The organism is Paenibacillus sp. V4I9 (assembly GCF_030817295.1).
Lineage (GTDB): Bacteria > Bacillota > Bacilli > Paenibacillales > NBRC-103111 > Paenibacillus_E.
This window is the reverse complement of sequence record NZ_JAUSZE010000001.1, coordinates 1,728,371-1,786,041: the sequence shown is the minus strand read 5'-3', so window position 1 is coordinate 1,786,041 and position 57,671 is coordinate 1,728,371. Positions and strand designations below refer to the sequence as shown.

Annotated in this window: 51 protein-coding genes and 5 pseudogenes (2 of these 56 running past the window's edge); 8 read left to right on the top strand and 48 right to left on the bottom strand. The window is 44.0% G+C overall.

Annotated elements, in window-relative coordinates:
* The 24 genes from QFZ81_RS08405 to QFZ81_RS08290 form a co-directional block, all read right to left on the bottom strand.
* Positions 1-667, bottom strand: partial view of a glycoside hydrolase family 88/105 protein gene (locus QFZ81_RS08405; protein WP_307606848.1) — the 5' portion only. The gene continues 482 nt to the left of window position 1, outside the view; the window shows 667 of its 1,149 coding nt (coding positions 1-667); the start codon lies at positions 665-667; its stop codon lies off the left edge, out of view.
* A 46-nt stretch (positions 668-713) separates the two neighbouring features.
* Positions 714-2,963 carry a helix-turn-helix transcriptional regulator gene (locus QFZ81_RS08400; protein WP_307602258.1) on the bottom strand — a complete coding sequence of 750 codons (2,250 nt, stop codon included), beginning with the start codon at positions 2,961-2,963 and terminating at the stop codon, positions 714-716.
* A 99-nt stretch (positions 2,964-3,062) separates the two neighbouring features.
* Positions 3,063-4,571 carry an extracellular solute-binding protein gene (locus tag QFZ81_RS08395; protein ID WP_307445705.1) on the bottom strand — a complete coding sequence of 503 codons (1,509 nt, stop codon included), beginning with the start codon at positions 4,569-4,571 and terminating at the stop codon, positions 3,063-3,065.
* A 53-nt stretch (positions 4,572-4,624) separates the two neighbouring features.
* Positions 4,625-5,506 (bottom strand): carbohydrate ABC transporter permease, encoded by an 882-nt coding sequence (locus tag QFZ81_RS08390; RefSeq protein ID WP_307445707.1) that lies wholly within the window; start codon positions 5,504-5,506, stop codon positions 4,625-4,627.
* A gap of 22 nt (positions 5,507-5,528) precedes the next feature.
* Entirely contained in the window at positions 5,529-6,491 is a 963-nt protein-coding gene (locus QFZ81_RS08385) for an ABC transporter permease (protein ID WP_307445709.1), read from the bottom strand.
* Between the two features lie 311 nt (positions 6,492-6,802).
* Complete coding sequence (locus tag QFZ81_RS08380) at positions 6,803-7,504, bottom strand: FadR/GntR family transcriptional regulator (RefSeq protein ID WP_307445711.1); 702 nt, start codon at positions 7,502-7,504, stop codon at positions 6,803-6,805.
* A gap of 90 nt (positions 7,505-7,594) precedes the next feature.
* Positions 7,595-8,737 carry a glycerate kinase gene (locus QFZ81_RS08375; RefSeq protein ID WP_307602256.1) on the bottom strand — a complete coding sequence of 381 codons (1,143 nt, stop codon included), beginning with the start codon at positions 8,735-8,737 and terminating at the stop codon, positions 7,595-7,597.
* Between the two features lie 97 nt (positions 8,738-8,834).
* On the bottom strand, positions 8,835-9,722 hold the full coding sequence (garR, locus tag QFZ81_RS08370; protein WP_307602255.1) for a 2-hydroxy-3-oxopropionate reductase: 888 nt from the start codon (positions 9,720-9,722) through the stop codon (positions 8,835-8,837).
* Complete coding sequence (gene dapA, locus QFZ81_RS08365) at positions 9,719-10,612, bottom strand: 4-hydroxy-tetrahydrodipicolinate synthase (protein ID WP_307445718.1); 894 nt, start codon at positions 10,610-10,612, stop codon at positions 9,719-9,721. The genes garR and dapA overlap by 4 nt, the downstream gene beginning before the upstream one ends.
* A 34-nt stretch (positions 10,613-10,646) precedes the next feature.
* Positions 10,647-12,011, bottom strand: a complete 1,365-nt coding sequence (gene gudD / locus QFZ81_RS08360) for a glucarate dehydratase (RefSeq protein WP_307602253.1) — start codon at positions 12,009-12,011, stop codon at positions 10,647-10,649.
* 200 nt (positions 12,012-12,211) lie between these two features.
* Positions 12,212-14,005: a glycoside hydrolase family 36 protein gene (locus QFZ81_RS08355; protein ID WP_307602251.1), complete on the bottom strand. Its 1,794-nt coding sequence runs from the start codon at positions 14,003-14,005 to the stop codon at positions 12,212-12,214.
* Positions 13,999-15,000: a Gfo/Idh/MocA family protein gene (locus tag QFZ81_RS08350; protein WP_307445724.1), complete on the bottom strand. Its 1,002-nt coding sequence runs from the start codon at positions 14,998-15,000 to the stop codon at positions 13,999-14,001. The genes QFZ81_RS08355 and QFZ81_RS08350 overlap by 7 nt, the downstream gene beginning before the upstream one ends.
* A gap of 14 nt (positions 15,001-15,014) precedes the next feature.
* Positions 15,015-15,377, bottom strand: coding sequence for a cupin domain-containing protein (locus tag QFZ81_RS08345; protein WP_307445726.1), 363 nt, complete (start codon positions 15,375-15,377; stop codon positions 15,015-15,017).
* Between the two features lie 25 nt (positions 15,378-15,402).
* Complete coding sequence (locus tag QFZ81_RS08340; RefSeq protein ID WP_307602249.1) at positions 15,403-17,004, bottom strand: extracellular solute-binding protein; 1,602 nt, start codon at positions 17,002-17,004, stop codon at positions 15,403-15,405.
* Between the two features lie 62 nt (positions 17,005-17,066).
* On the bottom strand, positions 17,067-17,942 hold the full coding sequence (locus tag QFZ81_RS08335; RefSeq protein WP_307602247.1) for a carbohydrate ABC transporter permease: 876 nt from the start codon (positions 17,940-17,942) through the stop codon (positions 17,067-17,069).
* Between the two features lie 24 nt (positions 17,943-17,966).
* Positions 17,967-18,863 (bottom strand): ABC transporter permease, encoded by an 897-nt coding sequence (locus tag QFZ81_RS08330; RefSeq protein WP_307602245.1) that lies wholly within the window; start codon positions 18,861-18,863, stop codon positions 17,967-17,969.
* 180 nt (positions 18,864-19,043) lie between these two features.
* The gene (locus tag QFZ81_RS08325) at positions 19,044-20,753 is read right to left on the bottom strand and encodes a sensor histidine kinase (protein ID WP_307602243.1); all 1,710 of its coding nucleotides are present in this window, start codon (positions 20,751-20,753) and stop codon (positions 19,044-19,046) included.
* Positions 20,750-22,300: a response regulator transcription factor gene (locus tag QFZ81_RS08320; RefSeq protein ID WP_307602241.1), complete on the bottom strand. Its 1,551-nt coding sequence runs from the start codon at positions 22,298-22,300 to the stop codon at positions 20,750-20,752. The genes QFZ81_RS08325 and QFZ81_RS08320 overlap by 4 nt, the downstream gene beginning before the upstream one ends.
* Positions 22,301-22,413: 113 nt before the next feature.
* Complete coding sequence (locus tag QFZ81_RS08315; protein ID WP_307602239.1) at positions 22,414-25,065, bottom strand: Ig-like domain-containing protein; 2,652 nt, start codon at positions 25,063-25,065, stop codon at positions 22,414-22,416.
* Between the two features lie 280 nt (positions 25,066-25,345).
* Positions 25,346-26,374: a mannonate dehydratase gene (locus tag QFZ81_RS08310; protein WP_307602237.1), complete on the bottom strand. Its 1,029-nt coding sequence runs from the start codon at positions 26,372-26,374 to the stop codon at positions 25,346-25,348.
* A 30-nt stretch (positions 26,375-26,404) separates the two neighbouring features.
* Positions 26,405-27,244, bottom strand: a complete 840-nt coding sequence (locus tag QFZ81_RS08305) for a carbohydrate ABC transporter permease (protein WP_307602235.1) — start codon at positions 27,242-27,244, stop codon at positions 26,405-26,407.
* A gap of 12 nt (positions 27,245-27,256) precedes the next feature.
* Complete coding sequence (locus tag QFZ81_RS08300) at positions 27,257-28,135, bottom strand: carbohydrate ABC transporter permease (RefSeq protein ID WP_307602233.1); 879 nt, start codon at positions 28,133-28,135, stop codon at positions 27,257-27,259.
* Between the two features lie 39 nt (positions 28,136-28,174).
* Positions 28,175-29,512, bottom strand: coding sequence for an ABC transporter substrate-binding protein (locus QFZ81_RS08295; protein ID WP_307602231.1), 1,338 nt, complete (start codon positions 29,510-29,512; stop codon positions 28,175-28,177).
* 29 nt (positions 29,513-29,541) lie between these two features.
* A complete protein-coding gene (locus tag QFZ81_RS08290) occupies positions 29,542-30,534 on the bottom strand; it encodes a mannonate dehydratase (RefSeq protein ID WP_307602229.1) in 993 nt (330 codons plus the stop codon).
* A 267-nt stretch (positions 30,535-30,801) separates the two neighbouring features.
* On the opposite strand from QFZ81_RS08290, the gene QFZ81_RS08285 reads away from it, so the two are divergent.
* Together QFZ81_RS08285 and QFZ81_RS08280 are read left to right on the top strand one after the other, a co-directional pair.
* Positions 30,802-31,527, top strand: coding sequence for a response regulator transcription factor (locus QFZ81_RS08285; RefSeq protein ID WP_307602227.1), 726 nt, complete (start codon positions 30,802-30,804; stop codon positions 31,525-31,527).
* Between the two features lie 24 nt (positions 31,528-31,551).
* Entirely contained in the window at positions 31,552-33,312 is a 1,761-nt protein-coding gene (locus QFZ81_RS08280) for a sensor histidine kinase (RefSeq protein WP_307602225.1), read from the top strand.
* Between the two features lie 85 nt (positions 33,313-33,397).
* Here QFZ81_RS08280 and QFZ81_RS08275 read toward each other — a convergent pair whose 3' ends face one another.
* Complete coding sequence (locus tag QFZ81_RS08275) at positions 33,398-34,717, bottom strand: HAMP domain-containing sensor histidine kinase (RefSeq protein ID WP_307602223.1); 1,320 nt, start codon at positions 34,715-34,717, stop codon at positions 33,398-33,400.
* Positions 34,714-34,893 (bottom strand): annotated as a pseudogene (locus QFZ81_RS08270) (winged helix-turn-helix domain-containing protein); the annotation flags it as partial. The gene QFZ81_RS08275 and the pseudogene QFZ81_RS08270, both read right to left, overlap by 4 nt.
* A gap of 12 nt (positions 34,894-34,905) precedes the next feature.
* On the opposite strand from QFZ81_RS08270, the gene QFZ81_RS08265 reads away from it, so the two are divergent.
* Positions 34,906-35,274 carry an S-layer homology domain-containing protein gene (locus QFZ81_RS08265; protein WP_307602221.1) on the top strand — a complete coding sequence of 123 codons (369 nt, stop codon included), beginning with the start codon at positions 34,906-34,908 and terminating at the stop codon, positions 35,272-35,274.
* A 43-nt stretch (positions 35,275-35,317) separates the two neighbouring features.
* Here QFZ81_RS08265 and QFZ81_RS37285 read toward each other — a convergent pair.
* The 5 genes and pseudogenes from QFZ81_RS37285 to QFZ81_RS08245 all read right to left on the bottom strand — a co-directional run.
* Positions 35,318-35,450 (bottom strand): annotated as a pseudogene (locus tag QFZ81_RS37285) (class I tRNA ligase family protein); the annotation flags it as partial.
* Positions 35,446-35,883 carry a Dps family protein gene (locus tag QFZ81_RS08260; protein ID WP_307602219.1) on the bottom strand — a complete coding sequence of 146 codons (438 nt, stop codon included), beginning with the start codon at positions 35,881-35,883 and terminating at the stop codon, positions 35,446-35,448. The pseudogene QFZ81_RS37285 and the gene QFZ81_RS08260, both read right to left, overlap by 5 nt.
* A 39-nt stretch (positions 35,884-35,922) precedes the next feature.
* Entirely contained in the window at positions 35,923-36,117 is a 195-nt protein-coding gene (locus QFZ81_RS08255; RefSeq protein WP_047685567.1) for a CDGSH iron-sulfur domain-containing protein, read from the bottom strand.
* Between the two features lie 49 nt (positions 36,118-36,166).
* Positions 36,167-37,855 carry an amidohydrolase gene (locus QFZ81_RS08250; protein ID WP_373463655.1) on the bottom strand — a complete coding sequence of 563 codons (1,689 nt, stop codon included), beginning with the start codon at positions 37,853-37,855 and terminating at the stop codon, positions 36,167-36,169.
* The gene (locus QFZ81_RS08245; protein ID WP_307602217.1) at positions 37,852-38,013 is read right to left on the bottom strand and encodes a XapX domain-containing protein; all 162 of its coding nucleotides are present in this window, start codon (positions 38,011-38,013) and stop codon (positions 37,852-37,854) included. Before QFZ81_RS08245 ends, QFZ81_RS08250 begins: the two co-directional genes overlap by 4 nt.
* A 250-nt stretch (positions 38,014-38,263) precedes the next feature.
* On the opposite strand from QFZ81_RS08245, the pseudogene QFZ81_RS08240 reads away from it, so the two are divergent.
* Both QFZ81_RS08240 and QFZ81_RS08235 read left to right on the top strand, forming a co-directional pair.
* Positions 38,264-38,656: pseudogene (locus tag QFZ81_RS08240) on the top strand (isochorismatase family protein); the annotation flags it as partial.
* Positions 38,657-38,736: 80 nt separating this feature from the next.
* Positions 38,737-39,572: pseudogene (locus QFZ81_RS08235) on the top strand (alpha/beta fold hydrolase).
* Between the two features lie 268 nt (positions 39,573-39,840).
* Here QFZ81_RS08235 and QFZ81_RS08230 read toward each other — a convergent pair.
* From QFZ81_RS08230 to QFZ81_RS08155, 16 genes and pseudogenes are all read right to left on the bottom strand, one after another.
* Complete coding sequence (locus tag QFZ81_RS08230; protein WP_307602215.1) at positions 39,841-40,647, bottom strand: carbohydrate ABC transporter permease; 807 nt, start codon at positions 40,645-40,647, stop codon at positions 39,841-39,843.
* The gene (locus QFZ81_RS08225; protein WP_307602213.1) at positions 40,634-40,882 is read right to left on the bottom strand and encodes a hypothetical protein; all 249 of its coding nucleotides are present in this window, start codon (positions 40,880-40,882) and stop codon (positions 40,634-40,636) included. The genes QFZ81_RS08230 and QFZ81_RS08225 overlap by 14 nt, the downstream gene beginning before the upstream one ends.
* 27 nt (positions 40,883-40,909) lie before the next feature.
* On the bottom strand, positions 40,910-41,788 hold the full coding sequence (locus QFZ81_RS08220; protein ID WP_307606847.1) for a glycoside hydrolase family 2 TIM barrel-domain containing protein: 879 nt from the start codon (positions 41,786-41,788) through the stop codon (positions 40,910-40,912).
* 64 nt (positions 41,789-41,852) lie between these two features.
* A complete protein-coding gene (locus tag QFZ81_RS08215; RefSeq protein ID WP_307602211.1) occupies positions 41,853-42,944 on the bottom strand; it encodes a GerAB/ArcD/ProY family transporter in 1,092 nt (363 codons plus the stop codon).
* Positions 42,945-42,957: 13 nt separating this feature from the next.
* Positions 42,958-44,103: a Ger(x)C family spore germination protein gene (locus QFZ81_RS08210; protein WP_307445754.1), complete on the bottom strand. Its 1,146-nt coding sequence runs from the start codon at positions 44,101-44,103 to the stop codon at positions 42,958-42,960.
* A 36-nt stretch (positions 44,104-44,139) separates the two neighbouring features.
* On the bottom strand, positions 44,140-45,585 hold the full coding sequence (locus QFZ81_RS08205) for a spore germination protein (protein WP_307445756.1): 1,446 nt from the start codon (positions 45,583-45,585) through the stop codon (positions 44,140-44,142).
* Positions 45,586-45,801: 216 nt separating this feature from the next.
* Complete coding sequence (locus tag QFZ81_RS08200) at positions 45,802-46,248, bottom strand: Dps family protein (RefSeq protein WP_307445758.1); 447 nt, start codon at positions 46,246-46,248, stop codon at positions 45,802-45,804.
* 198 nt (positions 46,249-46,446) lie between these two features.
* Positions 46,447-49,527 (bottom strand): isoleucine--tRNA ligase, encoded by a 3,081-nt coding sequence (ileS, locus tag QFZ81_RS08195; protein ID WP_307602209.1) that lies wholly within the window; start codon positions 49,525-49,527, stop codon positions 46,447-46,449.
* A 52-nt stretch (positions 49,528-49,579) separates the two neighbouring features.
* Entirely contained in the window at positions 49,580-50,668 is a 1,089-nt protein-coding gene (locus tag QFZ81_RS08190; protein ID WP_307445762.1) for a low temperature requirement protein A, read from the bottom strand.
* A gap of 122 nt (positions 50,669-50,790) precedes the next feature.
* Positions 50,791-51,789, bottom strand: coding sequence for a type I glyceraldehyde-3-phosphate dehydrogenase (locus QFZ81_RS08185; RefSeq protein ID WP_307445764.1), 999 nt, complete (start codon positions 51,787-51,789; stop codon positions 50,791-50,793).
* A 49-nt stretch (positions 51,790-51,838) separates the two neighbouring features.
* Positions 51,839-52,165 (bottom strand): hypothetical protein, encoded by a 327-nt coding sequence (locus QFZ81_RS08180; protein WP_307445766.1) that lies wholly within the window; start codon positions 52,163-52,165, stop codon positions 51,839-51,841.
* A 19-nt stretch (positions 52,166-52,184) separates the two neighbouring features.
* Complete coding sequence (locus QFZ81_RS08175) at positions 52,185-52,883, bottom strand: pirin family protein (RefSeq protein WP_047675115.1); 699 nt, start codon at positions 52,881-52,883, stop codon at positions 52,185-52,187.
* 20 nt (positions 52,884-52,903) lie between these two features.
* The gene (locus QFZ81_RS08170) at positions 52,904-53,179 is read right to left on the bottom strand and encodes a GNAT family N-acetyltransferase (protein WP_157036601.1); all 276 of its coding nucleotides are present in this window, start codon (positions 53,177-53,179) and stop codon (positions 52,904-52,906) included.
* Positions 53,172-53,402, bottom strand: a complete 231-nt coding sequence (locus QFZ81_RS08165; RefSeq protein ID WP_047675116.1) for a (4Fe-4S)-binding protein — start codon at positions 53,400-53,402, stop codon at positions 53,172-53,174. The genes QFZ81_RS08170 and QFZ81_RS08165 overlap by 8 nt, the downstream gene beginning before the upstream one ends.
* A gap of 177 nt (positions 53,403-53,579) precedes the next feature.
* Positions 53,580-53,720, bottom strand: a pseudogene (locus QFZ81_RS08160) (flavin reductase family protein); the annotation flags it as partial.
* 13 nt (positions 53,721-53,733) lie between these two features.
* A complete protein-coding gene (locus QFZ81_RS08155; protein ID WP_307602207.1) occupies positions 53,734-54,675 on the bottom strand; it encodes a ring-cleaving dioxygenase in 942 nt (313 codons plus the stop codon).
* 294 nt (positions 54,676-54,969) lie between these two features.
* Here QFZ81_RS08155 and QFZ81_RS08150 point away from each other — a divergent pair, with 294 nt between their 5' ends.
* From QFZ81_RS08150 to QFZ81_RS08140, 3 genes are read left to right on the top strand one after another with little or no spacing between them, the layout of a single operon-like run.
* Positions 54,970-55,380, top strand: a complete 411-nt coding sequence (locus QFZ81_RS08150; RefSeq protein ID WP_307445774.1) for a heme-copper oxidase family protein — start codon at positions 54,970-54,972, stop codon at positions 55,378-55,380.
* 37 nt (positions 55,381-55,417) lie between these two features.
* A complete protein-coding gene (gene cccB / locus QFZ81_RS08145; protein WP_307445777.1) occupies positions 55,418-55,756 on the top strand; it encodes a cytochrome c551 in 339 nt (112 codons plus the stop codon).
* Positions 55,757-55,816: 60 nt separating this feature from the next.
* The gene (locus tag QFZ81_RS08140; RefSeq protein WP_047685738.1) at positions 55,817-56,998 is read left to right on the top strand and encodes an MFS transporter; all 1,182 of its coding nucleotides are present in this window, start codon (positions 55,817-55,819) and stop codon (positions 56,996-56,998) included.
* A gap of 113 nt (positions 56,999-57,111) precedes the next feature.
* Here the strand turns inward: QFZ81_RS08140 and QFZ81_RS08135 are convergent, their stop codons facing one another.
* Positions 57,112-57,671: the 3' portion of a LysR family transcriptional regulator gene (locus tag QFZ81_RS08135; RefSeq protein ID WP_307445780.1), read on the bottom strand. Its footprint extends 319 nt past the window's final position; 560 of the gene's 879 nt are visible here — the last part of the coding sequence; the start codon falls outside the window, past its right edge; its stop codon occupies positions 57,112-57,114.

The window sequence follows — 57,671 nt, the reverse complement described above, 5'->3', positions numbered from 1 at the left end:
CTCCTTCCAGCAGCTCAAGCACATCCACCAATGCCATCGCGAACCAGCCGACCGCACGCCCCCACACATTTGGTGACTGCCCTGTTGATTTATCACACCAGAACATGTGGCGGCTCTCATCATAAGCGTGGCTGTACAACCGCTTCTCATGGTTATATATATATTGGCGGACATTTTCGAACTGCTGCAGCGTATCGGAATAATCCTTCGCCTCAACGAATTGCTTCACGTACTGAACATAGAAAGGCTGCCCCATATATAATCCATCCAGCCAAACCTGGTAGGGGTAGTTTTCTTTATGCCAGAACGATCCGGAACTCGTTCTCGGATAAGTAGCCAACTGCTGATACAACATATCCATGATCCTTTTATATTTGGGATCCCGCTCCCTTTGGTATAGCGTAAACATAATTCCAGCCATCCGGATCTGGTCAATATTATAACTGCAGATTTGGATTTCAGGTATATTGCCGCCCGAGTCAAACAGCTGATCTATATAGCTTTTTACAAAGATATAATCACTTTCACTGCCCGTTTGCTCGTAGCTGTCCAAATACGCCTTTAAGATACAGCCCTCGATATAATGCCACCTTACGGAATACCACTTCTCGCTGGACATATAGGCTGCTTTCAGTTTTTCTACCAATTCATAGGTCAACAGGTGCACCTCCATGATGGATAACGCGATTATGAGTCATTCGCCGAACTGGTGATTACTGTGATCTCGTAAGGGCATCTCGATACTGGCCCGGTGTCATGCCAGTAGCTTTGCGGAAGGTCCGGATAAATCCAGTGGAGTTGGTATAGTTGAGCCGCTCCGCAATTTCCGTAATCTTCATATTGCTGTCCTTTAACCACAGTTTCGCCATATTCATCCGGTAATTCGTCAAATAGTCGATAAACGTCGTTCCAATCTCTTTCTTGAACACTCGGCTCAAATAAACGGGATGAAATCGGAATTGTGCAGCGCACAATTCCAAAGTAAGATCCTGATCGTATTTTTCGTGAATGAGCTCGATCATTTGGTGTGCGATATTGATATATTGCGAATCGATTCGCCCCTGTAAGAAAGCAAGGGTAGGCGGTATCAGCTCTGTCTTAAACCAAGTCATAATTTCCTCCGCCGTATTCAATTTCATGAATCGGATAATGACCGATTTGGCGCCGACTAATCCATCCAGCATGCCACCTTGCTGCCCAACAAGCCGATAAATTTTGGCGATTAATTGAAGCATAAATATTTGAAAATCATTGAACGAAATGCTCTTCTCCAAAATCGCTGACGCATACTGGTTATAATACTCGTAAGCAGAAGCTGCATCGCCTGTTTTAAGCCCATTCATCAAGCTCTCTTCAAAGTGATTCCATGAAGCAGCAGGCTGAACGCTGTTCCGGTAAACCGGTTCGATATCTTCATAGCCCAGGATGAGCTCATTTCCAAGACTAATTCTGCGTTTCAGAGCCTCCAAAGCCTCTGAGTAGGCATCCATCGCATTCGTATACCTTTGAAACGGCCGACTGATGCCGATACTGATTTTGAGCTGAAGCAGCTCGTGCACCTTCGATTTCATAAGCTCCGCCATTTGATAGAAGTAGCCCTTCAATTCATCCGGATCCTCCGAATCGCCTAGTAGTATGGTTACCTGAGATTGATCCAGCAGCAAAGTACCCAAGATACGGTCTTTAGGAATTAGCTCCCCAACGACATTGTTGATCGCAAATAACAGCAGCTCCTTATCGCTATCCAAGTATCTGGTGTCCTCTAGAGAATCGATCTGCAAGGCGAGCACTCCTAGCGCTTTCCCCTTTTCCCCAAAGCCATAGGTCTCATACTTATAGGAGAATTCGCTCTCAGTGACCTGTCCCATTAACAACTTCAATAGGAAAAATTCCTTCACCTGCCCACTCTGAACCTGCAGCTGCTGCTGAAGCTGCTTTCTCGTGCTAAACAAGGAAGAGAACCGCTCTTCGATTAAAGCGAATTCATCCCGCTTTTTATTCCCTTTGGACTCTCCTCCGAACTGCTCCATCATCATAAATAACCGATGGATCGGCCTATACATGCGGCGGGTTCCATAGAAAGCGGCGAGTCCGATTAGAATAAAAATAATCACACAGGCATTTAACGTAATAAACGCTATTTTCTTAGATTCCTTCGTAATTGCATCAATGGAAACGACCGAAACATAGGACCAGCCGTTATAAGAGGAAACTCTATAGTTGACCCCCATATCGTTTGTTTCAAAGGCCCCCTCTGGTTCTGTCGCGACATTCATCCTTTGCAGGATGGAAGGCTGGATCCCTACAGTGCTGGAACTGGCTAAGAACGGCTCCCTGTTTCGATTAAGCACATAAATATTTCCTAATTGGGTGTTTTGAGCCAAATTGCTCAGTAATGCATCATGCGACATGTCAATAATCAACAACGCTTTAGGAGTGGTCGTAGAGGCAATCATTGGAAGCTTGACGACCAACCGGATCTTATTTTCATCTAAGGAATTACCGATAGTAGCTAACCAAAATAAATTTTGCGGGCGCTTGGCATAATCGCTCAGTAAATCTCGATTCACAAAATCGTCTGTTGTTGTAAAGCCGAGATTGCTGATCATCCAGTCGTGCTCCAAGTTAATCAGCTGCGTGTCGGCCACACCCGCAATCGAATGAAGATTATACAAGCCTTTGGAGAGATTGTTGATCGTTTGAAAATCATCATTCTGTAAATCATGGTATATGAAATCGCTTACCAACGGTGAATTGATGTACTGTACAGCGCCCATTTCGACGTTCTTTAAGATTTGCTCCATGCGCATCTGGTTTTGCAGCAGGATCTGTACATTCCCCTCATTAACCTTCTTCCCAATATCCTTTGAGGCAATATAGTAGGAGATGAGCCCAATGCAAACAACCGGAACTGCGCTGAGCAGAAGAGAGAAGACAAGCATTCGATATAAGTATTTAGGCAACGGAAACCTCACCTTTCTTCGCTTACAAGGATTCGACATTACCATTATATCAGAGGAATCTACGATGCCTATGCTTACAAATGCTAGAACTAGAGCGTCTTACTTCTTCTGCTTCGCATACTCGGCCGTATATTCTTCAATCACCTTGTCACCGCCAGCTTTTCTCCATTTATCCACTTCAGCTTGCCAACCAGCCTCATCAATTTTCCCCATAATAAATTTGGTTTGGGCATCACGAATTAATGTATCCAATTCTCCGCCTTTTTCAGAATACGTCTTGGAATTCATCGTTAACGCCACATTGGGCACCACATTCTTCAGGTTGTCGGCAATGACCTTCCAGCCCTTCGCCTGCAAATCTGATAATTTCAGAGGCAGCCCTGTTCCGGTCACTTCAAATGAAGGTAGACTGTCACGATAAGGCTTAACCTCGAGATTAAATTGGGTCAAGTCTTTAAACTCCGCTTTTCCGTCAGCCGTCTTAGTAAAATGTTTGCCTTCAATCCCTCTAGTCAGAAGTGTCGACATCTCTGGCTCCAGCAGCTTATCGAAGAAACCCAACAGCCGCTTTAATTCCGCTTCTGACTTGACACTCGATTTTGGGAAAACGAAGAAACCATTATTGCCAGGCTCAGCCGGTACTTGATTGCCTGACGGTCCCATATAAGGCGCAATTTCAACTACGCCATTAGGTACAGCCTTTTTCAGGTTATCTTGAGAGGTCGCAGCCGCCGAGGCCACGGTATTGATCCGAATCCCCACCTTGCCAGCATTCCATTTATTATCGGCATCAGCTGTCTGAACAACGGAAAAGTCCTGATTGATTAATTTTTCCTGATATAGTCTGCGAAGCAGCTTCATGGAATCCAGATATGGTTTGGTCATAAATTCAGCTACCAGCTTACCTCCTTCCATACCCCATTTATTCGGCGCACCTTGAGAAACTGCGAGCCGGGTCAGAAAGGCGCTGCTGGCAGCCGGGTCGTTGTAGGACTTGTCAAGAAACATACCGTACGAATCGTTCTGACCATTCTTATCAGGATCCTTCTCCGCGATGGTCTTCATGATGTTATACCAGTCATCTAAGGCTACCGGAGGCTTCAGGCCAAGTCCATCAAACCAATCCTTCCGGTATGTGATACCGGCACGGCCGATGTCCCGATACAAGGGCAGACTATATAACTTTCCATCAACCTTTATATTGTCATAATACAACGCGTTGACAGCTGATAAGTTTTTATAATCCTTTAACAAAGGGCCAATTTCCCAAAACAAGCCGGATTGGATTGCGCTAAGCGTAGTGGCGTTCGACGTAATTTTAAATGCTTTGGGCATTTCATTAGAGGCAATCATGATGTTTTTCTTATCTTCGAAAGCAGCGGATGGAATCCATTGAATATCGATTTTTGAATTCGTGTATTTCTCGATAGCCTGCTCCACTTCACTACCTTTTTTCGGAGCTTCTCCGATTTGAGGCGTAGCAATAGTAACTTCCAGCGGTGTATTATCCTGCTGTGCAGTTGGCGAGCTCTTCTCACCTGCACACCCCGCTAATGCACTTACAGTCGTCAACAATGAAAGCAGAGTAATAAAGCGCTTACCTACCATACAAAACCCCTCCTGAATGTTTGTTTATGTAAGAGATACTCTTTGAAATAGAGTTATCCTTTTACCGATCCTAATAGCACACCCTTGGCAAAATGCTTCTGTAAGAACGGGTAGACGAGCACAATCGGGACGGTCGCGACTACAATGGAAGCCATTCGAATAGTCTGCGGTAAATAGTCGGTAGGATCTTGCTGTGACGTGGTGTTTCCGATTTGATCCTGAGATAACAAAACAATTTGTCTCAAAATAACCTGGACCGGAAACTTCTCAGCATCGTTCATGTACATCACCGCATTAAAGAATGTATTCCAATGTCCAACGGCATAGAAAAGTCCGAAGGTAGCCATCGCCGGCATCGATAACGGCAATATGATACGGAATAGTATCCCTAGATCATTACAGCCATCGATCTTCGCTGAATCTACCAAGCTGTCGGGAATTTGCTGAAAAAAGTTCTTGAGCACGATTAAATTAAATGCGCTTATAGCGGTCGGAATCATCAGGGACCAGTACGTGTTGATCATACCAAAAGCTTTGACTACAAAGTAGGTTGGGATCAAGCCCCCGCTGAACAGCATCGTAATCAAAACCATGAGAAGTATCGTCCGGCGCCCTCGTAAGGTGGCTTTAGCCAAAGGGTAAGCGGTAAACGAGGTCAACAGTAGGTTGATCAACGTTCCGAACACCGTGATATATATCGAGATAAGAATACTCCGAACCATCGTGTCGGTTGAAAAGATGTATTTATACGCACCCAAGGTAAACTTCGAAGGAAATAAGAGAAGCCCGCCTTTAGCCACCTCCCCTGGGGAAGCAAAAGACATTGAAACGATATATACGAATGGAATGATTGTGATTAGTGATACAAGGGTCAACAACGAATAGTTTACCGTATTAAACAGCCGATTGCTCCAATTCTTATCATCAACTAGCATATTGACAGCCCCCTGACGCTTTTTAATATACGCCTTCTTCGCCGAATTTTTTCGCTATCCAATTGGATCCGAGTACAAGGACGAGCCCTACCAGAGATTTAAACATCCCGACCGCGGCACTGTAGCTGTATTGTCCTTGCGTCAAGCCTTTCATATATACAAAAGTATCAAACACTTCCCCGACTTCTCGGTTCATGGAGTTAAGCATCAGGAAGATGTGCTCGAAACCCGTATCCAAAAAACTGCCCAAGCGTAGAATAAACAAGATGACGATCGTACTACGAATTGCAGGCAGTGTAATATGCCACAGCTGTCGCCAACGCCCAGCTCCATCCATACGAGCCGCTTCATATAACTGAAGATCGACTCCGGACAGTGCCGCGAGGAAAATAATCGTTCCCCAGCCTGCCTCTTTCCAGATCGACTGGCTGATGATCATCGGTCTGAACCAATCCTCACTCAGCATAAAAGGAATCTTCTCGATACCGATTTTCTGGATCAGTTCGTTTACAACTCCACCTTCAGTTGTAAATAAGACATAGAATATGCCAACCGCTACTACCCATGAAACAAAGTGAGGCAAATACAGTAACGTCTGAGCAAAACGTTTGAATATCCCAATACGAACTTCATTCAACATTAGTGCTAGTACGATAGGCAAGGGGAAGAAAAACACCAAATTATAAATCGCTAACAAAATGGTATTACGGAACAGCATCCAAAACTGAGGCTCTGAAAAAAAACGTTCGAAATGCTTCAGCCCTACCCAGGGACTGTTCATAAAACCTAGATGCGGTTTATAGTCTTCAAAAGCCATGAGTAAGCCAAACATAGGAACATATTTAAAAATGATAAAATACAAAACACCTGGTAATAAAATAAAATACAACCATCGATCCCTGACAATATCCCTTATGAACAAAGATTCTTTAAAGAAACGGTAATTGGTTCTTATTTGTAACTGAGCTTCATACTGCTCCTTCATCCGCCGTCCCCCTGACTGAATTCGTGTGTGAATCGATCACAATTCAAATCATAAGTTTCGCGGGTATGACTGGCAATAGTACTGATCGAACCATCTAAATTCTCAATGAAATTACAGTTTTTAAGATAACTTGGACCCCAGTTACCATTCTTTTCAGTTGCATCGTACTTTCTTAACCTCTGCCCTTTATGGAATTGAAGCGTATATACATTCAAATGGCGGATAGAGTTGAACGAAAAAAGTCTGCTTGATCTCTGTATCGCATTTGCGAGAGATTGGGCAGACTTTTTAATTGGACCGTCATGGGCCGCTTATTCGTTATGATATACCTGCAAAAGCTTATTTCGGACATAACTAAGATGGCGGTACATATGAGTAAACGCTTCGTGTGGATCCCGATTAACGAGCGCATTATAGATATCTGTATGAAATTGGACCGTTACATCACGTTCACGTTCCCTAATTTGTCTGTCCATTTTATCATGGGTGATAAGCAGAGGATCTATCATCCCTTCAATGATCGGATTGTTCGCACTCAATGCAATAATCCGATGAAATTCCTTGTCCGATTCCCCATAGTTGTCATCGACACTGCCCGCGATTTCATCAATGGTTTCCTTTAATCGTTCCAACTGCTCGTTCGTAATCTTTTCTGCCGCTATGGCCACAAGTCCCAATTCTAAAGCCATTCGTGCTTCGATGATCGCTGGAAGGTTGCCAATGGACAAAGCCAGCATCACCGAGAACGGATTACTGCCGATTTTATTATTAAAATGGGTGCCGCCACGGGTTTTTCTCGTAATCACTTCAAGTGCTTCGAGCGAACTTAATGCTTCCCGCAGAACTGGCCGACTCACGCCTAACATTTCGATCAGTTCCATCTCGGACGGCAGTTTATCTCCAGGTTTAAGCTGACCGCTGATCAGCAGCTGAACAATGCTGTCAACGACTTGCTTGGGCAGCGTGTTTCGTTTAACAGTCTCCAGTTCTACGCTTCCTTTAAGTTCTACCATATTTACCCTTCTCTCTTAGCTGACTAAAACGCATAATCATATTGTAAGACGAATTAGACAAAATAACAATGCAGCCCTATAGCCATGATATTATTTCATCTTGATTCCAATGCTTATCAATCTGCATATTCTAGCTGTGGCTGCTTGAATAAGCTCTTCAGCTGATTCTATACATTGCTCTAATTCCATGGGCCGGGGCACAATACTCATAAGTCCGTCGATCCCATGTTGAAGTACATCCTCAGCACCTGCACCTAACCCGCCGGACAAGCAGATCGTCGGGATGCCCGCCTCTTTGGCGATCTTAGCCACACCAACAGGGGCTTTACCGTGCGCAGTTTGAAAGTCGGTGGAGCCTTCACCGGTTATGACTAGGTCTGCCTGCTTAAGCTTTTCAGCGAAATCTGCAGCTTCCAGCACAATTTGAATACCTGGGATCAGCTTCGCATTCGTGAAAAACAACAATCCCGCCCCTACACCGCCGGCTGCACCAGCACCCGGAATAAGTGCAACGTCCCTGCATGTAGCCAATTGAGTAACTGCCGCATAATTCTTAAGCGCATGGTCCAATTGCGCCACCATGTCGGATGTGGCACCTTTTTGCGGACCGTAAACCGCGGATGCACCTAACGGTCCGTACAGCGGGTTATCGACGTCGCATGCGACCTTAATATCCGTTTCGGCAATACGCTTATCTAAATCGGATAAATCGATTCGTGCGAGCTTGGCAAGAGCCCCCCCGCCTTGGGATAGCTCGTTGTCATCCGAATCCAGGAATTTGACGCCTAAGGCCTGTGCCATTCCCGCTCCGCCGTCATTGGTTGCGCTGCCTCCAATACCTATAATTAGCTTGCGCAGTCCGTAATCGAGAGCCGCCTTGATTAATTGTCCGGTACCAAAAGTCGTCGTCAGCAGCGGGTTCCTTTGCTCCCTCGGCACCAAAGGTAATCCGGAAGCAGCAGCAAGCTCGATCACCCCGGTTTCTCCATCGCCGAGAATCCCCCAATAGGAGTCGATCACTTCACCCAAGGGTCCTACTATTTTCTGTTGGATTATTCGACCACTGGTAGCCGTTATAAGTGCTTCTACCGTGCCTTCACCGCCATCAGCTATAGGTACTTTGCTCACCGCAGCGTCAGGAAATACGTCCCGAATCCCCCGTTCCATCGCATCAGCAACAGCAAGGGCAGATAAGCTCCCTTTATATGAATCGGGTGCCAATATAATACGCATGGTGCTTCTCTCCTCTCTTTCTTGCACACAAAAATCTGATACTTCTATCTTAACAAAGAAAACCCCTTATAGGTGATAAGAGGTTTTCAACGGAGGCTTACCTATTAACTTCAACCTTTGCCATTTTCTCATAGTAGCGAATCAAGCTGCCGTGGTCGCAATCACCCATTCCATCCACCTTCAAAGCCTGCATCATCTCCATGACGGCAGCCGTCAGCGGTAGAGGCACGCCTACTTCATGGGAGGTTTCCAAGACGTTGCTCAAGTCCTTTATGTGCAGGTTGATACGGAATCCCGGGTCAAAATTACGGTCCATCACCAGCGGTGCCTTTGCATCTAAGACAGTGCTGCCGGCCAAACCGCCGCGAATCGCCTGATAAACGAGCTCTGGTTGAACGCCAACCTTGCTGGCGAGCACGAACGCTTCGGACATCGCGGCAATGTTAATGGCAACCACGATCTGATTGGCCAGCTTGGTCACATTCCCTGCTCCGATGTCTCCTGTGCGTATGACAGAGGCAGCCATTGCTTTTAACACATCATAGCATTGCTCAAATACTTCTTTCTTCCCGCCAACCATCACGGAAAGGGTCCCTTCGATCGCCTTAGGCTCCCCCCCGCTCACTGGAGCGTCAAGCATTTCTATCCCTTTTTCCGCCAGCTTCCGGGCGATTTCCTGGCTGGTCAGAGGCGCGATCGAACTCATATCGATAACGACGGTTCCTGACTTAGCCCCTTCGATGACGCCATTCGGGCCCAAAACCACTTCATTCACCTGCGGTGAATTCGGCAGCATGGTGATAATAACATCCACCTGCTCAGCCAAAGCTTTAGCTGTTGAGGCCGTCTTGGCTCCCGCCGCTGCAAGCTCCGAACCACTCTTACTTGTATCGAGAACAACTAGCTCATAACCCGCTTTCAACAAGTTTTTACTCATGGGCTTACCCATAATACCCAACCCGATGAATCCTACTTTCATTTTCATTTAAGAGCTCCCATCTGCTTCAATATGTCAGCGAGCTTATTTCTATTGATTTCGGAGCAGCTCGTGTTCGGCAAGATCGAGCCTCCCACTTCAAGACCGATGAGGTTCATGGCCTCCTTGGTCACCACCGGAAAACTAGCGAGATTAGAAGCCATGCGAAGAGGAGCCAGCTTAAACTGGGCTTCCAAAGCTCCCTGTAGATCCCCGGCTATAAATTTCTCGTAAATTTCAACGACCAATGCCGGCACAATATTCGCCGTTGAAGCGACACAACCTACAGCACCGTAAACCAAGGTGCCTAAGATCATGACATCCCGGCCCGCCATGACCTTAAATCCTTTATCTCGTGTTCTGCGGATATACTCGGAAGTCAAAGTTAGATCGCCGCTGCTATCTTTCACGCCTACAATATTGGGAATATCGGCAAGCCGTTCGATCAAGTTAACGGAAATATTATTCCCCACGCGATCCGGATTGTTATAGAGCAGTACCGGCAAGGCAGTCGCTTCAGCTACTTTTCGGAAATGTTGATATAACTCTTCTTCCGAAGGCGCAAGAAACATAGGAGGCAATATCGTAATCGCCTGAGCATTTAACGATTCACCTAATCTGGCTAACTGAACGCACTCCTTAGTTGTGATAGCTCCTATCCCCATATAAACCGGCACACGGTCCGCGACCTGCTCAATCGTAATGCGAACTGCCCTCTCCTGCTGCTCATGATCCAGTCCGTAAAATTCGCCATTACTGCCTAAAGAAAGAATGCCGTGAACCCCTCCTGCGATAACGTGCTCAACTACCCTTCGAAGTCCTTGCTCTTCCACGCATTCATTAGCATCAACTGGTGTAACAATAGGCGGAATGACTCCGCGAATAAGACTAATATCCATTGTGATCTCTCCTTCATTCAATTTTTTATCTCGATTACCGTACAAGACAAGGTTGTTTATGATCGAATTTCCAGCCAGGAATCAAATACTGCATAGCCATCGCATCATCACGTGCTCCTAGCCCTTTCTCATTATAAAGCTGGTGCGCTTTCTCAATTTCAACCATATCAATCTCAATGCCCAAACCCGGCTTGTTCGGAACTTCCACCATACCTCCGACAATTTGGAACGGCTCTTTGGTCAGACGCTGCCCGTCCTGCCAAATCCAATGAGTATCGATAGCTGTTATTTTTCCCGGTGCAGCGGCAGCGACATGGGTAAACATGGCCAGCGAAATATCAAAATGATTGTTAGAATGCGATCCCCACGTCAGCCCCCATTCATGACACATTTGAGCTACTCGGACAGAGCCTTGCATCGTCCAGAAGTGCGGATCAGCAAGTGGAATATCAACCGAATTCAGTTGAATCGTGTGTCCCATCTGGCGCCAATCCGTGGCGATCATGTTCGTAGCTGTCGGCAGCCCGGTAGCACGGCGAAACTCTGTCATTACCTCACGTCCAGAATAACCATTTTCAGCTCCGCAAGGATCTTCGGCATAAGCCAGTACATGGTGTTGATCACGGCAAAGGCGAATTGCTTCAGACAAAGACCATGCGCCGTTAGGATCCAGCGTTATTCTTGCTTGCGGAAAACGTTCGGCTAGCGCGGTGACGGCCTCGATCTCCTCTTCTCCGCGAAGCACGCCGCCCTTCAGCTTGAAGTCGTTAAAGCCATATCGCTTGTAAGCCGCTTCAGCCAGCTTAACGACAGCTACGGGTGTAAGCGCTTCCTCATTACGCAATCGTGTCCAGTCATCCTTGCCATCCTGCCCGCTCAAGTAAGGAAGCTTCGTTTGATTACGGTCGCCGATATAGAACAAGTAACCTAACATCTCTACCCGGTCACGCTGCTGGCCTTCGCCAAGGAGCGCAGCAACAGGAACGCCGAGAAATTTCCCCAGAAGATCTAACAGCGCAGCTTCCAAAGCAGTAACGGCGTGAATCGTGATGCGTAGATCGAAGGTTTGCAAGCCACGTCCTCCAGCATCTCGATCAGCAAACTGCTTGCGTGCTGTGTTCAGAATGTTATTGTATTGACCTATGGATTGACCAATGACGAGCGCCCGTGCATCCTCTAGTGTTTGACGAATCTTTTCACCGCCTGGAACCTCACCAACCCCCGTATGGCCTGCGTTATCTTTAAGAATGATGATGTTGCGTGTAAAGAAAGGAGCATGTGCACCGCTGAGATTAAGCAGCATGCTATCGGTCCCCGCCACAGGGATGACCTGCATTTCCGTAATGATCGGCGTGCCTGAAAAACGGTTATTCAGTTGCTCATGTTTCATTTCCTGCATCAAATTGTTCTCTTCCCTTCATTAAAAAATAATTTAAAATAAGGAAATGGTTATTTATAAGTCATATTGTAAGACAAATTAAATTATACGTCAATTTATTCTTTATGATCTGCGATAGCGGAAGAAATAGCCAGCAGTTCCCCCTGTTATGGAGATCCCCTGGCGGTATTTATGCAATGACACATCGTACTTCCACAGAACTAAAAGACACCGATCTCATAATAAAATACTTTGGCACAATGAGGTTCTAAGCTGTAAAGTTTCATCGCGTTCGTGTAGGTACCTACTTCCTCGTCCATCCAAAAATCATAAACCCGATAACTCCCATCCAAGCTAATCTCGATATCTTTAGGCTGATCGTCAAAATTGAAGACGCAAATGAGATAACGATCCTCCAATTTTATTCGTCCAATCGTATACGTATCGTCGTCAAAACGGGCGGCTTTACCAGTTGGAGGCAAGAGCTTCTGCAATACACGAATATTTTCCTCGGACAGAGATGGAATTAAATCTCCGCTTAGGATCATACCTCCGGATGCTAGGATAACGGCTTTATGAAATTCGAACTCTTGATCTGAAATTTCCGATTTCTTCTCAATGATTTCACCGCTAATCGTCTGGTTACGAAACGTTACTCTTTCGAGGACAATGACATCTGGGTCGTTATACCACAAGATGTCGTTTTGCCAGTTCCGAGGAAAGAGCTCCTTCGCATTGCCGCTGACATGCTTCCAGTCCCTTGCAATATCATTGGTCACCCGGTTCCCATGAACTAATCCAAGAAGCGGCCAGAAAGGAGCATTGCACCCAAGAATAAAGCTGTCGTGCCCGACTTCATCGATAATCGCCTTCATTCCACTGCGAAATGCTTCGATTCTTGTTGCCTGTTTGTCGTAACGGCATCCTGGCAAGGCACCGTATTGCAGAAAATCCAGCTTAAAATATCGCCAACCCCATTCATCATGCATAACCCTGACAGCTGACCTCAAATAGTTTTGGGCCTCAGGATGCGTTCCGTCCAGCATATACCATTGCTTTTCCGGCATCTTCTTTTTCTGACCGATTCCATTGAACGGTTTGCCACCCTGATCTTGAACCAGCCACTCCGGATGCTCAAGCATCAGCTTCGACCCCGGTTCTACAATAAAGGGAGATAGGTAGCCGGCAGCTTCAATCCCGGTAGCTCGGATACCTTCACTAATCGTTTTGACGTCTGCTCCAAGCGTGACACTCGGAATTAAGAAGTCGCCGTCGGCTGCTGCATAGCCCCCATCAATTTGAATTCGCTTCAGTTCAGGTATTCGCTGGACCATGCTGCGCGCATTCTCGTAAAGTCCCTCTGCCGTTATTGGACGAAGGCAATAATAGGAACACCATCCCGTAGGAATCTCAGGATAAAGCATGCGCGGGTGGTTCCGATTGAGGCATTCAGCCAATTCTTGAAAGAGCAGATCGCGGTTTGCTCCGGAAGCAAACATGAATTGTTCCAATTCCCACGACTGGCCAGGCCCCAGCTCTAAATCTTCTGTATCCATAATCACTTCTATATAGGATTTTCTGAATCGAAACTCGCCGGAAAAGCGATTGCATGAAGTAAAAGCCATCAGCAGGTGCTCCTCATGAGAGGGAGACAAGGCCATCAGATTGTAAACCGTCCATAAGTTCTCATGAAACGGAGTTTCGGGAATTCGGAAGAAATCCCGATCTTTTCTGTAAGCCCCGATCACATAGGGCAAAGAAAGCGTACCTCCGTATTGTGTAAGCATTTGAAAGCCTTCACCGTAAAATGGCGTATTGGGGGCGAGAGGCATATCACCAGAAAAAAGCACAACCTCTCTTATCCGCAGTGAATGATTGGACCGATTGACAACTCTAGCACTTAAAAGATTATTCGCCCATGATTTCTCTACAGTAACCTCACGGTCTGTAGCTGTTGTGCAATCGGAAAGTCTAACACTAGATTTGATTTTCTTGATATCGTCCAAATTCAGCATTTTAAGACAGCCTCTCTCAGTGCATCTTCCACGGTAAGCATTTTGCCCGTTCTCGACGATACGGCTGCAGCATGCACCAAGCTTTGCGACTTTAAATAATCTCTTCCGTTTGGTCTTGGCTCCCGCTTTTCCTTCAATGCAGTTAGAAATTCATCGATCGACAGCACGTTTCCTACCCCATCGAAGGTGTACACTTCATCGGCCTTTCCTTCCTTCATAAGCTGCACTCGGTTACTCGTTATCGCAATCGCGCCATCCGCTCCTTCGAAACGCCAATCTCCATACCATTCGGTCAGTTTTCCCTTGGCCATCATGCTGCCGTGATAATCCACGACTGTTCCTCCGTCCAGCTCCATCCAAGCGCTAAGGTGGATCGTCGTCGTCTCCGTCCAGCTTCCGGGCGGATTGCTATTCATGGCGAACACTTTCACCGCTTCCTGACCGGTAAAATAACGGATCATATCGAAATGATGAATCGTGACATCTTCCAGCAGTCCGTTTGCCAGCCGGCCAAAATAAGGAACGGGTACGACGTGATAGCGGTCGAATTCGATGTATACCGATGACAAATGTCCGATAACGCCGCTGTCTAAAAGCTCCTTCGCCTTCAGCACCGGGGCGAAGAAACGGTAATTCTCGGAAATCATGAACGGGATGTTTTTCAGTTCAGCCTGACCGACAATATATTGCGCATCCGTAATATCATTCGAAATCGGCTTCTCGCAGAGCACAGGCAGGCCATGCGCGAACGCAATCTCGTTAATCGCAGTGTGAATGTGAGGAGGCGTAACATTAATGACGAAATCGGGGCTCTCGCTGTTGATCGCTTCTTCCAATGACGAATAAAACGGGGTTTCCGGATCGATCGTTTCCCGCAGGTGAGCGTTCGCTTCAACAACGCATACCGCCTGCACGCCCGCATGACGTCTCAGTTTCTTGTACCACCCTGAACCGAAGTTCCCTAAACCGACCAGAACCGCCTTCATATTGCTCATCCTCTCTCGCTTCTCTATATTTGATTTTTGTTGCGGGACGGTCCGGCATGGCACCAAACGACAACTATAGGATCATCCACACTTGAAATGAGATGATGGTCCTCTCCCGGCTCAATAATGACGACATCTCCCGTTTTAACTGGGTACATATGCTCTTTGTTGATTTCAACCTCGCCTTTACCCTGCAGGATAAGGAAAGCTTCGCAATCTTCGTGCACATGATAGTCAATGCCGCCCGGACCGTCGTTCGTATGAGCGCGCGCGCCCGGCTTCTCGAAAGCAAGCCCGCCGTAAGAAAGGTAATCCCCCGGCATAATGTCTTTCAAAATATGTCCTTCTGTAACATCGGCCAACTGCTGTAAACGATAAGTTCTCATTAAAATCACTCCTTTTTTTATTTAATTACTTCTTGAACAATTCGTCGTATTTTTGTTGGGCTTCCTTCATCACTTGATCGCCGCCCATCTTCTTCCATTCCGCAACGAACGCGTCAAACTCGCTGATTGGCCGTTTCCCGGTAATAAAGTCGATGAAAGCTTTGACAGCAAATTGATCGAGACGATCTTTATTCTCGTTGAACACGGGTCTGGATACGGGCTCCAAAATATCATATTTTCCCTTGCCGATATGCTCGACTTTTTTCCTCAAATCCCGATATTTCGCGTCGGTCATGAATGGAGTCTGGAAATCATAATCGTTAAAGCTGCCCATAAACGGATATTGCGGTCCGATCCCAAACTTGATTCGTTCGCTTTCTTGGTCATATGGAGGTATAAATTGATAGTCGCCCTCCGGCGAAACGTTATACGTTTTTCCCTTTTCCCCGTAGGTGACCGAGGCGCGAACATCCGTGTTAAAGCTGTAGGCATCCATAATCTCAAGGTACTTTTTCAGTTTCCCCTGATCTTTTTCCAGTTTCTTAGAAAACTGTTGGCCGGAATTTCCTACCGGATTTTTCTGGAGTGCGCCGTAATCTCCATTAGGGCCTTTAGGTCCGGCAAAAAGCGCCCAATCTACACCGGGTATTTTCTCAAAATATTTGCCTCCGGAGAACGCCCTTGCGGGAAGAAAATTCCACCAGTTGCTTTCGACGACGCCATATTTCCCAGAAATGACTTTATCATCTAGGTTCGCTTTTTTGTTCACGGCAAACTCGAGATCAATGAGGTCTTGTTTATACCATTTATTGAGTATGGTTAATGCATCCTTGGCCCCGGGCTGAATTTCTCCTTTGACAATTTTCCCGTTTTCTTCGGTGAATGCTCCTGGATACACGCCGAATGCCGCGAAGATTGATGTGAATATATCAGAGAACGGTACCACCCCGGGCTGAAGCTCGGCTTTTGCGGTCATGCCGAACGTATCTTTCTTACCGTTCTTATCGGGGTCGTTGTTTCTGAATTTGATTAACGCTTCTTCCAGCTCACCGAGCGTTTCCGGTACTTTGGTAATCCCTACATTTTTCAACCAGTCGTTCCGGATGCCGACTACAGTGGCATCGCTGCCGAGTGTCCAAATAATCGGCAAGGAGTAGATTTTGCCGTCCCGGCGTTGATACTTGAACGGGTCTTGACCCAAATTTTTGACCAGCCACTTATAATAATTGGGAGCGTTCATCTTGATGAAATCCTCTGAAAGCTCGGCCGGAATGCCTTGTGCGACAAATTTATCGTAGTCAGGCATTTTCAAGTCCACCCAATAATCGGGCACCTTTCCTGAAGCGATATCCAAAAGCAGCTGCTGCTGATACGTTTCCGCCTTTTCCGGGTCAATGGTGATGTCTACGTTAAACTTGTCCTGTATCACTTTGACTGCATAGGGCTGATCCGTCATTTTGTCACTGGCCCAGCTCAAGAAAGTCAGCTTGTATCGTTCTTCTTTACCAGAGACACCAGACGTCGCCGCCGCATCTCCTTTGGAGCTTTGATTGCCCTGACCGGCGCATGCGGTCATGACCACAAGCGTAACTGCCATCATACTGCCTGCTAACACTTTCTTCTTCAATTGAATCACGCCCTTTTTATATGGTGTATGTATGGATAAAGGCTCCCTTGTCCTATAACGGGTTAACCTTTAACAGCCCCCAGCATAATGCCCCTAACGAAAAATTTTTGCACGAACGGATAAATGATCAGCATAGGCAATATGGACAAGATCACGATAGTCGCATACAATTCTCTGCCCAAATGCTTCGTCGTATCCGTCCTGTTGACCAAAGCCTGCATGGAATCGAGGTTGTTTTCGAGCACGATTTTACGAAGCACAATTTGCAGTACCTGCTTGCCAGGATCCTTGATATAAATCATGGCGTCGAACCATGCATTCCAATGATAAACCGCTACCCACAGCGCAACCGTTGCCAGGACAGGCTTCGACAAAGGGAGCGTGATCCTGCAGAAAATCGTAAAATAACCCGCGCCATCCACCTTCGCTGACTCTTCCAGACTTTCCGGCAACGACCGAAAAAAATTTCTCATAATGAGAACGTTGTAAGTACCGACCAAGGACGGCAGCACTAACGCCCATATCGTGCCCAACAGACCCAAATTTTTGATTAGCAGAAATGAAGGAATTAAGCCGCCGCTAAAGATCATGGTAAACAAGATGAACATCGTGATCGTTCTGTTAAGCGGCAGATCCAACTTGGAAAGAGGATAAGCCAACATTGAAGTAAATATGAGGCTTAAGGTTACTCCGAGCACCGTCCGCAGCAGCGTGTTTCCATAACCGGTCCATAAGCCTGTGAATTCCAGAGCAAGCTTATAAGCGGCTAAAGAAAAATTCTGAGGCACCAACATCAGCCCGGATGAATAAGCTCCCTTGCCTGAAGATAAGGAGATGACAATCTGATTCCAGAACGGTAGCAAGGTAACCAATAGGATCCCTGATACGAGCGCATACAGCAGGATATCAAACCATTTTTCACTTTTCGTTTTCTTCATAAGCCCCTCCGCCAGATGCCGGTTTCACCATAATGCATGCTCTTTTCCGCCCATCGTCTTGATGACCTGATTAACAGTTACGATCATGATCAAGGCAACAACTGATTTAAATAAACCTACCGCTGTTGCATAGCTGTATTTCATCTCGACCATGCCTTTTCTGTACACATACGTATCGATAATGTCCGATACCCGGTATACGTTAACACTATACATATTGAAAATTTGATCGAATCCGGCATCCAGAATTCCCGCCATCGACAAAATTAACAGGATGGCCATGACTGGAGCGAGCATGGGGATCGTTATGTAAATAACCCTTTTGAATCTGCCTGCGCCGTCGATAATGGCCGCTTCATATAATTCGCCGTTAATGCCCGAAATGGCGGCGAAATAAACGATCGCTCCCCAGCCGAAGCTTTTATAAATTTCCGTCAACACAAGAATGAGCCGGAAATACTGTTCATTTCCCATAAACAAGACAGGATCCATTCCGAACAGTTTTATAACGGAATTAACGAAACCGTCGATCGAGAGGATACTCACGAAGATCCCCGCCATCACCACCCACGAAATAAAATGCGGCAAATAAGAGATCGTTTGAGCTAATTTTTTAAACTTTGCACTGGCTACTTCATTCAACAGCAGGGCAAACACGACCGGAACAGGGAAGCCGAATATTAATTTGTAAAAGCTGATGATGATCGTATTCTTCAGCACTTGCAAAAATACCGGATCTGAAAACGCATACATAAAATGGTACATGCCAATCCAAGGGCTATTCCAAATCCCCTTCATAAGCTGGAAATCCTTAAAGGCCAGGACAGCACCGTACATTGGAACATAATGAAAAAGGATGTAATAAGCTATCGCGGGCAGCATCATCACATACAGCACTTTATACTTCTTGAAGCTCCTCATACTGCTCTCCAGAACGTCCACCTCCTTGTATTAATTATAGGAGTATCCGTTCTCGCCAACAATTTCGGATTCTTTAGATATGCTTCAATAAATTTCGAACTTTATCCATTCGAATGAAAAAAAACACACATCCGCAGTGTCGTTCCGGGTATGCGTGTTTGTCATACGGTTGTGTTCGATTCATATGCACATCAATAGCTCCTCTCCTTTCGGAAAGCGAACGGTCATTACTGTTCCTTTCCCCAAGCTGCTTTCAATCGAGATCCCGTACTCTTCGCCGAAAAATAGCTTTAATCGGTCGTTTACATTTTTCAACCCATAACCTCTGGATTCCCTAGACAACACTTCTTGGGCTTTCTCCTTCGTCATGCCGACTCCGTTATCCTCTACTGTGATCTCGATATACCCGTCACGGCTTCGTCCTGTTACCGTGATCTTTCCCCGCCCGTCCGTTTTGTTGCCAATCCCATGCTCGATACAATTTTCCACTATGGGCTGCAAAATCAAACTAATGGTCACATAACGAAATATGTCTTCTTCAAAATCGTAATGAACGTCGAAGCTGCTTTCTCTCATTATCAGCATGATCTCCACATAGGATTTCATATTGACAACTTCTTCACGTATGGAAATGATATTGTCCCCTTTGTTCAACGCCGTTCGATAAAATTTGGAGAGCGAGGTGACGATTTTGCTGATCTCCTCTTGTCCCGCCTGAACGGACTTCCACTTAATCGCCGACAGCGTATTATAAAGGAAATGAGGGTTGATTTGGGATTGAAGAGCCTTAAATTCCGCTTTCTGTTGATCGATCTTGTTCTGATAACCGACCAGAATTAACTCGTTTATTTTTTGCAGCATTTGTCCGAATCGGTTGGTCAGTATGCCGAATTCGTCTATTGAATTGGAAGAGACGACGACATCCAAATTCCCGTTTTCGATCAGTTTCATTTTATGGATCAACCGTTTGATCGGTATGGTAAACATGTTGGAAAACATCCAAATCATCAGCAGCAGGATTGAAAAACATACGAGTACGATAATAACAGTCGCTTTAATGATGCTCGTTGCATTGATAGATACCTCATGAAGCGGAATATAATACGATAACGTCCAGTTCGGATGCTGAATTTGTTCTTCGATAATGAAGTATTCTTGATTTCCGATCTTGGAGGATTTGCCCATAGCATCCAAAAGAGGGCGTTGTTCTGGGTAGGCGGAATTGCTGAAAACGACATTTGAATTCTTATCTCTTACGACGATGCCGAAATTGTTCATTTCTTTGCCCTGCAAACCTTCGAACATTTTGCTATAGGTAAGATTCATAGAGACGGTGCTCGGATTTCGGAGCTGGAATATGTCCGGTATTTTCCTGGCTACGATCAAGTTTCCATCTTCCCAATACCATTCCGTATTGACGTTGGCCGAAGCGCTCCGATACCAATTCGTTTCCGAAACACGGCTGCTGTTTTGAACGAAATCGCCGTATTCCGGCAGTTTATTTTGCGTGTAAACGGTAAGCTGAATTATTTCCTTGTTCATTCCCTTAATCATGTTGAACGTTGGATCTAGGTAGCTTCTTAAATCATAAGATAAATTGGATACGTCTGTATAATCGTTATTGAATATTTTGAGGATGCCAGTATTGTACACAATGGAATCCATAATCCGGTTATATTGATCCGCCTTATAGTCCATATTGTCAGAAATCGTTCGAATCGTCTCTCGTATTCCCTGTAGGGCCTGCTTTTGGAGCAATAACTTAGACTGATAATAAGAATACAAGCCCAATACCACAATCGGGATCACGATTAGTAATATATAAGATAAGATCAGCTTTTGCCTAATAGAAGCGAATTGAAATGCATGAATCCGGTGGGCCCGCTTCATTCTACTTTCTCCCTATACTTTGCAGGGGTAAGACCGTAATAGTTCTTGAATAAGGTGCAAAAGTAAGGCAAATTGGAGAATCCCACTTCTTTGCTGATGTCAACGATCTTCATATTCGTATTCCTTAAGTAATGGCTTGCTTCCTTAAGTCTTATGTTTGTAATATATTTGACCATATTTTCACCTGTTTCTTTCTTAAACAAATGACTTAAATAGCTTGGGGACAAATGAACGCCGCAAGCGATCGTGTCCAAGCTAATATCCTGATTGTACTGTTTCGCGATAAGGTCAATAACTTCCTGGATCACTTTACGATTCTGGTCGATATTGTCGCTAGTCGAATCGGAATCTTCATTATCGAGCAAAGCGTAAATAATCTTCTTGATATCAGCAGACGTCCGAATTAAATACACGTCTCGAATAACACTTTGAAATTTATGAGCATGAATGGGGTAATTTGCGCAAATTTCTTTTATAATCTCCACGCACAAATGCTTGACGTAAATACTGGAGAAATGATTACCTTCCTGAAGCTCGTCAAAGAACAAGGAGATGCGCCGCTTCCCTTCTTTGAGGTTGCGAAGTCGAATCAAGCCCTTTATATCCTCCAAATCCCGGTTCATGATCGAGGAAGGATGCTCTTCCTTAACAAAGAACTGATCCACGAACAATAAACTGCCTTCCTCACGACCGAATAGATGATAATCAAGCATTGTCTCCATATCCGCATATGTACCATGAAGATCCTCTATCTTGTTCACCGATCTGCCGAATACGATCCACGCGGAGGTCAGGTCATTATTAGTAAAAAACTGCTGCATCCGGTTGCCAATCTCCAGCAATTCGGAATGTACGAGCGTATGGTGTGATTTTAACAAGATCACGCTTTGATATTCGTTCAGATTGACATGGTCATATGGCGTTTGGATCATGATGCGCAAATCGTTCTCCAGCCGATAGGCCACCAAATCAAATATTTTGAAGTTCGCTTGGATCAAGATCAATTGGAAGCAGTTATATTGGTAATCGAAATCGGATTGCCGCATTCTTGTCTTCATCGGCACATCGACGCTTGCCCCATTGATGAGATCCAGCATGATTTGTTCCTTCTCGTATTTGATGCTTCGATGATAACCAGCCAACAGCTTCGCTCTTCTTTCTTTCTCCATTCTTCCGGCTTCGCACGAGCTGAACACTTTTCGAATAACGTCTATAAACTCTTCGATGTCGACTGGTTTTAATATATAATGCTCCACGCCAAGCTCTATGGCTTTCTTCGCATAATCGAATTCGCCGTATGCGCTGGAAATGACGATTTTCAACGATTCGTTATGCTTTCTAAGCGACTTCACCAAGCTTATTCCATCCATGATCGGCATTCTAATATCCGTTATCAGAACATCCACTTCATGATGAAGAAGATAATCAAGCGCTTCTTTACCATTTTGCGCTTCGGTAACGCTAACATTAAAGTTGTATTTGGAGAGCAGAAATTTGATCCCGTCACGTTCAAATTTTTCGTCGTCCACGATCAACACGTTAAACATTGGAATCCTCCCACTCTAAATTAATGTTAGGCCGTTTCAAGTCACAGAGAGCAAAAACATCCGCCAATCCGGGCCGGATGCTTTTGTGCATGTGTTGTACGATGCTGTATTATTTACTTCGCGGACCATTCTGTGATCAAAGCATTGGCGTCCGTTCCGAGGACGGACATCGCGGCTTCGGAGCCATTATCCGCCAGCGGTTCGTTATTCAGGTGCTTCAGGAAATCCTGCAAATCTTTGGCCGCCTTGTACTTGTCGCCTTTGTCCAATTGATGCAAAGCCTGGTTCAAACTGTTGCGCAATTGGTCAACCAATGGCCTCTTCAATTCGCCGGCTTCGACATATCGGTCAATCAAGTTGGATACTCCTTCGAGAGTGGCGGTCATTGTTAAGCCGACAGACTCATCCGTCGTATTGCCGGCCTGGTCGGTGATGACGATCCTCAGGGTATGAAGGCCAAGCTTACCGGCCAAATCAACGGAAGCGCCGTTCGTTAGCCGCTCTCCGTTCAGGGAGAGTTCCTGGCTCGCTATACCGGAAAGTGCATCGTTCGCGTTCAGAAGAAGTGCAATCGGGCGATCATCTGAGAAAACTGCACCTTCCGCAAGCGGTTTCCCGTCTGCCGTCAGCACAAAAACCGGCTTCGATTTGTCAATCCGGACGATAAGCTCCTTCGTTTGCTCGATGTTGCCTTCAGCGTCGATTGAACGGTACTCCAGTTGGCTTACGCCTTCATTCGTAAAGGCGATCGGCCCGGCATAGGTTTGCCAATTTGCATGATCCCCCAGCCTGTATTCCGTTCTCGCTATACCTGAGAGATCGTCATAAACAGACAGCGTGACGGACGCCTCCTTGTTCAGCCAACCGTTCGTCGGCATCGGATCAATCTGAGCCTCCGTAATTGGTGGAGACAGATCTCGCAGGGTAACATCGATATACGGCTTAATGTTTTTGGTGTTCATCAAGCTAGTAACGTTAAATCCACCATAAATCCTGTAAGTGCCCATCTTATCAGGGTTATAACCGGCGGAGCTCCATGTAACGTTCACCTTTTCTGTCAACCCCGTACTCAAGGTTACATCAAGCTGTGAAGGCAAGCTTAAACTTCCAAACGCTGTACCTTTGGAAGCTGTAATTTCTTTCGGCCTTGACCACGCTACAATATCCTTAAGTTGTGCTTTTGGATTCCATCCATCATGAAAAATATAGCTGTTTTTATCCCTCTTGATCAAGTATGTATCGGAGAGATACATGGTTGCGGATTGGAATTCATCTGCATAGGCAGCATCTCCTGCGCCATTATACATGCCCCGGTAAAGACCCCATTTGGAACGGTTTTGCTGGCCCGATTCAACAGGCAGGTCGCCTCTTTCGTTTCGGCCGGTAATCGGGTTTTCCACTTCAGGGCGTCTGTAGGTTTCGGCTGTCATACCGCCTTCAAAAAGCACCTTACCTGTTTCCAAATCGATAAGCTTACCGTAGATATAACCGTTATCGGCTGTTAAAATCGTAACATCAAAATCAAGCCAGCGGTCAACGACCTGTTCAAATGGAATCGTGAATAACGGCTTTATTCTGTCCGCATAGCCGCCATCAGGATTGTTCCTGAACTCTAGTTGCCCTTTGCCTTCGCTCGAAACCAGAGAAAGGGTGGCCACCGGCTGTCCTGCTGCGTTTCCAGCTATTTCTTTCAGTTGGAAGATGTGCCAAAACCTGTGGGGAGCAATAAAATCTCCGGCATGGTGATCGCCGACATCCTTCTGAAACCTTAAAGTTTCCGACGGGAGCATAAGCCTCCAGTGGTGGGTCAAAATGTCGCCGCCCTTACTGTTTGCATCGCTACTTGCAGCGTTGGTGTTGCTTTTAATCTCCAGCCTCTGACGATCGCTGCCCACTGCGCCCCGATCTCCGTCGTCCCGGCTTACGCCGTCCGGGGTAACAAAAGGTATAAATTCGTGATAACGCAAAATGTCGGAGCCTAGTTTGTCGGTTCCTGGAATATTTGCGACCCCGTATTTTGTAAGCGCATTCGAATCATTTCTGCCTATAGTTTGCAAATACATGTTATCCCCCAGCCATGCTTCATTAACTGTCGAAGCCACCGGGTAGTCCCCAGAACGGTCATAGACCGATTGCGACCATGTTTTCCCACTGTAAGATGAAGGTGTGTTCGGGCCTTCTATAGAACCCGTAGTACTGCCATTGCCGATTTTAGATGCGCCCAAAACATCCCATACATATTCTCCCCCTCGAATATTGAGAGGCAAATACTTGTCATTGGCTCCCATCCCTGTTATCGGGGGCAAAGCCATATCTACAGTAACGGTGATGGAATAGGTTCGACTGTTATTGCTGTCATTCTTGTCGGCTACCACCAGATAATACAACGTGGTTCCGCTTGTTGAAAATTGGTCCATCTTGGCATCTCCTTTGTTAATGCCGCTGGCAGCGAAAGAGATGGCAGATATTCTGTTACTTCTGAATAGCGTCGCAGTAACGGCCGGGTTTGTCATTACATTCAGCATTTGGTATAAGGCGCCGTAGGGCAATGATATATTAATGGTTGCCTGATTCAAATCAACGACTGCGTTTACCGGCTTGTTCACTTCTATTTCCAAAAAACCTAAGCTGTCTACCGGCGCTGCATGAACCGATGATGCCGGAAAACTGAATAGGCTGATCAGCGAAAGTACAAGGGCAAACGAAAGAACTAAGCTTAATCCCCTTTTAAAAACTTGCTGCTTAGACATTTCGAAGAAGAACATCTAAAAGCCTCCTTTATTTTCGTAAAAAACAGCCTTTAAATAGCAGGCTCAACTTCTTTCCAAATCCAACCCCTTCCTCCGTATGATCGTTAATTCGTCAAACGCTTTCAACAATCATTATAATGAATTGATGAGATTTCCTATATAGATTAATTTATGGTCTCCATGTAATTTTTTACGGTTTTAGCCATACTGGAAAAAACCAGAACCCGTAATTCAGAGTTCCGGTCCTATAACTAGTAAATGTCTTTATATATCCGCCCAAATCAATAAATCAAAACTAGTGTCCATAACGGTTGCCCTCAAACTCCGCCAATGCGGTCAGCAGAGCCCTTACATAACCGATGGAATAGCCCCAACCGATGCTGGACGATTTCCAACCAATGCCCGAATGCGCCCAATTTTGATCTAAATCGATACTGTCGCCTTCCAACTGCGTAATATGATCCGGATTGATACAGCCCTCGTATCCAACCTTCCGCAGTTCGAGTAAAATTTTAAACACATTCAAATCGCCATCATCCAGAAGCGCTTCTTCAAAAGCTCCCGCTGTTGGAAGGCTGCCCCTCACATTGCGAAGGTGCACCAAACATATTTTTCCTTTACGCCCATAATGATTGATTTCATCCATGACCAAATAGCTTCCGCCTTCTTCGGCGCGCGTTCCGACGCAGTATACGAATCCGACATTTTTACTCGGAAAAGCATCGATAATCCGATGGAAGCCGAGCCCGCCGAAGGGAGTTCCATGGTTTGGCGTATCCGATGGATGAACCGTCAACTTCACGTTGTAATCCTCGGCCAAGGGAACCAATGTGCGAAATGCTTCCGTAAAGCGGCTCCAGAAGCGCTCCCGCTCTTCCAAACCAGGCATTTCGGGCTTATTCTTCATCAAGCCAAGACTTTCTCCCCGAGCTACAGCTCCCCCCCGCTGCACGGCTTTATAGCCGGTCGTCAAAACAGGTGCGGTATCCCCGGCAAAACGCTGCCTTACAATCGGCAAGCCAGCTTCGCCAAATACCTTTATAGCAAGTGATGAATTCTCAAGTTCCATTTCACAGCCTGGTAAATTGTTCATAAACCGATCTGTGAAGTCAGGGAGCGTAACCCGATTCATATCGAGCCCAAAGGAACGTACACGCTTGCGCAGCTGAAGTAACTGATCCAAATCCGGATAGCCCTGCTCCTGCACGCCAGGAAAGGAAGATCCCTTGCCGAAATCTACATAATCGATGCCCAACTGGCACATTTGCATCAAATCGCGATCCGTTAAATCGCACGTATTAACCGTGACCGATATCTTCATCATCGTTTAGCCTCCTACTCGCTAGTTAACCCCTTACTTGACGCCACCGGCGGCCAATCCGCCTTTTAAAAACCGTTGAGCCAGGAAATACAGGAAAATGGCTGGCAAGGATGCAATGACAGACGAGCCCATCAGCAGTCCCCAGACTGCCTGATCTGAAAACTTAAAGCCGGAAATTCCGATGTTGACGGTCTGCTGACCCGGGCTGGTCGTCAAAACCAACGCATACAAATATTCGTTCCATGCTAGTGTAAAGGCAAAGGTAGATACAACGGCTATACCTGGAGAAGCAATGGGAATGATGATTCTGAACAAGGCCTGAAGACTGTTGCATCCGTCGATCAAAGCCGCCTCTTCCAGCTCTTTGGGAATCGCCTTGAAATAGCTGATCAGCATGTAGCAGCAGTAAGGCACGATAATCGTCGGATAAACAATCAGCAAGGCGTTCTTATTGTCGCTCAAACCAAGCTTACTTACCGCCACGTACATTGGAATAAACAAAACGGCCGTAGGCAGCAGATACGTGTAAATAATACTTTGTGAAAAAAAGATTCTCCCCCGATAACGCAGCCGTGTCATACTGTATGAGCCCAAAATACTGATGCTGACCGAGATGACGGTAACAAGCGAAGCTACATAAAGGCTGTTTTTCACAAAATTCATAAACTTTGTTTTTTGAAACAAATCCTTGTAATGGGATAATGTCCACGTATCTGGAACTAAACCGGGATTCGCTGTATACATGAGATCGTTAGGGGTAAAAGATGATTTAACCATCCAATATACCGGAAACAACGTCCAGATGGTAAAAATGAAGACGATCGCGTAAATGATGGTTTGCTTTCTTATCTTTTTTACTGTTGTTAGCTTCATCCTAGTTCCCCCCTAATCATCCGTTTTCAGTTTTCTCATGGAGACTACAATCATGACGACTAGAATAGGAACCACGGAACCGGCCACAGCTAGCGCCCGACCCAATAAATTTTGTTGGAAGGCTACTTCATACGTATAAGTGGAAATAACCGCCGATGCATTTAAGGGACCTCCGCCCGTAATCAAATACACACTCTCAAAATTATTAAACGTCCAGATGCAAGAAAGCAGCGTAGTAATGGTAATGACTGGCATGATCGAAGGAACCGTAATCGCGAAAAACTGCCGTATCCAGCCCGCTCCGTCAATTGTAGCCGCCTCATACATCTGTGAATCGATGGTCTGTAAGCCGCCGAGCAAACTGAAGATGAAAAAAGGAAGTCCCTTCCAAATGTTCACGATGATGACGGAAACAAGTGCCATATGGAGTCCCGAGGTCCATAAAATAGGTGTATCTATGATGTGGAATCGAAGCAGCAGGGAATTGATAATGCCGTATGTATCGTCATACATCCACCGCCAGGTGATGGCGGCCACCATGCCGGAGAGAGCCCATGGAATAAGCAGGATCATGCGAAAAATTCCCCGGCCGAAGAATGTCTCGTTGACCACGACCGCCAGCATCAGACCGACGACTAATTTAATACCCACGCTGAAGATCATATAGATGAAGGTGTTTTTAAGTACCTTCCAATACTCTCTATCGGTGAAAATGTGGAGATAGTTGTCAAATCCGATAAATTTGGGATCCATACCTACAACTTTGTTCGTAAAGCTTAAATAAATGGCATTGATGAATGGGAAACCGATGACCACAAAGATGACAAAAGCCACCGGTAGAATTAATAAGTATCCGAGCGTTCTATCATATTTTCTGCTTAACTGTCCCACGCAAGAAATCACCGCCTGACTGCGTATAGTAAAACCCCGTTACTTTTTGCCATATAACTGCTTGAGCTCTTGTTCAAGCTGATTAAGAGATTTCTGCGGATCCATCTTCTCCACAACAATTCTTTGCACCGCTCTTGTCGCAAGCTGCATGGATTTGGCCTTGGATCCGAGATCATCCTCAGGACCCGGATAGTTACTTGAGCCAACCACGTCATTAATCATTTTCATCCAGCCTGCGGCTTTATTGTTCGGGTCCTTCCAGAATGCCATCTCTTCAGAGCCCTTAAGTACAGGCTGAAATTTTCCACCCATGACTTCAACAAATTTATTGTAGAAATCTTTGTCATAAAATTCGGTAACAAACTTCTTCGCCCACTTGGTGCCCTTGGCATTTTTGAATATGGCGAAGACGTTGCCGCTGCCTAGAATAAAATCACCCTTAGGGCCGGCAAGCTTTGGAATGAGAACCGTATTTTTTTCAAGCTCCGGTTTATCCTTCTTGGCCTGATCGTAGATGCTTCCGCTGTTGATGACGAAACCGACGGTACCTGCTAGATAGGCATTGTTATTGCCGTTATCGTCCCAAGTCACAGAAGATGGCGGCGTTAGGCCCTCTTGCCAAAATTTCGCGAGAAACGTAATCGCCTCCAGCGTCTCTTTGGAATTGACCGTGATATTATTGTCCTTATCGACAATAGCTCCGCCATACGCTAGTATGACATCCCGAACAAAACCCTCGGCATCTCCGCCTCCGGATTGGCCTAACGGGAGACCTACGGCATATATGCCGTTTTTCGGATCGTTGACAATTTTGGCCTGCTCGTAAAGCTCCTGCCACGTTTTCGGTACTGGCAATTTGTGCTTCTCCCAAAGATCTTTGCGCAAGTAGGCTCCGCCCATTTGGAAGGATTGAGGCACCATGAAATATTTATCTGCGACTACGGAAAATTTTTTGGCTCCATCCGTAAAATTGATTTTCGTAATGATGTCCGATGTGTCCACGAGCTGGTCGGAGGTGACAAACTGCTTGGCAACCGGGTCGTTAGCCACAATAAGATCCGGTGGATTCTTGGCTTCGATCGAGGCCAACAGCTTCGTCTTCAAATCATTCTGAGCAATGACCACGTATTCAGTATCAATATTGTTCGTCTTTCCGAATTCCTCCACCCGCTGCTTCATAAGGTCGTTATAAGCTTGGGTATATTCCCCTTTATCCCAGAAGATAAATTTCTCTTTAGGACCATTAGAAGCACTTGGCGAAGCAGCTTTATCAACGGATGAAGAAGTAGCCGCATTATTACTTGTCGAGCATCCTGCAGCAATCGTTCCCAACAAAGTAGTTGCTGCTAATACAGAGCTCACTCTATTCCATTTCATAGTCTCACCTCATCATATAGTGTTGTCATTTATATGGCGTACATCGCACAAAGAAGCGCTTTGAGATACCCGATCGAATAAGCTAGTCCGATTCCGCATGCAGTACGATGGTCACCGCTGTGCTGATCCCGATCATCCCCTTCAAGTACAGGAATGTGATCCGGATTGATACAACCGTCATAGCCTACCTTTTTCAATGCCAATAAAACCTTGAACATATTCAAGTCCCCATCATCCAGCAGCGTTTCTTCAAACCCGCCCGAAGTCGGCAGGCTCCCGCGAACATTTCTCATATGAATTAAATGAATGCGTCCTTGTCTTCCATAATGGTTGATTTCGTCAAGCACGAGCGATGATCCGCCCGCTTCGGCACGGGTACCGATGCAGTAAAGATAGCCTACCTGCTTGCTCGGAAAAGCATCAGTAATGCGATGATAACCCAGACCGCCAAAAGGTGTATCCGCATTTGGCGTATCCGAAGGGTGCATGGATAGCTTCACATTGAAATCTTCTGCAATCGGGACAAGTTGACCGTAAACGATCAGGAAACGTTCCCACCAAGCTTGAAGTTCCTCATAAGTCGGCGTCTCTTGCTGGTGTTTGGTTAGTCCTAAGCTCTCTCCACGGGAGATATACCCTCCACGCAGAACCGCATCGTAACGGGTCATCAACTGATCAAACGTATCCCCGGCAAACCGCTGTCGTACGATGGGTACTCCTGCTTCGCCAAATACCTTCATGGCGTTAACGGTATTATCCAGTTCCTTTTCCGAGCCGGGAAGGTTTCTCATGAATCTTTCCGACATATTTGGCAGTGTCACACGATTGACATCTAGTCCGAAGGAACGAAGTCTGCGTCTAAGCTTTAGCAGTTCATCTAAATCAGGATACCCTTGCTCCTTCACTCCAACGAAGCTGGAGCCGTTCCCGAAATCGAGACAATCCACCCCCAACTGTACAAGCTGCTTCAAATAACTGTCAGGGTGATCCACTCTTGCTGTTGTTACGGATATTCTGATCAATCTCCTCATCCTTTCATTAGGAAACGCTTTCATACCTTGATTATAAAGGATACAGTAAGAATAAAAAGGCGGTTGATTCCTCTTTTGGTATCATTTATTGGCTCAATAAGGACGTTTTGGACGAAGAAGTATCATCTTTTAACAAAAAGGAATCATTACATACTCATTTGACAAATTGAGGTACTTTAGTTGGAGATCAATGCTATAATGTGCCTATATGAGGTTGTTTTTTAAAACAGACTTTTCCGAATAGAAAGGCGGGTCGCTGTGTATAAGCTCCTTATTGCTGATGACGAATATGAAATCAGAAATGGCTTAAGCAACTACTTTCCCTGGGGAGACGTTGGCTTCACGGTCGTGAGTCAGGCTGATAATGGCAATCAGGTAATGGCATATACGGAGAGTCATGAGGTGGATGTTCTACTATGCGATATCCGAATGCCGATTATGACCGGAATCGATGTGGCTAGAGAGCTTTACCTAAAAAAATCTCCCATTAAAGTCATTTTTTTAAGCGGTTACAAAGATTTTGAATTCGCCCAACAGGCGCTGATTTACGGCGTGAAAAATTATATCGTCAAGCCGACCAAATATGATGAATTAATGAATGTTTTCTTGAGCATCAAAGAAGAATTAAATCAAGAAAAGAAACAAGATACAGCGCAAGAAGGGGCTATTTCCGATAAAGTGATTTCGGTGATCAAAAATTACGTGAAAGAGCGCTACCGAGATGCTTCCCTAGAGGGCGCTGCGGATTTAGTTCACATGAGCCCTTACTATATTAGCAAGTATTTTAAGCAAAAGACGGGAGAGAATTTTTTGGATTACGTCATTTCCGTCAAGATGGAGAAGGCCGCACAATTTTTAAAGGAAATTGATTATAAAACCTATGAAATCAGCGAAATGATCGGTTACAGCAACCCTAAAAATTTTACCCGCACCTTCAAAAAATATTTCGGCAAAAGCCCGCGTGACTTCAGAAATGCGGAATAACTATAAAGGACTATACGAAATCGGATGAAAACCTACCACGCATTTTTCCTTAAAAATTTATTCACCTTTTTGATCCCAATGCTTGTACCTATTCTGATCCTAGGCACAATGTCCACGGTCATTATTAAGAGATATGTAACGGAAGAAATTAATCACAACACGACCAATATGCTAAAGCAAACCAAGGAAAATATCGAGTTAATCTTTAACGAGCTTGATTCGCTGAACATCCACTTTATGGCCAATGCCATCGAATTTGCGAATTTAAAAAGCCTAATGCTCAAGCCGTCTCTGGAGCTCGATGACTATAAAGTACTCGCGACCATTAAAAATTTGATCGATGCGCCTGCCATGGCGATGCCTTATATCGATTCTGTCTACGTTTATTTAAATAATGACAAAAATCGTTTACTTTCCACGACCTCCGGCGGACTGATCGATTTAAATGAATTTTATGATAAAGCCTGGTTCGACAGCTACAAAAGGCATCAGCATGGTGACGATTTGGTATGGACGGAAAACCGCACCATTAAGAAATATAACTTTGAGAATTCTGCCGTAGAGCTTATCAGTCTTTACCGCAAACTGTCCCGCGATCAGGGAGACGGTCTCATCGTGCTCAACATTGACGCCAAATATATCGAGAACCATTTGTCCAATTTGTCCACACTGCAGGATCAAACCCTGCTCATATTAGGCCCGAGCGGGGATGTTATGTTTAAAAACAAAAAACTCCCCTATTTTGATCATTTGGTTTTTAAAGATCTCGTTTCCGATGGGCGTTCCTTTTATGAGACGAACCTGAACGGTCAGCCGTTTATCGTTTCCAAGCTGAACTCGGATAAGTACGGTTGGACCTACCTATCTATCGCCCCCAAAACATCCTTATATGAAGTTCCCGATCGTTTGAACTTGACCAGCCAACTGCTCCTGCTATTCTCCTTTTTATTTGGCAGCGGATTAACGTATTATTTGACCAGAAAAAATTACCGAGATGTGAAAACAATTGTTACGATTTTGGAATCCGCCGAAAACAGCAAGCCTCTGCCCGCTCTACCTTCTCGCGTTAAAGACATTTACAGCTATATCATTCATAGTATCCTGAAAAATTTTATCGAGCAGAACTATTTAAGCATCCAACTGTCCGAACGAAAGTATAAAGCCCAAGCTATGGAGTTGATCGCCCTGCAGTCACAGCTGAACCCTCATTTTCTATATAATACACTGGAGACAATCAATTGGAAAATCGCCAGCCTTACCGGCAAGCCCGGGAATTTGAACAAAATGGTAGAAAATTTGGCAGATATTTTGCGATATTCCTTGGAAGGGCATAACAAGCCGGTCATCCTTCAAAAAGAAATCGCCTATACCTTAAGCTATATCGACATACAGAAGATTAGATACCATGATAAATTTGACGTCGTCTGGGAATATGATGAGCACGTAAACAAGTACAATGTACCCAAGCTAATTTTACAACCTCTTATTGAAAATAGTATCTACCACGGCATCAAAGTGAAGGAAGGAACCTATCGAATCAAAATTAAAATCTGGCAAAACGAAGAGATGCTTTATTTGGCTGTGATTGATAACGGAATCGGAATTGGCAAAGAAAGACTTGACCAAATTAAGTACGAACTCAAACAGGATATCGGCGAAACGGATCATATTGGTCTATACAACACAAACAAAAGATTGAAATTGCTTTACGGTGAATCATTCGGCATTAAAATCCGGAGTAAATACGGTTGGGGAACGGCGGTCTACTTAACCATTCCCATGTAGAGCAAACGATACATGGAATTGAAGCAATGCATATGATCAAAAAGGGGCAAGTGGAATGTAATCATTCGTCGCCCCTTTTTGTTTTTCAACTAATACATCCGTTGTTCGGTTTAATCACCCCATGCTTTGTATTTTCAACACCAAACCAACTTCCGTGCATCTCAAGTATATTCTTTACGATGGATAAGCCGAGTCCGGTGCCACCTGTTTTTCGATCTCGAGACTTTTCTGCCCTGTAAAATCGATCCCAGATTAATTTTAGATCGTCATCTCCAATTTGCTCTCCGCTATTTTCCACAGAGATACAAACTGAATTTTGTAATTGTTGCACATCTATTTGAATAAATCCTTCGTAATAGCTATGTCTGATCGCATTAGTCAAAATGTTTGTTACAACCTGCTCCAGTCTTCTTACATCACCAAAGACTTTAATATCCTCCCTTTCATTTTCAAGCTTCAATTTGATCTTTTTCTCATTAATTGTGCCAAGATTTTTAGATAAGCGATTTAAGCTAATTGCCATACTTCCAAATTCGTCCATAGATTTTACAGGAACCTCTTCTGAAAAATCCAAACTCGCCATTCTGGTTGCAACTTGAGTCATCTTAATTAATGGTTTCGAGATGATTTTGGAGAAAAGTAAAGCCATCACCGCAATAAATAACAAGGCAACTAGAAATGCATAAAAATAGTAATCTCTCAACACATCAACAGCTTCTCCAACAGGCTGAAGGAAAGATATCGCAAATACATATTCCGACGAAGTTCCATTTTCTTTTCTTACAGGCCTAACAAACACGATATTATCCATGCCATTTGAAGGGTTAGTACAGTGAAACTGACTGGTTTTTCCAGGCTCTATTTTAATTTTATTCAGCAGTTGGAGCCCCTTCCAATAGTCAATCGATGACCCCAACAATCCTCTACTATAACTGCCCATTTGTGAAATTTGAGTTGGGATATCCAAAGCAATTATTTTCCCGCTAATTTTCTTAAGGGGAAGCAACTCGCTCATTTCTGCTGTAATCGGTTCTTTATTTATTACTGCTTGTTGTGGAATCGTTGTTTGACTTGTCCTTGTTAAAGTACCTTCAATTAGAGCACCTGTTGTAACATCAGCCATTTCTAAATTGGAATTTCCCCACTTTTCAGTATCATTTTTTATACTAGAAAGGTAAATGATTTGATTTAGCTTATCATGAAATATACCCTCTACCTCTATTTGCGAACCCATAGTTAGCTTTAAGTTTTGAAAACCCTCCAGATAAACAATATTGTTTAAGAGAATCTTTAGTTTCGTTTTGTCTATCGTTTCCACAACGATTTCATAGGCAGGACTAAACTTTATTGCCCCATTTTCATCCAATATAGCGATCTGAGAAAAAGTAACGCTTCGTTTTTTCACCTTTTCACCTCGAACTTATAGCCAGATCCTATTACGGTGGAGATATAGATTGATTTTTCCCCAAGCTTATTCCTAAGCTTCTTAATATGGGTATCAACAGCCCTTAAATCACCAATAAAGTCATAGCCCCAAACCCTGCTCATAATGCTTTCTCTCGTTAATACAATCCCTTTGTTACATTCAGCGATGTGAGCAGCAGCGACTGGTTCGCGACTGATGTGACGGCAGCTTATGATGCTGGACTTGTAAAAGGCTCGGCTGGCCAATTCATGCCGAACGCCACCATTACACGCCAGGATATGACGGTTTTGCTAGCTAAAGCGATTAAACTAATCGACCTACAGAAACCGACTAAACCAGTCATTCACCTCTATGCTGATGCTGCACAGTTCAGCGACTATGCGCAAGAAAGCATCGAAATCGTAACAGCTGTCGGGCTTATGGAAGGTGTAGAGTCTGAAGGGAGCTTCTACTTCGAACCAGCTCATGCTACAACTCGTGAAGCTGCAGCTAAAGTGTTGTATGGCCTTCTTCAAGCCGCTAAGCGTATAAACTAATGAACTGTTCGATCTATTAAATGAAGGGCTGTCGAAATCGACAGCCCTTCATTTCCCATCCGGCTTTGCGGAAGCCTGACATGGTTTTATAACGACCGATGAAATCTTTAATGACGTCCGAGTACATGGCCGATATGAGGCTTTCCGTTTGCGCTAGGAGGCCCTTCATAATTAACCTAAGTACGATTTCAACATCCATACATGCTTTTCCAGGGAGCTATGAATGGCCAAAAGCATATCCCCAGTTGTCTCATCACCTTCACGGTCTGCAATACTCATGCCCTCTTTCAGCTCACCCACAATAATCCCAAAATCAGCTACAAGCGTGCGGACCATCTCATTTGCATTCTCATTGCCTGCTGCATCTTTTACTGTAGCTTTTTCGATAATTTCATGAAGTGTCGCTACCGGACTAAAACCTAATGCCAGCAGCCGCTCGGCAAGATTGTCCACATGAAGTGCAGCTTCCGTATAAAGCTCTTCGAATTTCAAATGCAAAGTGAAGAATTGTGGCCCTTTAACATACCAGTGATAGTTATGGAGTTTGGTGAACAACAGACTCCAGTTAGCAATCTGGGTGTTAAGCACTTCCGTTAGTTTTTCTGTCATAAAAAAGCTCCTTTCGAATATCGATATTGATCTCTTAAACTAAGCTCGAGGCGCGCTTTCAAATTTACCTTTGTGAGTCAAGTCGCAGAACGGTTTTTGACTGGATAAACCGCACCGGCAAAGAATAAAACTTTCCTTGGTCTCAAAACGGTTCCCCAACGCGTCCACCATTTCTACTTTGCCCGTAATTCGCAATGGTCCATTATCGTTTACTTTGATCGTAACTTCAGACATGATGATCTCACCCCTATTGGATTATTTTGGTGAAAATAGTGAAACGCACTTAGAAAACGAAGCAATCCAGATCACAGAAGCCGCTGCCATGGTGATGATTGCATCCATGATGATGGTGTGCCTTTTGAGGTGCCGGAACTCCTACCCCGCCGCCTCCGTAATTTGTTCCATTGTAGTAGCCTCCAAAGAAATTATGTGGAGACCAGTCTGGACTTGCTTTGGGAGCTGGCGGCGACAAAGGCTGAAATTCGTTGGTACCGTACACAATCTTGCCTCCTACGACAGTGAAGACAGATTCAATTTTTTTAATAGCTTCTTCGGAGACGTGAAAGAAGTTATCAGAAAGAATCGAAAAATCAGCATATTGACCCGCTTTGATTTGACCTTTCACATCTTCTTCCTTGGAAAACCATGCATTACCGGATGTATACATGCGAAGCGCTTCATGCCTCTCTACACGATTGGAAGCCGGGTACAAGCTTAGCCCACCAAGTGTCTTGCCCGTCACTAACCAGTATAAGGCAACCCAAGGATTATAACAGGCTACTCTGGTTGCATCTGTCCCTACCCCAACACGCAATCCGGCTTTAATCATCTTGGTGATCGGAGGAGCATTTTCCGCTGCTTCCGCCCCATATCTTTCGACGAAGTATTCCCCTTGAAAGGCCATTCGGCTTTGAACAGCGATCGAACCGCCTAATGCGACGACCCGCTCCAAATCCTTCTCCTGAATCGTTTCAGCATGGTCTAGAATCCAGCGCAAGTCTTTGAACGCAACTTCTTTATTCACGCGCTCAAATACATCGAGAAAACGCGTTATGGATTCCCCATAAGTGGCATGAAGACGAAATGGCCAACGTTGCTGTACGAGATGCTGGGTAACTTCGAATAGTTCATCTTCCAGTACAGCGGGGAGTTCCTGGCGGGGTTCAACAAAATCTTCTAAGTCCGCTGCGCTATAAACAAGCATTTCACCGGCACCATTATGACGATAGTAGGAACTGCCCGTGTACGGCTGAGTAGTAGCAGTCCATGCTTTAAAATCACTCAATTCATTTTTGGGATGCTGGGTGAATAAATTATACGCCGTGCGAACCGTGATTTCTCCGCGTCTATCAAGTTCATCAAAAACCTGATAATTATCAGGATAGTTCTGAAAGCCCCCGCCAGCGTCAATAACGCTTGTGACTCCGAATCGATTCAATTCCCTCATGAACAATCGGGTTGAATTGATTTGATCCTCGTATGAAAGCTTCGGTCCTTTCGCTAAGGTCGCATACAAAATAGTAGCATTAGGTCTAGCGATGAGCATTCCTGTTGGATTCCCTTGGCTATCCCTTTGGATTTCTCCACCTGGCGGATTCGGCGTATCTTTCGTATATCCGATAACTCGCAAGGCTGCTTTATTCAAAAAAGCCTGACGGTAAAGATTGAGGATAAATACCGGTGTTTCCGGAGCAATTCGATTGATTTCATCCAAAGTTGGCATTCGGCGTTCCACGAATTGGAATTCTGTCCAGCCGCCAACAACACGGACCCAGTGAGGTGCTGGCATACGATCCACCTGCTTTTTCAACATACGCAAGGCATCCGCTACGGATGGCACGCCATCCCATCGAAGCTCGAGATTATAATTGAGACCGCCTCGAATGAGATGAATATGAGAATCGTTCAAGCCTGGAATTAACATTCGTTTGTTGGCGTTCACAACTTGCGTGGAAGGCCCAACATATTTCATGATTTCGGCATCATCCCCCACGGCCGTTGTCCTAAAAACATACCAAAGAGACCAAGCAATCCCAAAAAAGGTGGCGCCGGAGAGGGGATTTTAAGCGATTGAAAAACAACGCCAATGACAATACCAGCAGCTAAAGCGAGAAATACTGAACCCCACATACTAGTTTTCCTCCTTACCCATATACTCCATTCGACTGATTGTTCAATCATTTACCTTCTATATAAGTCTATATGTCAGGATTCTTTCTATCAATAAGGCTTTCTCTATAACAGCTATAGGAATCACTTATACATTATTTCAATAATATTATTTTTAATGTATATAGTTTTTGTCTATGGGTAATATAGAAAAATGAAGATTGTTCGTCTGTTAACATTTCAATAGACTTATTACATGCAGCAGGTACCGATTGACCGAACAACAATGAACTCCTGGGAAGATGAAAACTTCGTGGAAGCAGTGAAGAAAACAGGTCGCAAGAAGCTGATTATGGCAGCACTGTGGACAGAAGTTTGTCTTGCTTTCCCAACAATTTCAGCCATTAATGATGGATATGAAGTATACATCGTAACGGATGCTTCAAGCGGGACGACGACGGAAGCGCATAACATGTCCGTTCAACGCATGATTCAAGCAGGAGCCATTCCCGTGACTTGGCTATCTGTACTTCTTGAGTATCAGCGCGATTGGGCGCGTCAAGAAACGTATGATGCCGTTCTGGAGATTGCTGTGCAACACAGTGGCGCCTACGGTGCAGGTGTTGTTTATGCTCAAACAATGTTTGGGGGCCACGGAGGGTAACCTATTCATCCAAAAAGGATAGTCAATTAATTTTGACTGTCTCAGCTTAACCAAAACCAATTCGAGAGGAAATATGAAACATGGCTAAATTAACAGTAGGAACAGAAAACGGGCAACCCATTGAATTATATTTTGAGGATCTTGGCGCAGGTAAACCTGTCGTTTTGATCCATGGCTGGCCGCTGAGCGGGCGCTCGTGGGAGAATCAAGTTCCAGCACTCATCGATGCAGGTTACCGCGTGATTACATATGACCGCCGTGGATTCGGACAATCCTCCCAACCGTGGACCGGTTACGACTATGATACGTTTGCGACGGATCTCCATAAGCTAATCGAATATCTGGACCTTAAGGACGTGACACTGGTCGGATTTTCGATGGGTGGCGGAGAGGTTGCTCGTTACGTTGGTACATACGGAACAAGCCGTGTCAAAAAAGCCGTGTTGGCTGCTGCGGTTCCTCCGTTCTTCTACAAATCCGATGAGCATCCGGAAGGTGGTCTGGATGAAGGCACCATTCAGGGCTTCCAAGAAGGTTTGAAAAAAGACCGCATCGCTTTCCTTGACGGCTTCACTCACAGTTTCTTTAAAGCAGGGGATAGAACCGACCTGGTCAGCGAGTCCTTCCGCGTTTACAACCTTGATATTGCTACTTACGCTTCGCCAAAGGGGACGCTGGATTGCGTTGATGCCTTTGGCCGGACGGATTTCCGTAGCGATTTGGCGAAATTTGATATTCCATTGCTTATTATCCATGGCGATTCCGATGCATTGTGTCGCTTGAAGTAAGCGGTCAACTTTCCAACGAAGCTGTTGCAGGCAGTCAACTCGTCGTAATTGAAGGTGGACCGCATGGTTTGAACGCGACTCACCCTGAACAATTCAATACCGCTTTGATTAACTTCCTGAAAAACTAAATTAATGAAAAGACGCCGGGCATCACAAGAGTGTAGACTCTTGTGATGCCCGGCGTCTTTTTTGGTGTTCCAGAGCAAGTTCTGCAACTGCCCCGCAGAACGTTCAGTGTGGCGTCATAATTAATGAGAAATCCATATGTAAAAACGTTAATTTACCAAAGCTATTTTTCACTATTAGTGAGAAAAGGAATGAACTTAGAATTTATAATTCAGCACAATTGCAGCTCCCAATACCTAGGACACGAATCTCGTCCCAAAGGAACTTATATCATCCTTTTACAGCGCCTCCGGTCAGACCACGGACCATTGTCTTATTTCCAAAAAGGAACAAGATAATCAACGGCAGCGTACCTAGGCTCAGCCCTAATATGCTTGCGGAATAATCGTACCTGTAAGCCGTGGAAAGCGTTGTAATGCCTAAAGGCAGCGTGAATAGTTCCGGCTTGTTGATGGTCACTAACGGAAGTAAATAATTGTTCCACGACCATAAAAATGCCAGAAGTCCCAGTGTCGTAAGCGCCGGCATCAGGAAAGGCACAACAATACGGTAAAAGAGCTTTATTTCCCCGCAACCGTCGATTCGGGCGCTTTCCAGCACCTCAGTAAGCACGGAGGATGACGAGAATTGCGTCATGAAAAAGACGCCGAACGCATTATTGCAGGCGGCAATAATAAGCGGTATATGCGTATTATTCAGATGGAAAAACTTCATTTCAATGACATAGGCGATCATCCCTAATTGTCCTGGTATCATCATGGTGAACAAGATAAAGAGATATAAACATTTCTTTCCTTTAAATTTACCAAAGGCGTAGCCCGTCAGAGCACTGAACGATAGCGTTAGCGCCGTACTGAGGAGTGCTACGTAGAGGCTATTCAAGTAGAACAAGGGAAAATTCCCCAACATGACCGTTTTTAAGTTTTGTAATAAATAATTTCCCGGAAGCAGGACAACGCCTTGAAACAAATCATTCGCATAGTAAGTGCCCATAATGATCATATTGTAAAACGGAGAAAGCACGATCAGGCAGATCAAAGTCAATCCGATAATAACCAGCCCTTTACTCATCTTCATCGAGTGTCTCCTCCCTGTTCATCCATTTGATGCTCAATACGGAGAATAATGCGATCACAAGGAATGTCGAGTAGGCGATGGCTGCTCCCTTTCCGTATTGAAAGGAGCCTCCGTTAAAGGAGGAGTCATACATATACCAAATTGGCGTTAACGCTGCACCATCCGGCCCACCGACTGTAGGAGTGAGATCAAAATTCCACTTACGATAATGAACGCCATCGAGATCTGAAAGCAAGCTTATTGCAGCACAAAACCCCACTCTTCATACTAAAGAAGAGAGTAGTCCTTCCTGCTTGCCAAATACGATAGAGAGCCGCTCTCCCGAGAGTTCGATCCGATCCGTTGTGTAATTTAGACTAATCATGCCACCCGATACAAACTTCTGCGGCCGATACTGGTCGCTGAAAGGCAGTTCAAACTGTTCCTGATAGATTTCATGTCCGTATTCAGCCCACGACAAAGCATGATTCAAGCGAAGCGAAAGATTGAGGTAATATTCCTGCCCTATTTCACGAGTCAAGCTTTTGAAAGGAATCACCTTAATCTGGCTTTGTCCTACACTCACAGCTTGTAGTGATAGACACCCGCTCTCCATAGGGTTCCCGTTCTTGCTGACTTCCCAGTGCAAGTCAAGATGCAACAAGCTGGAGCTTAGATATTTGTTCATGACATGGACTGCCCCCTTCGACAGATCATGGACTGTTATCTCAACAGGAGCCTTAAGACTTTTGATTTCCAAGGCTCCGGGATGCGGAGATAGATCTGGCTGAACAACGCCATTGAGGCACATGTCGACCACTTCATCCGTAACGTTTTCGCCAAAATCCCCGCCGTATGCCCAGTATCGTGTGCCGTCCTTTGAGGCGCGTATTAATGCTTTATCCGACCAATCCCATACGAAGCCGCCTTGGAACCGGGGATAGCGATCTACCATATCCCAGAACTTATGGAAATTCCCCGTACTGTTGCTCTTCGCATAAGCATACTCGCACATGACCATGGGGCGTAAGTCCCGGGTATTTGCCATCTCCTGATCCACCCACGATAGCGTCGGATATATCGGCGTACGAATATCGGTGATGAGCGAGTTCGGATCTCCGCTTTCATATTGAATCAGCCTGTATGGATCGTAATAGCGAATCCAAAAATTCGTTATCGGTCATTGACTTCTTAAGACAACTACTGTATCGGCAATAGCAAAAAAGTTATTCACAACGAGTTCGAACGCGGCGAAAATGCCCAACAATCAACATGACAATAGGAAGCGCTATAATATTGATTGGAAATACATACTTAATCCACACACGATCTGCATATTCCATGACCGAAACTGCATTTAACGGGATAATCGATATGATGAAAAGAAAGGCTGCCACAAATAGGACCAAGCTCTTTGAGTTCTTTATGTTTAAGAGCTGTGCCGTTCCATAGCTATTAATAAAGAGATATAAGGATAATTTCACAAAAACACTGAAAATCCATATAAAAATAATCCAAACATCCATATTTTGTACAAAATCAAGAAATGAAATAAACCGAACCATCGTAAAATACGGGTAAAAAAGCTGTCCGCCCATCTTTGTTCCGAATGTGGTAATAACCATTATTGTCGATACAGTAACAAGAAGAGACGGAAACAGAATCGCCATCAATGCATACTTTAATGAACGTTCCGGCTTCAATAAAAAAGGTGTAATCATCATGATCATGATGGATTCACCGAGAAATGAGGCATTGTGTAAGGAACCCTTTAGTATCGGTAGCAATCCGGTATCTGCATAAACGGGCAAAAGCAGCTTAAGCTTTAAATTGGTCGTGTTCAATAGAAGGGTAAACACAATTCCCAAGACGATCAACGGACCTGCTATTTCACTAAACCTGGCTATACCCTCAATACCTCCTTTGTAATTGACGTAGATCATAGCTGTAATCATAATAATGGAAATGACCCAAGACGGAGTATCGTGAAAAAGCATTTGTTGGAGAAACTCCGACATGACCCGCAAAATTACAGCCGCGACCGTATACCAACCGGCAAAGTAAAGGAGACAGACTGTTCTGCCAACCCATTTACCCAAAATATGTTGACTGAATTGTACAATCGTTAGAGATGGGAAAAGTGAGCTTAGTTTTGTGACTGAATAAGTGATCGCCATACCGACAATTCCGGCCAGAATAAGAGAAATCCAAGCATCCTGGTTGGCTTTTTGAATGGTTGGAGCAATGGTCAACCAAATCGTCATACTAATTTCTACGGTTGCCATCAGCCAAAACAATTGCCAGTTGGATATCTTCATTTCAGCTCTCCTTTTATTGAATCAATCGTTTTCCTAAGTTTCCGACCCGCATAATTTGGATATCTACATGAACGGTTACCCGCAAGTTTGGAAAAATCCGATCCCAGTTGTCCTTTAATGATTTCCACTGATACGGGTGCTCTCTATGCAGCGCTTCCCCAAAACCGAAGATGTCTTGTCCGTACTTTTCCTGCACGATTTTTATCGTTTTTTCGATTTTTTCTTTCTCTTTTTTATTCAATTTTCGGTTGATATCCTTTAAAATTTCGGATTTGGAAAGGTCAGCACTCGATTGGCTCTCTAATAGCCTCCCCTTACCGGATAATTGGACTTCAACAGTAATTTTATCTTGGTTAATGTGAGTGATGATTGTACTTTTCAAGTTAGACACATAGAGTGAATACCTTCCACTTTCAAGCGATTGCGTTAAATACTTATCTTTCAATATCCCTTTAACCCATAACGATTGCATTGTTTCCATGCGCCCCAAAAATCCGGCCATTTTTAAGTCTTTGTTGAATACGGCCAGGGAATCGATAAGAAATATTTTTTCCTGGTTTTGCTTTTGCGGCGATAGCTTAATGACCGGCATAACCGGTCTTATCCCTTGACTGGTAGCATCTAAGAAAAAGTCCCGAAGAGCAACATCCCCAATACGGCAAAACTTATCCTGGTCAACTGCCGCAATAGCTGAAAATTGGCTAAATGGGCTGTTGATTTCCAACGCGTCTTTACCCTCACCGTCCTGTACGACAAAAATATCAGTCCTTAACCGCGTATCGGAATTTCTGGTGTATTGATCCACAATATCCTTAATCCCTCGACGAGCAAGATTCTCCCCGAAGAAAATGGCTCTGCGGTGCCCTATAAAGATCCTGCGCGGCAATTTCTCTTGTAATTTGTTGATGGTTTCAACTATACTCTTCCCAGTTGCCGATATGACAATATTGCCTTTGCCACTGGCCCCTTCCCCCCCTTTCTTTTTAAGAAATTGGGATGGAATTGCGATTTGGGCGCTGACTTGAATAGCTCCGTCTTTAGCCAGATCAGTTCCGCTTCCTATCCAGAATGCATAATCGTTAATCTCATTCCGATCCCAGCAGCCCGATAAAATTACGATTAGGAGGAATGCCGGTACGATCCGTTTGGTTGTTCGCATATGTATGAATCTCCATGTTCTTGGTAGATGGCATGTCTAACCAGGATTCTTCTTTACAAACCTCTTGTGCATCCGGACAAGCGTATCCTTGACCATATTGCCTGTAGAGGGCGCTACTGGCTTTAAATAAGGGACCCCAAACGATTTTAAGGTAACCAGGTGTATCAAAATCATAACAACCCCCATGGCAACACCATAAACTCCAAAAATTCCGCCTGCGAGTAAAAGCGGAAAGCGTATAAGCCTGAACGGAAGTGACATGCTGTATCTTGGGAAAGAGAACGAAGCGATACCGGTACCTGCCACAATCATAACAATCGGGGCTGATATAAATCCGGCTTGGACGGCTGCCTCACCGATGACCAGAGCGCCGACGATGCTAACTGCCGATCCTACGGCCTTGGGCAGGCGGAGTCCTGCTTCGCGTAATCCCTCAAACATCAATTCCATAAGAAACGTTTCCACTACGGTAGGGAAAGGAATCCCTTCTCTGGAGGCCGCTATACTCATCATCAGATTAAGAGGAATCATCTGCGGGTGAAACGTTGTGAGCGCTACATATAAGGAAGGCAGCAGCATGGATATTACGAAAAGCATCAAGCGGATAAACCGGACGGCCGTTACATACAGGAAGCGTTCATAGTGATCTTCCGCCGATTGAAACCCGGACCAGAAGGTCATAGGAACAACAAGCGCATTAGGAGAACCGTCCACTAGAATGGCCACTTTTCCTTCCATCAAGCTTGCGGCAACGGTATCAGGACGCTCTGTATTTAGGATTTGCGGAAATAAAGAAAAGGGATAATCTTCGATATACTCTTCGATATAACTGGCATCAAATATGCGGTCTGTTTTGATGCGGCCTATTCGATTTTTAACTTCTTGCAGCACTTCGTTACTTACATTACCTTCAACATAGGCTAAGACGATCTGTGTATTTGTCGTAGTGCCTATCCGAAACGGTTCGAATTTTAGACTAGGACTTTTAATTTTCCTGCGAATCATGCTGGTATTCGTCCGAAGTACTTCCGTAAAGCCTTCCTTGGGTCCGCGGATCGTAGTTTCATTCGAAGGCTCGTCTACAGTCCGCTGCTTATATTCATTTATATCTGCCAGCAGCGCATGTTCCCAGCCATTAACAAGAATGACCGTCTTCCCCTCCAGGATAGCTTCCGAAGCCTCGTTCAAACAGAATATTTGTTTAAAGCTCGATAACTCAGCCTGATTCAGGGCAACATCTACAGCTGATCCTTTATTTCCGTAAAGATCCGCTCTTAAAGCTGCTAAGGAGGGAATAATAGCTTGCTCCATAAGACTAGTACTTGTAAATCCATCCAAATATATGAGGAGATTTTGAACATTTCCATTCACATGCAAAGGGCGGAATAAGATGTCGGAGCAATTACGGAACACAGCTTTGAGCGCTGCTTCGTTAACAACAAGGCTTTTATGAACGGGACTGATTGGCTCTTCTGGTTTCATTATTGAATTATCACTCCGTATGTAATAATTTGCTTAGTATGAACCCGTTGTTGGAATAGTATACCAATCATATATAATTTCTGGTTATACCCTCTGAAAGCCCGATAAATTGTAAATGCTTGGTTAAGCATAAAAAAAAGAAGCTAAATCAGGTTGCTGCAGCATACCGATTTAACTTCATTTAGCATTGCACAAACACAAAACAATAAAATTCCTTTATTCAAGAAATGAATGCAACATCCAAACATGCTTTTCCAAGGATGTGTGAATCACCAGCAACATATCTGCGGTTGTTTCGTCTTTGAGTGATTCTGCTAAAGCCATTCCTTCCCTTAATTCTACAATCATAATTTCAAAATCATGAGCGATGGTTTTCACCATTTGATCAGCATTTTCTGTTCCGGCTGCTTCTTTCACAGAGGAATGGTTTAAATAGTCTACCATTCTCGCCATCGGCTTCCCTTTAATAGCCAGTACCCGCTCAGCTAAATCATCAAAATGAAGCGCTACTTCGTTATATAATTCTTCAAATTTGAGATGAAGCGTAAAAAACTGATGTCCTTTCACATACCAATGGAAGTTGTGCAGCTTCGTATACAGCACATTCAAGTTTGCGATTTGTTTATTCAATACTTCTTGCAGTGTAACGGTGGTTGTACTCATCCTATCTCGCCTCCAATATTTAATTCATTCACTCAGCATTTGATTTAACATAGTTCACCAACTTAATATACTGAAAATAATCTTCACGAACAATTCTATTTTTTCTATGAAATATATAGCTATAAACTATATTTCCTCTCACATCGATTCATTATGAACGTATAAGCAACGACTATTTGCCCATTGCCTCTAAGCCGGTTACTCAATTCGCAACCGGAAGGTTTTATCCCCAATCGGAACTATCTCCATTTCGTTTTCTTTAGCATATCTGACCTCAGAGAGTAATACATTGTCCTGCAATACATGATCAAATTGCTCCAACGCTTCTTTCAACGGAGCATCGACATCTAGAGTAAGGATCACTCTTTTTTCAATCGGTAAATCCAGCCTCTTGCGGTAATCCTGAATCGCGCGTATGACTTCACGTACAATACCTTCCTGTTCTAATTCCTCTGTTATCGTCGTATTCAAAGCAACATTGATTTGGTAACCGGACGCGGAAGCATAACCCTCTTTCCCTTGTTTTTCCACCAGCAGCTCATCCAATGAGATAAGAATTGATTCACCTGCGAGTGTGACTTCTAAGAAGCCTCTTTCCACCGTTTGTTTGGCCTCAGATGCAGATAGCTGTTTTAAATAGTTTTGAACGGGGCCGACGAATTTCCCGTATTTTTTGCCGGCAACTTTCAAGTTCAGTCTTAAATTGTAGTTGACGAAGCTGCTATCGCTTTGTTCCACTCGGATCGCTTTAACGTTGATTTCATCTTTTATGATATCCTCGAATGGGTTCAGATTAAATTCACGGTCTATCGAGACGATCAGTTCAGATAAAGGCTGGCGAGTCTTGATCCCCATTTCATTCCGGACGCTGCGTGCCAACTCGACAATTTGTCGTACGGTTTCCATGTCTTTTTCCAGCTCCCCATCAATAACATGTCCCATTACCAACGGATAATCAGTTAGATGGACGCTGCCTTCGCCGCCAAGGTTGCTGAAAATATCTTCGGCAATGAGAGGGATATACGGTGCAATCATCTGAGCAAGTGTTAACAGAACTTGGCGCAGTGTTTGGTACGCAAATACCTTGTCTTCTGTCATTTGGCTGCCCCAGAAACGGTCACGTGAGCGACGAATATACCAATTGCTAAGCTCGTCGACGAACGTTTCTATATGCTTTGCCGGGTTCAAAAAGTCATAAACCTCAAGCCCCTTCACTACGTTTTGCAAGGTGGTATTTAATCTCGATAACACCCAACAGTCTAATTCGTTCTTAGAAGTTTGCTGTGGATAGTCTTCGGGATTATATTGATCAATCGTCGCGTACAATGAATAAAAAGCATGCGTGTTGTTGATCGTATCAACCACTTTAGACTTTGCCTCGGCTACAATCTGCTTCGAAAACCTCTTGCTGTTCCACGGTGCGCTGTCAGAGAGCAGGGCCCAGCGAAACGCGTCCGCTCCGTATTCATCGATAATTTCCCATGGGTCAATGACATTCCCTTTGCTTTTGGACATCTTTAGACCATTTTCATCCAACACGTGTCCGGTTGAAATTACCGCTTTGTATGGAGATTTTCCGGTATACAATGTGGATACCGCCATCAGGCTGAAGAACCAGCCTCTCGTTTGGTCGATGCCTTCACAGATCATATCAGCAGGATACTGATCATTGAATAGCTTTTCATCACCGAACGGATGATGGTACTGGGCAAACGGCATTGAACCGCTGTCGAACCACACGTCGATCACTTCAGGCGTTCTTACCATGGTGCCTCCACAAGAGCAGTGTAATTTAACATTGTCCACATAAGGTTTATGCAGCTCCAAGTGCTCACTGATTGCTTCCACAGATTTTTCACGCATATCTTTATGACTTCCAGGCGCATACTCGGATGTGCAATCCGGGCAAATCCAGATGTTCAGCGGAGTACCCCAGTATCGATTCCGACTAATATTCCAATCCACAAGGTCTTCTAGGAATTTGCCGAAACGTCCTTCACGTATATGGGAAGGGTACCAATCGATTGTTTTGTTATTCTCGATCAACTGATCTTTGACTGCGGTCGTTTTGATGAACCAGCTTTCCATCGCATAGTAGAGCAGAGGCGATTTACACCGCCAGCAGAATGGGTAGCTGTGTTCATATCGTTCCTTCGAGAACAGCAGGTTGCGTTCGGACAAGTTTTTCACGATATCGACGTCACAATCTTTGACAAATCGTCCGGCGAAATCGGAGACTTGATCGGTATATCGTCCGGCCAAGTTCACTACGTTCACGAAATCCAATTCGTGCTGGCGGCTCGTACGGTAGTCGTCTTCCCCATACGCCGGTGCCGTATGAACGATGCCGGTACCATTCATATCGCTGACATAGTTGGCATCTACAATAATATGCCCTTTGTTCACGGTGATATAGGCGAAAGGGGGCTCATAAGCAGTTCCTATGAATTCCGAACCTTTGTGAGTAGATAAGATCTCAAAGTCCTCTTTGAAAACCTTTTCTGCAAGTTTTTTTGCAACCACATATACTTCGCCGTTTTGTCTTACTTTAACGTAATCAATGTCCCTGTTTATCGCCAGCGCCACGTTGGCCGGCAGCGTCCAAGGTGTAGTCGTCCATGAAAGGAAGATTTCTTCACCTTTCTTGCTTCTAAATTTCACGGGTGCACTCAAATCTTTTACGTCTTCATAGCCTTGCGCCACTTCATGAGAACTGAGAGTCGTTTGGCAGTCAGGGCAATATGGGCTGACGCGGTGACTTTTATACAACATCTCTTTTTTATGAATTTCAGACAAAATGTGCCAAACGCTCTCGATATAATCATTGGTCAGCGTAACGTAAGGAGCATCCATGTCAGTCCAATAAGCGATTGCTTCTGTAAGTTCGCGCCATTGCTTCTCATATTCGAACACACTACTTTTACATTTTTCAACGAATTCGGCTATTCCGTATTTCTCGATCTCTTTTTTTCCCGAAATACCCAACTGTTTTTCCACACCAAGCTCGACCGGAAGGCCATGTGTGTCCCATCCGGCTTTGCGGATAACACGGTAGCCTGACATTGTTTTATAGCGACCGATGAAATCTTTAATGACGCGTCCGAGTACATGGCCGATATGAGGCTTACCATTTGCGGTGGGAGGCCCTTCATAAAATACGAAGTTTGGGTAAGCTCCCCGGTTATCAATTGATTTGCGAAACGTATCGTTGTGGTTCCATTGATTCAAGATACGCAGCTCACGAGCCCTTGCTTTTTCTTTGACATCAACTTTTCTCATGTCTGCCATCCTTTCTCAATTTAAATATACTTTTGGAAACGCCCCAAAAAACTCAAGTCGTTAATTTTGCGTATACGATAAAAAACACCATCATCTCTCCGATGATTGCATAATTAGGTACATGAAAAACCAAATCCAACGCAATAAAACATCCAACTATCCCCAATAATATCCCCAAATGATAGTACTTCAGGCGTATGTGTTTGTGTCTATATCGGTGGAAAACCAGTGACGTAGAAAAAAAATAAAGCAGAACTGATCCAAAAATAAAACCCAACATGAATGGATAATTGAGTTGTTCCTTAAATAACAATTGGATCGAAGCAGCTATCATACTCATGGATAAATAAATGAATAGATGGCCATAAATTATCGTTTGGCCGGCAGTTTGTATTTCTTTGCTCACTTTCCTTTCAATATTATCAAAATATTGCCACCACAAAGCAATAACTAATATACATGTAAATGAGGCAAACAAAATGGATGGCAAAGTCCAATCACTTGACTGCAAAACAGCAAGTATACTGATTACTGATTCACCAAGAAGAATAAGTGTAAACAATGCAAAGCGTTCCAATAAGTGTTCGGTATGTGTGGGTGTTTTTACCAGGTACCGCCGGCCGATTAACGGCAACATAATATCTACAGCAATTCCCGCATACAGAATCGCATAACGGATCCATGAGTCAAAGAAAAGCGAGCAGGAAGATATCATTATTCCAATCCAAAAGCGAGTCCCCAAATATCGAGCGGTCATTTGCTGGTGTGTGCCTATTGCTTTGTGTACCGTAAGGTATTGAATAGCTGTCAGTGCTCTCGAACCAATATAGCCTACAAAGAAGGGAATATAGAAGTGATCAAAATTAACGGATAGGCTTGCTGTCATAATTAAAACAAAGAATAGTTGCAAAAACATGAATATCCTTTGAGTAACGATATCTTGGCCAAAACGATTATTAAAGAGAGTTTGTCCTACCCACGCCCACCAGATTGGAATGAAAATTAAAACAAATTTGGTTAAGTATTCAATGGAAATGGTTCCATGATCGGTATGCAGCAAGACGTGGTTCGCTTTTGATACTGCTGCTACAAAGAGTAGATCGTAAAAAAGCTCCAACCAGGTTACCTTTTTCTCAACCATAACTTCAAAACTCCCTTTATTTGACTTCATGCTGTTCACTAAAACAATGAGAGAAAGGACTATCATTAATGTTCGATAGCCCCACGTGTAAAAAAAATTATATTTTCAATTTATTAGCAATTTCACTTATTTACTAGATAAGCCGCAACTTCAGCTAACCGTGAAGCGTAACCCCATTCGTTATCGTACCATGTCGCGACGGATAGGAGTTCCCCCTGTACTTGAGTCAATGGAAGGTCAATGATGGAGGAATGGGAATCACCTACGATACGAGAAGATGCCCATTCGCCTTCTAAAACATCAAGGACTCCCTTCAACTGACCATCTGTAGCGGCACTGCGGAAAATATCATTAACCTGTTGAATCGTACATGGCTTTTCCGTAACAAGGTTTAATTCAGCAATACTTCCGGTACGAGTTGGAATTCGGTATGCCTTACCCGTAATCTGTAAATCGTTCCATATGAATTTAAGGGCTCTTGCAGCTCCGGATGAAGAAGGAATGATATTTTCTGCAGCGGCCCATGAATCCCGTCGATCCTTCATAGGCTGATCCGTTAGAGATTGCGTGTTTGTATAGGAATGGACAGTCGAGAATAGACCATACTTGATCCCGAAGTTTTCTCTTACGATTTTGATGACTGGAGCCAATGCATTGGTCGTACAACTCGCCATACTAATGATCTTGTGCTTTTCCGGATCGAAACTATCCAGATTTATCCCTTTAAGCAATACAGCATCACAATCCTCAAGGCTCTTACTGGGTCCACTAACTAGTACTCTATTTGCACCACGATCCAAATGGACTTGAGCAATAGCACGGGTAACGGCACGGCCTGTACAGTCGATTACCAGATCCACATCCAAGGCCTTCCAATCTGGAACTTCTTTAGACGAATTGATAAACTGAATTTCACGTCCGCCAATAACCATAAGACCTTCTCGTCCCGAGACATCTTCTTTCCAGCGTTTATAGTTGGTGTCCACTTCGAAAAGAGCGGCAAGTGTCGCTTCATCTTTAATATCTGAAATAGAAACCGGAACGAAAAGTTGATCCTGCAAAGCGACTCTTAATAATTGCCTTCCAATACGCCCAAATCCGAATATTCCTATTTTTCCCATAGTTAACCTCCATAGATTGTTGAATAAAATTTTCTTAGCCATCCATGATTTAAATGCCAAATTCATCCGGAATATACTCGATCCGAGATTCGGCGAAGATAGTAAGCTGCTTGAGCGGTTCGTCGTATATCACAAGACCTTCTTTAACATAAAACCAAATTTTCATCGCTGGTTGATCACCATATTCCCGAAAAAGAAACACATTCAATTCTTGTTTCCAACGTAGAATCTCATGGATATCCACGTCCTGTGTAATGATTAAAGTAATTCTCCAACCCTGACCCATACGCATCACAGAATATTCCATAGGTTGTTGTTCGGTATGAATAAATGTCCTACCTCCAACCGAATGCCTAACCACAAGTACCTCTTTCATATAAGCCCTCCTATTCGTCTTATGGAAGGTCAATCAGCATTAGAAATGCATCTTCCACCGCCATGATGCTCAACTGAGACAAAGATTCGATTCGAGCCGTATCCCCTTCACCTAACCGAGTATTGTTCACTGTGATTCGTCCCTCAATGACGAAAAGAAATATCCGGCGTCCCTCTCCCTGCTGAAAGGTAATATCTTTATCTTTATCCAACCTGCTTAAATAGAGAGTTAGGTCTTGATGGATTTTAACCGTCTGCTCCGAACCCTGCGGATCAACGATGGGGAGCAAGGCATTCTTTAATTTCTCTGAATGGTATCGGCGGGTTTCATACGAAGGATCTAATCCCCGTTCATTTGGCATGAACCACAATTGAAGAATTCTCATCGGCTCAGTCTGCGAAGCGTTGTATTCAGCATGGACGACTCCGGACCCCGCGCTCATTCGCTGTACTTCCCCAGTTGTTGTTACCTCCATGTTCCCTAAATTGTCTTCATGACGGACGGATCCTGAAAGTACGATTGTCAAGATTTCCATATCGCTGTGCGGGTGGGCACCAAATCCTTTGTCGGGATCTACGTCATCGTCATTGCATACTCGCAAAACTCCAAAACCAGTGTTATTTGGGTCATAGTAATTGCCAAACGAGAAGCTTAATCGGCTCCGCAGCCATCCATGATCTACGTTAAACCGAGAATCAGCCGGGAATACTTGAATCATATTAGAACTCCCCTTTTCAGCTATTTTAATAATACGTCATCATAATCTTTATGTTGGTCAAATTGACTTTTGGCGAAAGGACATAATGGCATAATCTTTATCCCTTCCTTCCGAGCAAATTCGACTACTCGCCTAACTAATTCTTGTCCTACTCCTTGACCTCGCAGACGATCGGAAACAAATGTGTGATCTACGATTATGATTTCATTCCCAGTTGGAACATAATGTAATTCTGCCTCTCTTTTACCCTGCTCTTCTACATAAAAACTGTTCGTATCTTTATTAATTTCAATCATTATTGTTACCCTTTCTTATATATTGCAAAGCGCCACTTGGGCATTTATCAATAAGATCTGCAATTTTGTCTGCCGTTTCTTCATCTGCATGAATCCATGGTTTCTTATTAACGTTGAACACTCCTGGTAACCCTCTCACACAATTTGCCGAATGGAGGCATCTTCCAGAGTGAAAAATAACATCAATATCTTTCCCTTTATATATTTTGAATTCTTCATTCATTCCTATCATGCTCCTTTCGCCCTGTCATTTCATTCCGTAAATTAATTAACTCAACGGTACTTCTGAACCTTCAACGGCAGAACGAAAAAAACTGATGAGTGATCGTGAGAATATCCGACCAATTACCAGTACTAAGCGAGTTTTAGGCCATGTAATTTTAATCTGGTCGTTTCATCGAAAATATTTCTCCCAACTTTGAGTAGGAGTCTCCTCTTTGGAGAGGGTGGTAACAAACGCGACGGGTCTTGGTATTATACTTCCGATTAGCAGCTTGTAGTTATCCCGCTCACTTTGAGTTGTCGGATCGATCGATATCACTAGGAATCACCTTTCATTTATCTGACACACGTACCTGAATAGGTGGTAATCCTTTTTCGATTTCTGCACGTTTAGCCTCAAACCATTCCGGAAGCATCAGTTTTTCACCTAATGCATCTGATTGCTCATCAACTGCAAAACCAGGTGGATCCGTGGCAATTTCAAACAGGATGCCGCCTTCTTCACGAAAATAAATCGCATTGAAATATTGTCGGTCGATAACGTCTGTGGGATGGAAGCCATGTTGCTCGACATGTGTTCTCCATGAAGCATGATCTTCATAATCCTTTGCGCGCCATGCAATATGATGAACAGTACCGGCTCCACTTATGCCCCACTCCATTGCCGCACTGTTAACATCAATAACATTACCAATACTCCCAGTAGATTTATAGCGGATAAAATCCCCCTCTTGGTCCACCTTTTGAAGACCCAAGACCTGCTCTAGTACATTCATCGTTTTTTCGGGAGCGGTACTATACAGGACAGCACCGCCAAAACCTTTGATAGCTTTATCTATTGAAACACCACCGAACGACCACTGACTCAAATCTCCTTCCTCGCGCTCTACAATCTCTAGCTGTAAACCATCCTGATCTGAAAATGTTAAGTAATTCTCACCAAACCTCGTCTTTATAGAATAAGGGACATTAAAGCTTTCTAGGCGCTCTTTCCAAAAATCGAGTGCACCTAAAGGAACGACATATGTTGTTATACCGACCTGTCCTCCACCAATACGCCCTTTACGACCAAGTTCACATGGAAAGAATGTGATTATGGTACCTGGACTACCTGCTTCATTACCGAAATACAAATGGTAAACATCCGGGGCGTCGAAGTTGATCGTTTTTTTTACAAGTCTCAGACCTAGTACCCCTGCATAAAAGTCCACATTTTTTTGAGCATTCTTTACAAAAGCCGTGATATGGTGAATTCCTTCTGTTTGTTTTTCCATTTTGTAAACACTCCTTGTATGATATTTAACTGTTTATGTCATATCATATTGAAATTATTCTTCATGAACAATTCCTTTATTTCTATATCATGTATAGCCCTAAACTATATCTTCAAGGGCGAAGCTAGTATAAGCACTATCTATACGATATATAGACAAATTCATATTGATAGTTGCCTATCATAGCTAATAAGATAAAGTTGAATAAACTTCCAATTGAAAGAAGTTTAAGTAATTAGGATAATTCCCGGCCGGATGAATTGTTCTTTCTATCATTAACAAGGAGGAAATTCTATGGGAGTACGTTTTTTAAAAATGGCAGTCGTTTATATTTTGGTTGGTATTAGCATCGGTATTTACATGGGTATATCACTTAACTTTGCATTAACGAGCGTACATGCTCATACAAATCTTTTCGGGTGGGCAACATTGGCTCTTTGCGGATTTACGTATCTTCGTTTTCCCAAAGCAGCAGAATCTCCTCTAGCTAAGTGGCACTTCTGGTTGCAAGGCATCGGCCTACCCATCATGCTTATCACCCTAACCTTGATGGCCCATGGCTACGCTCCAAATTGGGTTACAATGCTAAAACGTATTGGTGAATCTGTAGCTGGAACCGGTATCTTGATTTTTGCTATTAATGTTTTTACTAACGTGAATGCAAAGGACATTCCTACTAAACATCAGCATGATGTTTCCATGTAATACTCAAGTACTTTCTTAAAAGGCGGGTGTGAAAATAATGAAGGTAAAATATCTAACTGTTATGATTTCCATCATAACTATGCTTTTCGCAGCTGCTTGCTCTAAACAAGAAACCCCTACTTCAAATTCGAGCGCTTCGAGCACTTCAAGCGCTTCTATTAGTGACGGTGAACTACTGTACAAAAAAAGCTGCATTGCATGTCATGGCAACAACCTGGAAGGTGGAGTTGGACCGAAATTACAAAAAATCGGTTCTAAACTAAGTGTTGATCAGATTAAAAACCAAATTGTAAATGGTCGAGGTGGTATGCCTGCGGGAATCCTCAAAGATGAGGATGCTCAAAAAGTAGCCGTCTGGTTAGCAAAACATAAATAATCAAATGGAAAAAGCAAAAGAACAATCAATAGAACAATCAAAAGAACAAGGGGGATTATTTTGGCTAACGAACCGTTGGACAACTCGTCAAATTTCTCATTAATTACCGGTATCCTTTTCTGGTGTGCATTAGTTGTGGTATCTTGTGTGTATTTAACGATTCCATTAATAACGATTATTTCAGATGTATTCAAGGTGTCGTCTTCTCAAGCCGCTTGGGCCGGCAGTGCTTTTTCGTTTGCCTTTGCAGGTGGAGGTCTATTCTTTGGAGTTTTATCCGATCGTTATGGACGAAAAAAAATGATGTTATCAGGGTTACTATTGCTCACTGTAATAACTCCTCTAATCGGGAGTGTCAGCAGCTTTTCTTGGCTTGTTGCCCTTCGAGCCTTCCAAGGTTTAGCAGCGTCCATGTTCCCTCCGTCTGTCTTGGCTTATGCAATGGAAATGTTTCCGATAAAAAGAAGAGTAACCATTATTGGATTCATCAGTACGGCGTTTTTAATGGCCACTATCGTTGGACAAATATATAGCAGCTTTATTGTTTTGAACTTTAGTTTCTCTTATGTTTTCTATCTTCTTTTTGCAGTTTATTTAATATCCTTTATCTTAATTATCTTTTTTATTCCAAAAGACAAAACAAAGCAACCGGATGGCAGCTTCTTTTCTCCCTTTTTGCGAATAGGCGATATTTTTAAACGGAAGGGCTTGCCTCTTTGCTACATCATTTCTGCTACTCTCTTTATTTCGCTTGTCGGTTTTTTTACGACACTTGGAAGTTATTTAAACAGTTCTCTCTTCGGATTAAGTCATCAAGATATTCTATGGGTCCGTGCGGTTGGTATTATCGGAATGCTAGTAGCACCGTTTGATGGAAGATTGGTTGCGAAATTTGGAGTCAAAAACGTTTTATGGTGTGGATTGATCTTTGCTGGAATCGGCTTGGGTTTGTTAGGCCTCTGGGCGAACCTCATTTTTTTAGTATCGATGAGCGTTGTGTTTATTACGGGAATTGCTTTGGCTCTTCCCGCATTGATTTCACTAATTGGTCACATTGCGGGAGAGATCCGGGCGATCGCGGTTTCGTTCCACATGTTTATGGTGTTCATAGGTGCATCACTTGGGCCGATCCTTTCAATTTATCTGATAAATCACGGAGGCCATTTATTAGCTTTTGAAGTATTAGCTGGATTGTTGTGTTTAAGCTTGATTGTCCCCTTTTTGATTCGTATAGAAGAATAAAAAAAGCGCACCTTTGAATAGACTTCGGATAACCTAATTGGTTCTTCCTTTGTCTATCTGGGTGCCACATTATTGTTCAAAAAACTCGCAGCAAAATCTGCAGGTTACGCTAATTATAAATCTTTAGTGAATTCTGGAATATAATTAATAAAGGATCGGGCTGTATAAGGCATCAATTTATCTTTATGCATGTAAATCTTAACCTCACGAGTAGGTTTAGGATCAATTAATCGGATAATTTTTATATTTGGACAATTGTAGCTTTCAACAAGACGGAGGGACATAATTGTTGCCCCGACTCCAAGATGTACCATATTAAGCAAGGTTGATGTTGACGTTGTTTCTACATTTAAGAAAAGAGAAATACCTGTTTTATTTATATAATCATCAAGTTTTTTCCGGAGTTTGGTATCTTTAACAAACAATACATTTGGTAACTTTTCGAGCTCTCGAAATGGAATCTCTACTTTTTCTGCCCAAGGATGGTCTTTAGAAACCACTAAAGCTAGTTCTTCGTTGAATAAGTGGATGCAATCGATATGTTTGTTCGGTTCCAAATCGGCAGATATTCCGATATCGATTTTATTTTGCAGTAACTGTCCCGATGTATCTTCCATATCAACAAATTTTATTGAAATATTCGGGTACTCTTCATTGAATTGAACAAATCTTG

Bases quoted from the DNA above. Each gene is read 5' to 3' on its own strand.
- QFZ81_RS08200 (WP_307445758.1), bottom strand. From the start codon at position 46,248: ATGAGTACAACCACCGTTACACTGCAAGAAGTATTGAATAAACAAATC.
- QFZ81_RS08385 (WP_307445709.1), bottom strand. From the start codon at position 6,491: ATGAAGGAGCAGTATGAAGCTCAGTTACAAATAAGAACCAATTACCGT.
- QFZ81_RS08190 (WP_307445762.1), bottom strand. From the start codon at position 50,668: ATGGTTGAGAAAAAGGTAACCTGGTTGGAGCTTTTTTACGATCTACTC.
- QFZ81_RS08260 (WP_307602219.1), bottom strand. From the start codon at position 35,883: ATGACAGAAAAACTAACGGAAGTGCTTAACACCCAGATTGCTAACTGG.
- QFZ81_RS08395 (WP_307445705.1), bottom strand. From the start codon at position 4,571: ATGGTAGGTAAGCGCTTTATTACTCTGCTTTCATTGTTGACGACTGTA.
- QFZ81_RS08155 (WP_307602207.1), bottom strand. From the start codon at position 54,675: ATGGAAAAACAAACAGAAGGAATTCACCATATCACGGCTTTTGTAAAG.
- QFZ81_RS08355 (WP_307602251.1), bottom strand. From the start codon at position 14,005: ATGCTGAATTTGGACGATATCAAGAAAATCAAATCTAGTGTTAGACTT.
- QFZ81_RS08345 (WP_307445726.1), bottom strand. From the start codon at position 15,377: ATGAGAACTTATCGTTTACAGCAGTTGGCCGATGTTACAGAAGGACAT.
- QFZ81_RS08170 (WP_157036601.1), bottom strand. From the start codon at position 53,179: ATGATTGAAATTAATAAAGATACGAACAGTTTTTATGTAGAAGAGCAG.
- QFZ81_RS08350 (WP_307445724.1), bottom strand. From the start codon at position 15,000: ATGAGCAATATGAAGGCGGTTCTGGTCGGTTTAGGGAACTTCGGTTCA.
- QFZ81_RS08185 (WP_307445764.1), bottom strand. From the start codon at position 51,789: ATGGGAAAAATAGGAATATTCGGATTTGGGCGTATTGGAAGGCAATTA.
- QFZ81_RS08165 (WP_047675116.1), bottom strand. From the start codon at position 53,402: ATGAATGAAGAATTCAAAATATATAAAGGGAAAGATATTGATGTTATT.
- cccB (WP_307445777.1), top strand. From the start codon at position 55,418: ATGAAGGTAAAATATCTAACTGTTATGATTTCCATCATAACTATGCTT.
- QFZ81_RS08150 (WP_307445774.1), top strand. From the start codon at position 54,970: ATGGGAGTACGTTTTTTAAAAATGGCAGTCGTTTATATTTTGGTTGGT.
- QFZ81_RS08295 (WP_307602231.1), bottom strand. From the start codon at position 29,512: ATGAAATGGAATAGAGTGAGCTCTGTATTAGCAGCAACTACTTTGTTG.
- QFZ81_RS08315 (WP_307602239.1), bottom strand. From the start codon at position 25,065: ATGTTCTTCTTCGAAATGTCTAAGCAGCAAGTTTTTAAAAGGGGATTA.
- QFZ81_RS08245 (WP_307602217.1), bottom strand. From the start codon at position 38,013: ATGTGGGGTTCAGTATTTCTCGCTTTAGCTGCTGGTATTGTCATTGGC.
- QFZ81_RS08330 (WP_307602245.1), bottom strand. From the start codon at position 18,863: ATGAGGAGCTTCAAGAAGTATAAAGTGCTGTATGTGATGATGCTGCCC.
- garR (WP_307602255.1), bottom strand. From the start codon at position 9,722: ATGAAAATGAAAGTAGGATTCATCGGGTTGGGTATTATGGGTAAGCCC.
- QFZ81_RS08210 (WP_307445754.1), bottom strand. From the start codon at position 44,103: ATGCGAACAACCAAACGGATCGTACCGGCATTCCTCCTAATCGTAATT.
- QFZ81_RS08335 (WP_307602247.1), bottom strand. From the start codon at position 17,942: ATGAAGAAAACGAAAAGTGAAAAATGGTTTGATATCCTGCTGTATGCG.
- dapA (WP_307445718.1), bottom strand. From the start codon at position 10,612: ATGGATATTAGTCTTATTCGCGGAGTCATTCCGCCTATTGTTACACCA.
- QFZ81_RS08180 (WP_307445766.1), bottom strand. From the start codon at position 52,165: ATGAAAGAGGTACTTGTGGTTAGGCATTCGGTTGGAGGTAGGACATTT.
- QFZ81_RS08215 (WP_307602211.1), bottom strand. From the start codon at position 42,944: ATGAAGATATCCAACTGGCAATTGTTTTGGCTGATGGCAACCGTAGAA.
- QFZ81_RS08280 (WP_307602225.1), top strand. From the start codon at position 31,552: ATGAAAACCTACCACGCATTTTTCCTTAAAAATTTATTCACCTTTTTG.
- QFZ81_RS08205 (WP_307445756.1), bottom strand. From the start codon at position 45,585: ATGAAACCAGAAGAGCCAATCAGTCCCGTTCATAAAAGCCTTGTTGTT.
- QFZ81_RS08230 (WP_307602215.1), bottom strand. From the start codon at position 40,647: ATGAAGATGAGTAAAGGGCTGGTTATTATCGGATTGACTTTGATCTGC.
- ileS (WP_307602209.1), bottom strand. From the start codon at position 49,527: ATGAGAAAAGTTGATGTCAAAGAAAAAGCAAGGGCTCGTGAGCTGCGT.
- gudD (WP_307602253.1), bottom strand. From the start codon at position 12,011: ATGCAGGAAATGAAACATGAGCAACTGAATAACCGTTTTTCAGGCACG.
- QFZ81_RS08375 (WP_307602256.1), bottom strand. From the start codon at position 8,737: ATGCGTATTATATTGGCACCCGATTCATATAAAGGGAGCTTATCTGCC.
- QFZ81_RS08380 (WP_307445711.1), bottom strand. From the start codon at position 7,504: ATGGTAGAACTTAAAGGAAGCGTAGAACTGGAGACTGTTAAACGAAAC.
- QFZ81_RS08390 (WP_307445707.1), bottom strand. From the start codon at position 5,506: ATGCTAGTTGATGATAAGAATTGGAGCAATCGGCTGTTTAATACGGTA.
- QFZ81_RS08325 (WP_307602243.1), bottom strand. From the start codon at position 20,753: ATGAAGCGGGCCCACCGGATTCATGCATTTCAATTCGCTTCTATTAGG.
- QFZ81_RS08320 (WP_307602241.1), bottom strand. From the start codon at position 22,300: ATGTTTAACGTGTTGATCGTGGACGACGAAAAATTTGAACGTGACGGG.
- QFZ81_RS08305 (WP_307602235.1), bottom strand. From the start codon at position 27,244: ATGAAGCTAACAACAGTAAAAAAGATAAGAAAGCAAACCATCATTTAC.
- QFZ81_RS08255 (WP_047685567.1), bottom strand. From the start codon at position 36,117: ATGTCTGAAGTTACGATCAAAGTAAACGATAATGGACCATTGCGAATT.
- QFZ81_RS08310 (WP_307602237.1), bottom strand. From the start codon at position 26,374: ATGATGAAGATATCGGTCACGGTTAATACGTGCGATTTAACGGATCGC.
- QFZ81_RS08250 (WP_373463655.1), bottom strand. From the start codon at position 37,855: ATGAAATATGTTGGGCCTTCCACGCAAGTTGTGAACGCCAACAAACGA.
- QFZ81_RS08175 (WP_047675115.1), bottom strand. From the start codon at position 52,883: ATGATTCAAGTATTCCCGGCTGATTCTCGGTTTAACGTAGATCATGGA.